The organism is Novosphingobium sp. HNCC26BN242, assembly GCF_057180525.1.
This window is the reverse complement of record NZ_JBXUGM010000004.1, coordinates 224415-281559: the sequence shown is the minus strand read 5'-3', so window position 1 is coordinate 281559 and position 57145 is coordinate 224415. Positions and strand designations below refer to the sequence as shown.

General features: G+C 62.5%; 50 protein-coding genes (2 of these 50 only partly in view). 32 read left to right on the top strand and 18 right to left on the bottom strand.

What is annotated here, in order from left to right; genetic code table 11:
• The 4 genes from gatA to AC2A1F_RS16555 all read left to right on the top strand — a co-directional run.
• A protein-coding gene (gene gatA / locus AC2A1F_RS16570; RefSeq protein ID WP_484209882.1) for an Asp-tRNA(Asn)/Glu-tRNA(Gln) amidotransferase subunit GatA crosses the window boundary here: on the top strand, window positions 1–563 show its final stretch. 922 nt of this gene lie to the left of the window's left edge; 563 of the gene's 1485 nt are visible here — the last part of the coding sequence; its start codon lies off the left edge, out of view; it ends in the stop codon at window positions 561–563.
• Window position 564: 1 nt separating this feature from the next.
• Window positions 565–2058, top strand: a complete 1494-nt coding sequence (gene gatB / locus AC2A1F_RS16565; protein WP_484209881.1) for an Asp-tRNA(Asn)/Glu-tRNA(Gln) amidotransferase subunit GatB — start codon at window positions 565–567, stop codon at window positions 2056–2058.
• A gap of 103 nt (window positions 2059–2161) precedes the next feature.
• Entirely contained in the window at window positions 2162–2749 is a 588-nt protein-coding gene (locus AC2A1F_RS16560; RefSeq protein ID WP_484209880.1) for a hypothetical protein, read from the top strand.
• Entirely contained in the window at window positions 2746–3621 is an 876-nt protein-coding gene (locus AC2A1F_RS16555) for a hypothetical protein (RefSeq protein WP_484209879.1), read from the top strand. The genes AC2A1F_RS16560 and AC2A1F_RS16555 overlap by 4 nt, the downstream gene beginning before the upstream one ends.
• 59 nt (window positions 3622–3680) lie before the next feature.
• On the opposite strand, the gene AC2A1F_RS16550 is transcribed toward AC2A1F_RS16555, so the two are convergent.
• Together AC2A1F_RS16550 and AC2A1F_RS16545 are read right to left on the bottom strand one after the other, a co-directional pair.
• On the bottom strand, window positions 3681–3977 hold the full coding sequence (locus AC2A1F_RS16550) for a hypothetical protein (RefSeq protein ID WP_484209878.1): 297 nt from the start codon (window positions 3975–3977) through the stop codon (window positions 3681–3683).
• Between the two features lie 216 nt (window positions 3978–4193).
• A complete protein-coding gene (locus AC2A1F_RS16545) occupies window positions 4194–7052 on the bottom strand; it encodes a M16 family metallopeptidase (protein WP_484209877.1) in 2859 nt (952 codons plus the stop codon).
• A gap of 207 nt (window positions 7053–7259) precedes the next feature.
• Here AC2A1F_RS16545 and AC2A1F_RS16540 point away from each other — a divergent pair, with 207 nt between their 5' ends.
• Both AC2A1F_RS16540 and clpB read left to right on the top strand, forming a co-directional pair.
• Window positions 7260–8879, top strand: coding sequence for a M28 family metallopeptidase (locus AC2A1F_RS16540; protein ID WP_484209876.1), 1620 nt, complete (start codon window positions 7260–7262; stop codon window positions 8877–8879).
• 311 nt (window positions 8880–9190) lie between these two features.
• On the top strand, window positions 9191–11770 hold the full coding sequence (gene clpB / locus AC2A1F_RS16535) for an ATP-dependent chaperone ClpB (RefSeq protein ID WP_484209875.1): 2580 nt from the start codon (window positions 9191–9193) through the stop codon (window positions 11768–11770).
• A 154-nt stretch (window positions 11771–11924) separates the two neighbouring features.
• On the opposite strand, the gene AC2A1F_RS16530 is transcribed toward clpB, so the two are convergent.
• The 3 genes from AC2A1F_RS16530 to ligK form a co-directional block, all read right to left on the bottom strand.
• Window positions 11925–12830: an amidohydrolase family protein gene (locus AC2A1F_RS16530; RefSeq protein ID WP_484209874.1), complete on the bottom strand. Its 906-nt coding sequence runs from the start codon at window positions 12828–12830 to the stop codon at window positions 11925–11927.
• Window positions 12831–12946: 116 nt separating this feature from the next.
• On the bottom strand, window positions 12947–14005 hold the full coding sequence (locus tag AC2A1F_RS16525; RefSeq protein ID WP_484209873.1) for a 4-oxalomesaconate tautomerase: 1059 nt from the start codon (window positions 14003–14005) through the stop codon (window positions 12947–12949).
• 99 nt (window positions 14006–14104) lie between these two features.
• Window positions 14105–14779, bottom strand: coding sequence for a 4-carboxy-4-hydroxy-2-oxoadipate aldolase/oxaloacetate decarboxylase (gene ligK, locus AC2A1F_RS16520; protein WP_298284204.1), 675 nt, complete (start codon window positions 14777–14779; stop codon window positions 14105–14107).
• A gap of 107 nt (window positions 14780–14886) precedes the next feature.
• On the opposite strand from ligK, the gene ligR reads away from it, so the two are divergent.
• The 10 genes from ligR (at window position 14887) to AC2A1F_RS16470 (ending at window position 24972) form a co-directional block, all read left to right on the top strand.
• A complete protein-coding gene (ligR, locus tag AC2A1F_RS16515) occupies window positions 14887–16038 on the top strand; it encodes an aromatic metabolism transcription factor LigR (RefSeq protein WP_484209872.1) in 1152 nt (383 codons plus the stop codon).
• Between the two features lie 62 nt (window positions 16039–16100).
• A complete protein-coding gene (locus AC2A1F_RS16510; RefSeq protein WP_484209871.1) occupies window positions 16101–16922 on the top strand; it encodes an NAD(P)-dependent oxidoreductase in 822 nt (273 codons plus the stop codon).
• Window positions 16919–17944: an amidohydrolase family protein gene (locus tag AC2A1F_RS16505; protein WP_484209870.1), complete on the top strand. Its 1026-nt coding sequence runs from the start codon at window positions 16919–16921 to the stop codon at window positions 17942–17944. Before AC2A1F_RS16510 ends, AC2A1F_RS16505 begins: the two co-directional genes overlap by 4 nt.
• 11 nt (window positions 17945–17955) lie before the next feature.
• Window positions 17956–18369 carry a protocatechuate 4,5-dioxygenase subunit alpha gene (gene ligA / locus AC2A1F_RS16500; RefSeq protein WP_484209986.1) on the top strand — a complete coding sequence of 138 codons (414 nt, stop codon included), beginning with the start codon at window positions 17956–17958 and terminating at the stop codon, window positions 18367–18369.
• Window position 18370: 1 nt separating this feature from the next.
• Entirely contained in the window at window positions 18371–19213 is an 843-nt protein-coding gene (locus AC2A1F_RS16495; RefSeq protein WP_292630935.1) for a class III extradiol dioxygenase subunit beta, read from the top strand.
• Window positions 19214–19281: 68 nt separating this feature from the next.
• Window positions 19282–20226: a Gfo/Idh/MocA family oxidoreductase gene (locus AC2A1F_RS16490; protein WP_484209869.1), complete on the top strand. Its 945-nt coding sequence runs from the start codon at window positions 19282–19284 to the stop codon at window positions 20224–20226.
• 250 nt (window positions 20227–20476) lie between these two features.
• Window positions 20477–21265, top strand: a complete 789-nt coding sequence (locus AC2A1F_RS16485) for a CmcJ/NvfI family oxidoreductase (RefSeq protein ID WP_484209868.1) — start codon at window positions 20477–20479, stop codon at window positions 21263–21265.
• Window positions 21266–21321: 56 nt separating this feature from the next.
• Window positions 21322–22803, top strand: a complete 1482-nt coding sequence (gene nov2, locus AC2A1F_RS16480) for a lignostilbene-alpha,beta-dioxygenase NOV2 (RefSeq protein ID WP_484209867.1) — start codon at window positions 21322–21324, stop codon at window positions 22801–22803.
• Between the two features lie 183 nt (window positions 22804–22986).
• Complete coding sequence (locus AC2A1F_RS16475; protein ID WP_484209866.1) at window positions 22987–23904, top strand: SDR family oxidoreductase; 918 nt, start codon at window positions 22987–22989, stop codon at window positions 23902–23904.
• Window positions 23905–24021: 117 nt separating this feature from the next.
• Window positions 24022–24972, top strand: coding sequence for a phosphatase PAP2 family protein (locus AC2A1F_RS16470; protein WP_484209865.1), 951 nt, complete (start codon window positions 24022–24024; stop codon window positions 24970–24972).
• Between the two features lie 8 nt (window positions 24973–24980).
• Here AC2A1F_RS16470 and AC2A1F_RS16465 read toward each other — a convergent pair whose 3' ends face one another.
• Both AC2A1F_RS16465 and AC2A1F_RS16460 read right to left on the bottom strand, forming a co-directional pair.
• The gene (locus AC2A1F_RS16465) at window positions 24981–25856 is read right to left on the bottom strand and encodes a dienelactone hydrolase family protein (RefSeq protein WP_484209864.1); all 876 of its coding nucleotides are present in this window, start codon (window positions 25854–25856) and stop codon (window positions 24981–24983) included.
• A gap of 250 nt (window positions 25857–26106) precedes the next feature.
• A complete protein-coding gene (locus AC2A1F_RS16460; protein WP_484209863.1) occupies window positions 26107–27042 on the bottom strand; it encodes an SDR family oxidoreductase in 936 nt (311 codons plus the stop codon).
• Between the two features lie 71 nt (window positions 27043–27113).
• On the opposite strand from AC2A1F_RS16460, the gene AC2A1F_RS16455 reads away from it, so the two are divergent.
• On the top strand, window positions 27114–27845 hold the full coding sequence (locus AC2A1F_RS16455; RefSeq protein ID WP_484209862.1) for a nuclear transport factor 2 family protein: 732 nt from the start codon (window positions 27114–27116) through the stop codon (window positions 27843–27845).
• Window positions 27846–27927: 82 nt separating this feature from the next.
• Here AC2A1F_RS16455 and AC2A1F_RS16450 read toward each other — a convergent pair whose 3' ends face one another.
• Entirely contained in the window at window positions 27928–28419 is a 492-nt protein-coding gene (locus AC2A1F_RS16450) for a MarR family winged helix-turn-helix transcriptional regulator (protein ID WP_484209861.1), read from the bottom strand.
• Window positions 28420–28669: 250 nt separating this feature from the next.
• Between AC2A1F_RS16450 and AC2A1F_RS16445 the strand changes: the two genes are divergently transcribed.
• From AC2A1F_RS16445 to AC2A1F_RS16435, 3 genes are all read left to right on the top strand, one after another.
• Window positions 28670–30937, top strand: a complete 2268-nt coding sequence (locus AC2A1F_RS16445; protein WP_484209860.1) for a TonB-dependent receptor — start codon at window positions 28670–28672, stop codon at window positions 30935–30937.
• Between the two features lie 159 nt (window positions 30938–31096).
• Window positions 31097–32566, top strand: a complete 1470-nt coding sequence (locus AC2A1F_RS16440; protein WP_484209859.1) for an aldehyde dehydrogenase — start codon at window positions 31097–31099, stop codon at window positions 32564–32566.
• A 13-nt stretch (window positions 32567–32579) separates the two neighbouring features.
• Entirely contained in the window at window positions 32580–33416 is an 837-nt protein-coding gene (locus AC2A1F_RS16435; protein WP_484209858.1) for an SDR family oxidoreductase, read from the top strand.
• A gap of 96 nt (window positions 33417–33512) precedes the next feature.
• Here AC2A1F_RS16435 and AC2A1F_RS16430 read toward each other — a convergent pair whose 3' ends face one another.
• A complete protein-coding gene (locus AC2A1F_RS16430) occupies window positions 33513–34169 on the bottom strand; it encodes an alpha/beta hydrolase (protein ID WP_292630957.1) in 657 nt (218 codons plus the stop codon).
• A gap of 125 nt (window positions 34170–34294) precedes the next feature.
• Between AC2A1F_RS16430 and AC2A1F_RS16425 the strand changes: the two genes are divergently transcribed.
• The 4 genes from AC2A1F_RS16425 (at window position 34295) to AC2A1F_RS16410 (ending at window position 38014) form a co-directional block, all read left to right on the top strand.
• A complete protein-coding gene (locus AC2A1F_RS16425; RefSeq protein ID WP_484209857.1) occupies window positions 34295–35344 on the top strand; it encodes a cysteine desulfurase family protein in 1050 nt (349 codons plus the stop codon).
• Window positions 35341–36435, top strand: coding sequence for a cysteine desulfurase family protein (locus AC2A1F_RS16420; RefSeq protein WP_484209856.1), 1095 nt, complete (start codon window positions 35341–35343; stop codon window positions 36433–36435). Before AC2A1F_RS16425 ends, AC2A1F_RS16420 begins: the two co-directional genes overlap by 4 nt.
• 2 nt (window positions 36436–36437) lie before the next feature.
• Entirely contained in the window at window positions 36438–36770 is a 333-nt protein-coding gene (locus AC2A1F_RS16415) for a 2Fe-2S iron-sulfur cluster-binding protein (RefSeq protein WP_484209855.1), read from the top strand.
• A 68-nt stretch (window positions 36771–36838) separates the two neighbouring features.
• Complete coding sequence (locus tag AC2A1F_RS16410; RefSeq protein WP_484209854.1) at window positions 36839–38014, top strand: mechanosensitive ion channel family protein; 1176 nt, start codon at window positions 36839–36841, stop codon at window positions 38012–38014.
• Window positions 38015–38200: 186 nt separating this feature from the next.
• On the opposite strand, the gene AC2A1F_RS16405 is transcribed toward AC2A1F_RS16410, so the two are convergent.
• Window positions 38201–38728 (bottom strand): type 1 glutamine amidotransferase domain-containing protein, encoded by a 528-nt coding sequence (locus tag AC2A1F_RS16405; RefSeq protein ID WP_484209853.1) that lies wholly within the window; start codon window positions 38726–38728, stop codon window positions 38201–38203.
• A gap of 119 nt (window positions 38729–38847) precedes the next feature.
• Between AC2A1F_RS16405 and parC the strand changes: the two genes are divergently transcribed.
• Both parC and AC2A1F_RS16395 read left to right on the top strand, forming a co-directional pair.
• Window positions 38848–41133, top strand: a complete 2286-nt coding sequence (gene parC / locus AC2A1F_RS16400) for a DNA topoisomerase IV subunit A (RefSeq protein WP_484209852.1) — start codon at window positions 38848–38850, stop codon at window positions 41131–41133.
• Between the two features lie 162 nt (window positions 41134–41295).
• A complete protein-coding gene (locus AC2A1F_RS16395) occupies window positions 41296–42069 on the top strand; it encodes an SDR family NAD(P)-dependent oxidoreductase (RefSeq protein WP_484209851.1) in 774 nt (257 codons plus the stop codon).
• A 108-nt stretch (window positions 42070–42177) separates the two neighbouring features.
• Here the strand turns inward: AC2A1F_RS16395 and AC2A1F_RS16390 are convergent, their stop codons facing one another.
• On the bottom strand, window positions 42178–44217 hold the full coding sequence (locus AC2A1F_RS16390) for a protein-disulfide reductase DsbD family protein (RefSeq protein ID WP_484209985.1): 2040 nt from the start codon (window positions 44215–44217) through the stop codon (window positions 42178–42180).
• Between the two features lie 120 nt (window positions 44218–44337).
• On the opposite strand from AC2A1F_RS16390, the gene AC2A1F_RS16385 reads away from it, so the two are divergent.
• Window positions 44338–46032 (top strand): alkaline phosphatase family protein, encoded by a 1695-nt coding sequence (locus AC2A1F_RS16385; RefSeq protein ID WP_484209850.1) that lies wholly within the window; start codon window positions 44338–44340, stop codon window positions 46030–46032.
• The gene (locus AC2A1F_RS16380) at window positions 46029–47249 is read left to right on the top strand and encodes a UbiH/UbiF/VisC/COQ6 family ubiquinone biosynthesis hydroxylase (protein ID WP_484209849.1); all 1221 of its coding nucleotides are present in this window, start codon (window positions 46029–46031) and stop codon (window positions 47247–47249) included. The genes AC2A1F_RS16385 and AC2A1F_RS16380 overlap by 4 nt, the downstream gene beginning before the upstream one ends.
• 17 nt (window positions 47250–47266) lie before the next feature.
• On the opposite strand, the gene AC2A1F_RS16375 is transcribed toward AC2A1F_RS16380, so the two are convergent.
• Genes AC2A1F_RS16375 through hemC form a run of 3 tightly spaced genes read right to left on the bottom strand, consistent with a single transcriptional unit; the run spans window position 47267 to window position 49856 of the window.
• Entirely contained in the window at window positions 47267–48202 is a 936-nt protein-coding gene (locus tag AC2A1F_RS16375; RefSeq protein ID WP_484209848.1) for a hypothetical protein, read from the bottom strand.
• Window positions 48203–48231: 29 nt separating this feature from the next.
• On the bottom strand, window positions 48232–48924 hold the full coding sequence (locus AC2A1F_RS16370; protein WP_484209847.1) for a uroporphyrinogen-III synthase: 693 nt from the start codon (window positions 48922–48924) through the stop codon (window positions 48232–48234).
• Complete coding sequence (gene hemC, locus AC2A1F_RS16365; RefSeq protein ID WP_484209846.1) at window positions 48921–49856, bottom strand: hydroxymethylbilane synthase; 936 nt, start codon at window positions 49854–49856, stop codon at window positions 48921–48923. Before hemC ends, AC2A1F_RS16370 begins: the two co-directional genes overlap by 4 nt.
• A 45-nt stretch (window positions 49857–49901) precedes the next feature.
• Here hemC and tsaD point away from each other — a divergent pair, with 45 nt between their 5' ends.
• Genes tsaD through AC2A1F_RS16345 form a run of 4 tightly spaced genes read left to right on the top strand, consistent with a single transcriptional unit; the run spans window position 49902 to window position 54150 of the window.
• Complete coding sequence (gene tsaD, locus AC2A1F_RS16360) at window positions 49902–51074, top strand: tRNA (adenosine(37)-N6)-threonylcarbamoyltransferase complex transferase subunit TsaD (protein WP_484209845.1); 1173 nt, start codon at window positions 49902–49904, stop codon at window positions 51072–51074.
• Complete coding sequence (locus AC2A1F_RS16355) at window positions 51071–52078, top strand: NAD(P)H-dependent glycerol-3-phosphate dehydrogenase (RefSeq protein ID WP_484209844.1); 1008 nt, start codon at window positions 51071–51073, stop codon at window positions 52076–52078. The genes tsaD and AC2A1F_RS16355 overlap by 4 nt, the downstream gene beginning before the upstream one ends.
• The gene (locus tag AC2A1F_RS16350; protein WP_484209843.1) at window positions 52071–53552 is read left to right on the top strand and encodes a lipopolysaccharide biosynthesis protein; all 1482 of its coding nucleotides are present in this window, start codon (window positions 52071–52073) and stop codon (window positions 53550–53552) included. The genes AC2A1F_RS16355 and AC2A1F_RS16350 overlap by 8 nt, the downstream gene beginning before the upstream one ends.
• Before the next feature lie 40 nt (window positions 53553–53592).
• Complete coding sequence (locus tag AC2A1F_RS16345) at window positions 53593–54150, top strand: hypothetical protein (protein ID WP_484209842.1); 558 nt, start codon at window positions 53593–53595, stop codon at window positions 54148–54150.
• 22 nt (window positions 54151–54172) lie between these two features.
• Here AC2A1F_RS16345 and AC2A1F_RS16340 read toward each other — a convergent pair whose 3' ends face one another.
• The 4 genes from AC2A1F_RS16340 to uvrB form a co-directional block, all read right to left on the bottom strand.
• Entirely contained in the window at window positions 54173–54730 is a 558-nt protein-coding gene (locus tag AC2A1F_RS16340) for a hypothetical protein (RefSeq protein ID WP_484209841.1), read from the bottom strand.
• Between the two features lie 6 nt (window positions 54731–54736).
• Complete coding sequence (locus AC2A1F_RS16335) at window positions 54737–55054, bottom strand: HigA family addiction module antitoxin (RefSeq protein ID WP_484209840.1); 318 nt, start codon at window positions 55052–55054, stop codon at window positions 54737–54739.
• Entirely contained in the window at window positions 55029–55310 is a 282-nt protein-coding gene (locus AC2A1F_RS16330; RefSeq protein ID WP_484209839.1) for a type II toxin-antitoxin system RelE/ParE family toxin, read from the bottom strand. The genes AC2A1F_RS16335 and AC2A1F_RS16330 overlap by 26 nt, the downstream gene beginning before the upstream one ends.
• Before the next feature lie 147 nt (window positions 55311–55457).
• A protein-coding gene (uvrB, locus tag AC2A1F_RS16325; RefSeq protein WP_484209838.1) for an excinuclease ABC subunit UvrB crosses the window boundary here: on the bottom strand, window positions 55458–57145 show its 3' portion. The gene runs 502 nt beyond the window's last position; 1688 of the gene's 2190 nt are visible here — the last part of the coding sequence; the start codon falls outside the window, past its right edge — the gene reads right to left on this strand; its stop codon occupies window positions 55458–55460.

Below are 57145 nucleotides of genomic sequence, written 5' to 3'. Positions count from 1 at the left end.
CCAAGTATGCGCTGCCCACGTATTACATAATTGCGCCTGCCGAAGCCTCGTCCAACTTGGCCCGCTACGATGGCGTGCGCTATGGGTTGCGCGATTTGCCGGACGGTGCGGGGCTGCAGGACATGTACGCCGCCACCCGTGCTGCCGGGTTTGGCCCGGAAGTGAAGCGCCGCATCATGATCGGCACTTATGTGCTCTCGGCAGGTTTCTACGACGCCTATTACACGCAGGCGCAGAAGGTCCGCACGCTGATCGCGCGCGACTTTACCGAGGCCTTCCAGCAGGTTGACGTGATCCTCGTCCCCACCGCGCCGTCCTCGGCCTTTGCGCTGGGCGAAAAGAGCGCCGATCCGCTGGAGATGTACTTGAACGACGTGTTCTCGGTGCCCGCCAGCCTTGCCGGCCTGCCCGCCATGTCCGTGCCCGCAGGGCTTGACCGCAGCGGTCTGCCGCTTGGCCTGCAGGTCATCGGCAAGGCATTCGACGAGCAAGGCGTTCTCAACGCCAGCCTCGCGCTTGAACAGCGCGCGCAGTTTACAGCCCGTCCGGCGAAGTGGTGGTAAGATGAGCGAATATCGTATTCAGGGCGACACTGGTGAATGGGAGGTCGTGATCGGCCTTGAAGTTCATGCGCAGATCACCACCAACGCCAAGCTGTTTTCCGGCGCGGCGACCGCGTTCGGCGCTGAGCCGAACACGCAGGTTAGCCTTGTTGACGCGGCGATGCCGGGGATGCTGCCTGTGCCCAACCGCGAATGCATCCGGCAGGCCGTGCGCACCGGCATGGCGATCAACGCGCAGATCAACAAGTGGTCGCGGTTCGACCGGAAGAACTACTTCTACGCCGATTTGCCGCAGGGCTACCAGATCAGCCAGCTTTATCACCCCATCGTGGGCGAGGGCGCGATCGACATTCTGCTGGATGACAAGAACCCCGATACCAAGAAGACCATCGGGGTCGAACGCATCCATGTGGAGCAGGACGCGGGCAAGCTGATGCACGATCAGCACCCGACGATGTCCTACGTCGATCTCAACCGGTCGGGCGTGGCGCTGATGGAAATTGTCAGCCGCCCGGACATGGGCTCGCCCGCCGAGGCGGGGGCGTATCTGTCGAAGCTGCGAACGATCCTGCGCTTCGTCGGTTCGTGCGATGGCAACATGGATCAGGGATCGATGCGCGCCGACGTGAACGTCTCGGTCCGCAAGCCGGGCGGAGAGTTGGGCACGCGTACCGAAACCAAGAACGTCAACTCGGTCCGCTTCGTGATGGCCGTGGTGGAGCAGGAAGCCAAGCGTCAGGTCGCGCTGATCGAGGACGGCGGCAAGGTCGTTCAGGAAACGCGCCTCTACGATCCTGACCGGAACGAGACGCGCTCGATGCGCAGCAAGGAAGACGCGCACGATTACCGCTACTTCCCCGATCCCGATCTACTGCCGCTCGAACTCGACGATGCATTCCTTGAGGAATGCCGCGCGAGTCTGCCCGAACTGCCCGATGCCAAGCGCGCGCGCTATGAAACAGCGCTGGGGCTTTCAGCCTACAATGCTAGCGTGCTGACGGCAGACGTCGAAACCGCGCGTTGGTTTGAAGTGCTGCTGGCGGAGACCGCAACGCTGGCGAAGAAGCCTGAGGCCGATGTGGCCAAACAGGCGGCGAACTGGCTGATCTCCGAACTGTTCGGCGCGCTGAACAAACTGGGCGCGAGCCTTGAGACATCGCCGGTGAGCCCGGCGGCGGGCGCGGAATTGCTGGCGCTGATCGCCGATGGCACGATCTCTGGCTCCATCGCCAAGCAGGTGCTGGAAAAGATGCTCGAAACCGGAGACGGAGCGAGTGTGATCGTCGAGCGTGAGGGCTTGAAGCAGACGTCGGATACCGGCGCGATTGAAGCGGCCATTGACGCCATCCTCGCCGCCAATGCCGACAAGGTGGAGCAGTACAAGGGCGGCAAGGAAGCGCTGTTCGGGTTCTTCGTGGGCCAGACGATGAAGGCGATGCAGGGCAAGGCCAACCCCGGCGTGGTCAATGAACTGTTGAAGAAAAAGCTGGGGTGATTCCACAGGTGCCGTGCGGGACGGCACTTGCTGCCTCTGCTCCCGCTGGCTACCTAAGCCCCCGGCACGCATGCACTGTGCAGCGTGACGAGGGGGCGATACGATGAAAAAGACGCTGGCCATTCTGGCCTGTGCCGCTTTGACGGCAAGCGGGACTGCGCGCGCGCAGGACGCCGCAAAAGCTGCTGCGGACGATGTGATGACCGCCATTCCCGATCCGGCATCTGTGCCGATGCCCGATTTGGCCTTCACGCCGACGCCGTTGATCGAAGAAGACTTCGACAAATACTATATCTTCAACCGCGCCGAGACGAGTTTTGCCGAGGCGCTGACCGATATCCGGGAATGCGACAACCTCGCACGGGGGCTTGATTCGGGCTACCGGTATCAGGAAGCGCCCTATCCATATGCCTACACGATGGCAGGGGCCGCGGGTGGGCTGATTGCGAATGCGCTGATGGGAGCGATTTTTGGATCATCGGAAAAGCGCCGGTTGCGCCGTGTGAACATGCGCCGCTGCATGCACTACAAGGGCTATGAGCGCTATGGCCTGGCCAAGGAAAAGTGGGAGCCGTTCAACTTTGAAGAAGGGTTGGATGGCGTGAAGGAAGCTGAACGGCAGCGATTGCTGGCGCTGCAGGCCAAGGTCGCCTCGGGTCCGGTTCCTGCAGGAAAGGGGCTGGGCCTGTGAAGATGGTCAAGACACTCGCGCTGATCGGCGCAATCGCGTTTCTTCCGCTGGCTGCTCATGCGGCTGATGACAAGGAAAAGTGGGAGCACAAGTCCGTGGCGGACAAGCCACAGGTCGTGCTGAACCCGGCCAAGGCTTACATCGCGGTGCAGGCGGACTACGTGGTGGTGCCGCAATTCATGAAGCGGCCCAATGCGGACGAGGCGGTAAAACATGCCGCCAAGCGCGCTGAAGAATTGGCCAAAGAGCGCGAAAAGTGGGCGAAGAAGCACGCTGCCTGGGAAAAGGAAATGGCGACGCTGGCCAAGGCGCCATCATCGATCAAGCGTCCGACCGAGCCGCAAGAGCCGACCGAGGCCAACTTCTCGTGGCCGCGCTATGAACAGGTTCATGCGGTATACCTTGGTCCACAGAACCGCTTTGCGAAAGGCGAGGGCGGCAAATCAACGTATCTACATGAGGTAGAGCCGGGGGAATATGTGTTCTACGGCAATGCCATGGCAGCCGGTGTTGGCGGGATTTGCGCTTGCCTTGGCACGGTGGCGTTCAAGGCTGAGGCCGGGAAGGTGACCTCGTTGGGCCAATTCCGCATGCCATGGGCCGATAGCCTGCGCGGGCCGAAGGAGCAGCGGGCGAAGACTTCGCTCGATCTGCCCGAGGGTATGACCACGATGGCCTTTGCGCCCGCAGCCTTCAACGATCCGCGCATTCCGGCAGACATGGTCGTGCCCGCGCGTTTTACGCCGGTGGACCGCATGCCCAACTGGTTCGGGCTTGAAGTGGACCGTGTCATGCCAATCGATGGTGTGATGCGGTATGAGCGGGACAAGGTTGTGGATCTGACTGTTGCGGCGGGGCCTGCAACACCTTGAAACGAAAAAGGGGGAGCAGACACTCGGCCCGCTCCCCCATTGACTTCTTCAATTGGAAATCAGCCCCGCGTGCCTTCCATCGGGAAGGTGCCGAACATGCCGGCAGTGACTTTCCCGGCCAGCGTATCGCCATCGATAGTGGCGGTGCAATCGAGCGTCATGGACATGGGCACGGTCATTTTCATCTGCCAGGTCAGAGTGTTGCCATCGACCTTACCATTCTCGACCTCCATCGTGCCCATCTGGCCGCTGTTGACGCCGGTGAAGCTGTCACCATCGACATTGACGGTGAAGGTGCTGGTCTGATCGCCCATCGGGGTGTGGGTCACGCAATTGTAGCTGCCTGCAACGGACATCGGATGCTCTCCCAGTTTGGTGTTCTGGGGACAGTTTATCTACAAAAGTGTCAATAGCAAGACGGGCGGCGATGAACCGTCGTCATTCCGGCGCAGGCGGGAATCCAGTTTCACCGGTTGCGCGCTGGATTCCCGCCTGCGCGGGAATGACGAAGGAAAGAATAGCCCCCTCCTCTGTCCTTCGACAAGCTCAGGATGAGCGGAGGGGGGTATTGGTCACTCGGGCGCAGCCAGTTCTTCCACGGGCAGGCCCAGTTTTGCGAGTTGCGGCTTTACCTTGGCGGCGTCGCCGATCACGACCCAGACCATGCCGTCGGTGTTGATCTTTGACCGGAAAGCCTTGTCAGCATCAGCCACTGTCATCTTGCCATACCGGGCCGAGAGAGTTTCGTAGAAGTCATCGGGGCGCTGGTAATTGACGATCTTGGCCATGCCTTCGAGCACGGCGGCGCTCGTTTCGAATGCGCCGGGCAGTTCGCGGGCGCTGCCTTTGGTTGACCAATCGAGTTCTTCTGCGGTCACGCCTTTGGCCGAGGCAAATTCGTCAATCTCGCGCTTGATTTCGACCATGGCATCGCCGGTCTTGTCGGTCTGAACCGGAGCGACAACCTGAAAACGGATGCGGTCGAACGGTTCGGTGACGCCGTTGTAGGCCCCATAGGTCCAGCCCTTCGCCTCGCGCAGGTTCATGTTGATGCGGCCCAGGAAGTTGCCGCCCAGAATGTCGTTGGCGGTGCCAAGCGCTAGGTTGTCGTCAGTGCCCTTGGCGTCGATGACTTTGCCCGCCATGATATGCGATTGCGGCGAGCCGGGGCGGTTGACGAGGATCACGCGGCTTTTCTGGGCGGGGATCGCGGCCGAAAAGTCTTTCACCGGTCTTGCCATGCGGTTTGAAGGCCAATTGCCGAACGAAGTGTCGAGCATCTTCACGACCGCATCGAGCGTGGTATCCCCCACGACAAAGATCCGGGCCGTATCCGGGCGGAACCAGCGGGCGTGGAAAGCCTTCAGATCATCGCGGGTGACGGCCTTTACCGCTGTGGGATCACCCAAGCCGCTGGACGGGAAGGCATAGGGATGATTGCCATAGAGGGCTGGCGCCAGCACCCGCGCAGCCAGCGCTTGCGGGTTCTTCATTTCGGCTGAAATGGCGGCCAGTTGCTGCGTGCGCACGCGTTCGAGCTCTGCCGGATCAAGCGCGGGGCGGCGCACCATATCCGCCAACAGGCCCAGTGAGGGTGCGAGGTTGGGTGACAGCGCGTTGAGCTGGAACGAGGTCAAATCGCTCGTGGCCGATAGCGAGATGACCGCGCCCAAGCGTTCGCGCGCCGAGGCGAGGGCCGAACTGCCGAGCGTTTCGGTGCCTTCATTCATCAGACTGAGCAACAGCGATTGCGTGCCCAGTGCCGACTTCGGATCAGCCGCATAGCCTGCGTCAAAGCTGATGCGCACCGCAATGGTCGGTACTTCGCTGCGCTTTGCGAAATAAACCGGGATGCCGTTCTTCAGCGTGGCACGTTGGATCGTGGGGAAATCGAGCGGGGCCAGTTCCCCCACAGCAGGTAGTTTTGACCGGTCTGCTGCAGCAACGCTGGATACAGGCGCGCCTTTGATCGGCATGGCAGGATCGGCGAAAAAGGCCGGACGCATGCCGGTGGCCTCGTTGGTATAGAAGCCGCCGCGTGCCTCGCCGCCTTCGGTGCGTTCACCCGGCTCCACAGTCAGCGAAAATGCGGGGCGAGTAAGCCACTTGGCAGCAGCGGCTTGCACATCGGCGGGCTTTATCGCAGCAACGCGGGTCAGTTCTGTGCGATAGTGCTGGGGATCGCCGTTGTAGAGCAGGCCTTCGGCCAGTCGCGGCCCCTTGCCACTGAAACCACCGGTCCGCTCAAGGCCGCGAATTTCGTTGGCGGTGGCGGTGGTGGCAGCGCGCAGCAGTTCATCAGCACTTGGTCCGTCCTTGATGAACCGAGCGATTTCAGCGTCGAGCGCGGCAGCGACCTTTGCCGGGTTCTGCCCCGGCGTTACATCGGCCTTGACCACGAATTGTGCAGCCTGCGCGAACACTTCGGCTTCAGCCGAAACGGAAACGGCGATTTTCTGCTGGCGCACCAGCGCATCATCGAGGCGCGATGAGGCAAGGCCGCCGAGCACCGAACCTGCCAGTTCCAACGGCAGATAATCGGCATTATCAAGGCCCGGAATCGCCCACATGCGATAGATGCGCGTGGTAGCGACCTGATCCTTGATTATCTTGGCAACAGGGGCAGGCAGCGTCGGCACTGGTGCGCTGACGGGCTTTACCTTTGGCCCCGGCTTGATGTCACCAAACCACTTGGCAGCCTTGGCCTTTGCGGTTGCCACATCAATATCGCCCGCCAACACGATGATGGCGTTGTTGGGGCCATAATGATCGGTGAACCAGCCCTTCACATCATCAAGGCTGGCCGAATCGAGATCGGCCATCGAACCGATGGTGGAGTGGTGGTAGGGGTGGCCCGAGGGGTAGAGATTTTCGAGTTGTTCGTATTCGACCAGGCCATAGGGATTGTTGTCTCCCTGCCGCTTCTCGTTCTTCACCACTTCGCGCTGGTTATCGAGCACCTTCTGCGTCACCGCGCCGAGCAGGTGCCCCATGCGGTCTGATTCCATCATCAGCACCATATCGAGTGCGGCTGTGGGCACGGTCTGGAAATAGTTAGTGCGATCAAACCATGTAGTGCCGTTCACATCGGTCGCGCCGACCTGCTGCAGCGGCACGAAGAAATCGCCCGGCACGTTCTCAGTGCCGTTGAACATCAGGTGTTCGAACAGGTGAGCAAAGCCGGTCTTGCCCTTGGGCTCATTCTTCGACCCCACGCCATACCACATGGATACCGCCACGACCGGAGCCTTGCGATCGGTGTGGACCAGCACAGTCAGCCCGTTGTCCAGCGTGAAGCTTTCGTATGGGATCTGCACTTTGGCGACGAGATCGGCAAGCGGAGCGGGCTTTGCTTCCTGCGCGGTCGCGGGTGCTGCCAGCGCGGTGGCTATAGTCAGGGCGAAGATGCTGGTGGTGAGTTTACGCTGCATGGGTTTCCCGAGATTTTCGTTGTAGCAGCAAGGCTGCCGGAGTGCGATGATTCAAAGCGTGCATGGCCTGAATGCAGCCAGAATGCACAGGTTCCAGAATTGGTTTGATTGGAAACTATCTAGTGCCCATGATCGTGCGCGCAAGTGCCACGTGCCCATCGGGCAGGTTGCGCGCAGACCCTTTCGACAAGTGACAGAGACAAACCGATGAACGCCAAATCCCTGCTCCTCGCCAGCTTTCTTGCCACAGCCGCCGCACCTGCCTTAGGCGGGGAGCCGGTTTTCAACCCCGAAGCGGTGCGTGCCCATGTGACGTTTCTGGCCGATGATCTGCTGGAAGGCCGCGATACCGGCACGCGTGGGTATGATATTGCCGCAAACTATGTGGCATCGCAGTTCATTGCGATGGGTCTGAAGCCCGCCGCGCCTGACGGTTCGTTCTTCCAGAAGCTGACCGTGCGTGAAGCGCGACTGGAGGGCACGCCGAAGCTGACGCTGACTTATGGCGGCAAGGACACGGTGCTGTCCGATACTGCGCACGTTCTGGTACGGCCCAGCTTGACCGATCAGGCCGTGGCGGTGGAAGCGCCGCTGGTCTTTGCAGGGTTCGGCTTTGACCGGCCTGATCTGGGATTTGACGATTACAAGGGCCTGAATGTGAAGGGCAAGATCGTGGTCGTGCTCACTGGCTTTCCCAAAGGCACGCCGAGCGAGCTTGGCGCGCATCTCAATTCGGAAAAGGCGGTCATGGCGATGAAGCGCGGGGCGATCGCGGTCATCTCGGTTCCAACGATTGAGGACAGTGCCCGCCGTCCATGGGCGCGGCGCGTGGAAATTTCCGATGGCCCGGCCAAGGGCTGGGTCGGCGCTGATGGCAAAGCGTTCAGCCGCACCGGCGCGATCAAGGGATCGGCCACGCTTAATCCCGATGCGGCCACGCCGCTGTTTGCCGCTGCGGGCAAGCCGCTGGCAAAAGTCCTGGCCGAGGCGAACCGTAACGGCGGACGGCCCAAGGGCTTTGACCTGAAAGCCAAGGCCAGCCTGACGTTTGCCAACATGTGGAAGGATGTGACGAGCGCGAACGTGGTGGCCATGCTGCCGGGGACCGATCCGCAAGTGGTGGGCGAGTTCGTGGGGATGACCGTGCATCTCGATCATATCGGCGATCATGGGAAGGCTGCCGACAAGCTGTTCAACGGCGCGATGGACAACGCCTCGGGCGTGGCGACGATGCTGGAAGTGGCGCGCGCGGTGGTGCAGGACCGCCCGCGCCGCCCGGTGATGTTTGCCGCGTTGACCGGCGAGGAAGGCGGGCTGATCGGGTCTGATTATCTGGCGCGCAATCCGCTGGTGAAAGGCGATATTGTCGGGCTGGTCAACTTTGACATGCCGGTGCTGACTTACCCGTTCAGCGATGTGGTGGCGTTTGGCGCAGAAAACTCGACGATGGGACCGGTCGTGGCCGAGGCGGCGCGCAAGGCCGGGATTAAGCTTTCGCCCGATCCGATGCCGGAGGAAGGGCTGTTTACCCGGTCGGACCACTACCGTTTCGTGCAGCAGGGCGTGCCTGCTGTGTTCATGATGACCGGTTTCGAAGGACCGGGCGAAAAGGCCTTCCGCGACTTTCTGAAGACGCACTATCATCAGCCGAGCGATGACCTGAAACTGCCCTTCAACTGGGAGGCAGGGGCGCTCTTTGCCAAAGTGAACTACTACACGGTGATGGGGCTGGCCAATGGGGCTGAGCGGCCTAAGTGGTATGCGGGGAGCTTCTTCGGCAAGGAATTCGCGCCGGGAGCGGCGAAGGCGGTTGATCCTGTGAAGTAAGATTTTTCTGTTTCACGCAGAGGCGCAGAGGCGCGGAGAAGAGTAAGAAGTATTGAGGCGGCTCTGCCGCAGGCTCGCACTCCCTTTTTCCTTTTGTCTGCGTCCTGTGCGCACTCTGCGCCAAATATATTTCCTGCTCCCCTGCGCAGGCGGGGGCCTCAGGCGTTTTACTGAACCGATCCGTAACAACACCGAGGTCCCCGCATTCGCGGGGACGCGCTGGTCGAGCGGTGTAGCTTTTTCATCGGCGCGGCACTTGTGTTGCGCAAAAGCCACACCATGTTCTGCGCAACAGGAGGACGTTCAACGCCATGAACCTCGAAAAATTCACCGACCGCGCCAAGGGCTTTTTACAAGCCGCGCAGACCGTTGCGATCCGCATGAACCATCAGCGGATCACGCCCGACCACATCCTCAAGGCCTTGCTGGAAGACAGCGAGGGCATGGCCAGCGGGCTGATCCAGCGCGCGGGTGGCAATGCCGCTTTGGCGCAGGCCGAAGTGGACAAGGCGCTGGCGAAGATCGCCGCCGTATCCGGTTCGGGCGCGCAACAGACGCCGGGGCTGGATAACGATGCGGTGCGCGTGCTGGATTCGGCGGAGCAGATCGCGGCCAAGTCTGGCGACAGTTTCGTGACCGTAGAGCGCATGCTGGTGGCGCTGACGCTGGCTTCCGCAACGTCTGCAGGGCAGGCGCTGAAGGCAGCAAATGTCACCGCGCAGGCGCTGGAAGCAGCGATTGCAGCGCTGCGTGGCGGGCGCAATGCCGACAGTGCGAGCGCCGAGAACGCCTATGACGCGATGAAGCGTTATGCCCGCGATCTGACGCAGGCGGCGCGTGAGGGCAAGCTGGATCCAGTGATCGGACGCGACGAGGAGATTCGCCGCACCGTGCAGATCCTCGCCCGCCGCACCAAGAACAACCCGGCGCTGATCGGTGAACCCGGCGTAGGCAAGACCGCGATAGCCGAGGGCCTAGCGCTGCGCATTGCCAATGGCGACGTGCCCGATTCCTTGAAGGACCGCCGCCTAATGTCTCTTGATATGGGCAGCCTGATTGCAGGCGCGAAGTATCGCGGCGAGTTTGAGGAGCGGTTGAAGGCCGTGCTCGACGAGGTGAAAGGTGCCCAGGGCGAGATTATCCTGTTCATCGACGAGATGCACACCCTGATCGGCGCGGGCAAGGGCGAGGGCGCGATGGATGCTTCCAACCTGCTGAAACCTGCGCTGGCACGCGGCGAGTTGCACTGCATCGGCGCGACCACGCTGGATGAATACCAGAAGTATGTGGAGAAGGACCCTGCGCTGCAGCGGCGGTTCCAGCCGGTGTTTGTGGGCGAGCCGACCGTGGAGGACACGATCAGCATCCTGCGCGGCATCAAGGACAAGTACGAGCTGCACCACGGCGTGCGCATTGCCGACAATGCCATCGTGGCTGCGGCGACGCTGTCCAACCGCTATATCGCTGACCGTTTCCTGCCAGACAAGGCCATCGACCTGATGGACGAGGCCGCCAGCCGCATCCGCATGGAAGTGGAAAGCAAGCCCGAGGAGATCGAAAAGCTCGACCGGCGCATCATCCAGATGAAGATCGAGGAGATGGCGCTTTCGAAGGAGACCGATCAGGCGAGCAAGGACCGGCTGGCGACGCTGCGCGAGGAGCTGGCGAACCACGAGCAGCAATCGGCGGAACTGACCACGCGCTGGCAGAACGAGCGGGACAAGATTGCCGCCGAGGGCAAGATCAAGGAAGCGCTCGATGCCGCGCGCAGCGAGCTGGACGTGGCGCAGCGCAATGGTGATCTGGCGAAGGCTGGAGAGCTTGCCTATGGCCGCATCCCCGAACTGGAACGGCAGCTGGCTGAAGCCGAGGGCATTGCCGAAAACGCGATGCTGCGCGAGGAAGTGACCGCTGATGACATCGCTGCCGTGGTCAGCAAGTGGACCGGCGTGCCAATGGAACGGATGCTGCAGGGCGAGCGCGAGAAGCTGCTCAAGATGGAAGAAGTCATCGGCAAGCGCGTGATCGGGCAGCGCGACGCGGTGGTTGCCGTGTCCAAGGCCGTGCGCCGCGCGCGCGCGGGATTGCAGGACCCGAACCGGCCTTTGGGCAGCTTCCTGTTCCTCGGCCCCACGGGCGTGGGAAAGACCGAGCTGACCAAGGCGCTGGCAGGTTTCCTGTTCGATGATGATACTGCGATGGTGCGGATCGACATGTCCGAATTCATGGAAAAGCACTCGGTCAGCCGGCTGATCGGCGCGCCTCCGGGCTATGTCGGCTATGATGAAGGCGGCGTGCTGACCGAAGCGGTGCGCAGGCGGCCCTATCAGGTCGTGCTGTTCGACGAGGTGGAGAAGGCGCACTCAGATGTGTTCAACGTGCTGCTGCAAGTGCTCGACGATGGCCGCTTGACCGACGGTCAGGGCCGCGTGGTGGACTTCACCAACACGCTGATCATCCTGACCAGCAATCTTGGCAGCCAATACCTCGCCAATCTGGAAGAAGGACAGGATGTGAGCGCGGTGGAGCCGCAAGTGATGGACGTGGTGCGCGGGCACTTCCGGCCAGAGTTCCTGAACCGGCTGGACGAGATCATCCTGTTCCACCGTCTGGGCCATGAACATATGGCACCAATCGTGGAGATTCAGGTGGCGCGGGTGGCCAAGCTGCTGAAAGACCGAAAAATCGTGCTGGACCTGACCGATGCGGCCAAACGCTGGCTGGGGCGTGTGGGTTATGACCCGGTCTATGGTGCGCGTCCACTGAAACGGGCGGTGCAGCGCTATTTGCAGGACCCGCTGGCCGAGAAGCTGTTGGGTGGCGAAGTGCCCGATGGATCGACCGTGCGGATCGACGAGGGTGACGGGGCGCTCAGCTTTGTTGTAAGCTAACCCGCAAAGGCAAACCTGATGAAGCGTGCGCCCCCGCGAAGGCGGGGGCCTCAGGAGGTTGAAACTACCCTTGCGTAACACTCGGTGTGCGCAACCAAACTTCCGTGAACGGCACGAGGTCCCCGCCTGCGCGGGGACGCACTTTGACGGTGGCTCAGTCGGCCCAGTACAACCGCATCGGATTGTCGATCAGCAGCTTGCGCTGAAGCTCTTCGGTCGGCGCAATGCGGGGGATCATGTCGACAAGGTGGCCGTCGTCAGGAATTTCGGTGTCCATGTTGGGGTGCGGCCAATCCGTGCCCCACAGCACACGGTCCTGATAATCGGCCACCAGCGGCGCAACCGCATCGGCAAAAGCATTCCACGGATCGCCTGCGCCGCCTTCCTTGATCGCGTCGAGCCGGTCAGGGCAAGTGGCCTTGAACCAGATGTCCTCGCGGCTGTTCAGGAAGGCGCGGAAGGCGTTCATGTCTGCGCCATCAGGGCCTTGGCGCACGTCCGGGCGGCCCATGTGATCGATGACCAGTGGCACCGGAATTGCGTCCATGAACGGGCGCAGTTCCTCAAGAATGTCGGCCTCGAAATAGATCACCACGTGCCAGCCCTTGGGCAGGCGCTGCGCGACTTCGAGGAACTTGTCCTTCGGCGCATCATCGACGAGGCGCTTGAGGAAGTTGAAGCGGATGCCGCGGATGCCGCCTTCGTGCATGGCGTGGAGGTCTGCCTCGGAGATCGCGGGATCGACGACGGCGACACCGCGGGCCCTAGGAATTCCATCTGGGCCGTTTGACTTGGCGATAGCGTCCAAGGTGGCAGCGTTGTCGGTGCCGTGGCAGCTGGCTTGCACGATCACGTTCTTGTCAAAGCCAAGGTGATCGCGCAGCGCGAACAGCATGTCCGGCCCAGCGTCTTGCGGCAGGTACTTCGCCTTGGCGCTGAACGGGAACTGCGCCATCGGGCCAAACACATGGCAATGCGCGTCCACTGCGCCTGCGGGCGGGGTGTAGCGCGGCTTGCTGGGATTGGCGTGCCAGCTGATGATGCGGTCTTGGGTGTTCATCTTGCTTATCCCTATGCGCTAGCGTGCTTCGACAGGCTCAGCACGAGCGGGTCAAATTCAAAGTCCATTCCCCCAAGCCCGCTCATCCTGAGCTTGTCGAAGGATGTTAAGCTGCGTCAGCCGAACACCACCCCATCCATCAGCTTGCGCGCAGTGCGCAGCAAGGCAGCGGTGCGGACGTCGCCCGCATCGTCCACTTCCAGCACGCAGCTCATTTCGCCGGTGGGGTGTTCGACCGATAGCAGTTTGCGCGGGCCGTCGGGGATTTCCGCCACCTCAGCGGCAGGCGAACCGGAGATCAGGCACGCCGTTGCTACGCTGACCGCGCCAAGCACACCGATGGTGGCATGGGCGCGGTGGGGGATAAAGCTGCGTACCGTCACTGCGCCGCCGTTCTTCGGGGGCGCGACGAGCATCATCTTGGGGACGGACTTTTCCTTCACGTCGCCGAGATTCATCATGGGACCAACAATCAGGCGGATGGCTTCAATCTGCGCCTTCAGATCAGTGGCATTGTCCAGCCAGTCGCGGTCCTCATAGCCGGTGATGCCCAAATCCTCAGCTTTCATCACCACGCAAGGCATGCCGTTGTCGATCAAGGTGACTGCCACCCCGTTCACCACATCAACCGCGTTGCCGGTAGGCAGCAGCGCGCCGCAAGACGAGCCTGCCGTGTCGCGGAACTCCAGCGGGACGGGAGCGTGGCTGCCGGGAACGCCGTCGATCTTCGCTTCACCTTTGTAAGTGACCTCACCGCCCGGCGTGTTGATCGTGGCAACGGCGACTTGGCCTGTATTCTCCATGTAGATCGCAACGCGGGTTTCATCGCCGGTTGCGGTAACCAGCCCGCGCTCGATGGCGAAAGGGCCTACGCCGGCAAGAATATTGCCGCAGTTCTGCGCATCGGTGACGATGGACTGGTCTACAAAGACCTGCAGGAACAGGTAGTCCACGTCGATGCCTTCGCGGCTGGACTTGGAGACGACAGCGACTTTGCTGGTCAGTGGATCCGCGCCGCCCATGCCGTCAATCTGCACGGGATCGGGGCTGCCCATCATTGCAAGCAGGAAGGCATCGCGGGTGGCGGTATCTGCGGGGAGGTCATCCTTCAGGAAATAGCCACCCTTGGATGTTCCGCCGCGCATCCACATGCAGGGTGCGGAGACTCCGATCATGCCATGCTCCGTTCGTGTCGAGCGTAGTCGAGACACCTGCGCACCCGTGTCTCGACTACGCTCGACACGAACGGGGGGAGGGGCTGTTGCGCCCCCGTTTCAGACATACTTCAGGCCTTCCTTCTCCAGCCGTTCGCGCATCTTGTACATATCGAGGCCGAGGACGCCGGCGGCCAGTTTCTCGCGTTTTTCGCCTTCGTTGGCTTCGCGTGCCTGTGCGGCGGCCAGCACTTCGGCGGCCTTTTCACGCGGCACAACGCATACGCCGTCATCATCGGCCACGATCACATCGCCCGGATTGACCAGCGCGTTGGCGCACACGACCGGCACGTTGACCGAACCCAGCGTGTTCTTGACCGTACCCTGTGCATAGATCGCCTTGGACCAGACCGGGAAGTTCATCTCGGTCAGATCGCGCACATCGCGCACCCCTGCGTCGATCACCAGACCGCGGCAGCCGCGCGCCTGCGCGCTGGTGGCAAGCAGATCGCCGAAGTAGCCGTCTTCGCACGGAGACGTCGGGGCCAGCACCATGATGTCGCCCGCCTGCAACTGTTCGATGGCCACGTGGACCATCCAGTTGTCACCCGGCGCGGCGCTGATCGTCACCGCGCTGCCTGCAATGCGCGCACCGCGATAGATCGGGCGCATGTAGGAGGCGAGCAGGCCGGTGCGCCCTTGCGCTTCGTGAACCGTGGCAACGCCGCAGGCGGCAAGACCGTCAATCACGGCTGGATCGGCACGTTCGATGTTCTGGACGACGATGCCCGACATGTTGAGGCTCCCATGAAAAACTCTTCGCGCGTTCCATGGAACTGCGGCGGGCGGTGAACCAATGCAATGTTTGCTCCGGCCCATAAGGAAATGCTAAGCGAGTGGACATGGCATTCCACGCAATCAATATCCGACACATCGCAGCCTTTGCGGCCACGGTGCGGCATGGCAGCGTGACAAAAGCAGCGCGGGCAGTGAACCTGACGCAGCCTGCGCTTACCCAAGCCATCGCGCGGCTGGAGGCGGATCTTGGGTGTGCGCTGTTTGAACGCGGTCCTGCGGGGATGACGCCGACCGAGCCCGCCTTGCTGCTGGCCCCGCGCGCCGAGGCGGCGATTGCGCATATCGGCTCCCCGCGCGTGACCGGCACGCAGGTGCGCGCGTTTCTCGCTTTGGCGCGGGCAGGTTCCTATGCTGTGGCGGCCGAGGCGACGGGGCTGTCGTCGGCATCACTGCACCGCGCGGTGGCCGACCTTTCCGTGGCACTTGGGCAGCGACTGGTGGACCGGCGCGGGCGTTCGGTTTCGTTGACGCCAGCGGGAGAGCGGCGCGCGCGCGGGTTTGGCTTGGCCATGGCGGAGCTGCGCAGCGGCTTGGCCGAAGTGGCGGCTTGGCAGGGCAAGGCGGCGGGGCGCGTCGTGGTCGGTGCCATGCCGCTCAGCCGTGCGCGGTGGCTGCCCGAAACGATCCTGCGCTTTGTGGCGAGGTTTCCGGGGATAGACGTGGCGGTGGTCGAGGGGAGCCATTCCGAGCTTTCGGGCCCTTTGCGTGATGGCGAAGTTGATCTGATGCTGGGCGCCCTTCGAGAGGCAACGGCGCTGGATGATTTGCAGCAGGAAGCCATGTTCGAGGATCAGCCTGCGCTCGTCATGCGCAGCGGGCATCCGCTGTTGTCAGTGCCGGTCGATGGCGTGGCACTAGCCGCGTTTCCTTGGATTCTTCCGGCCAGTGACACGCCACTGCGGCACTACTGGGAGGGCATGATGCGCGCCGCCGGGGCCGAGCCGCCACATGTTGGGATCGAGTGCGGATCGGTGTTGACCGTGCGGCAATTGCTGCTGGGATCAGACGCGTTGACACTGCTGTCTCCCGCGCAACTGGCGGTGGAATTGCAGGCGGGCGTGCTGGCCACCCTACCGCCGCCGGTGCCGGTGACGCGCACCATCGGCATCACCACACGCGAAGCTTGGCGGCCGACTGCACCGCAAGGGGCGTTTGTAGCGCTGCTGCGCGAGGTGGCGTTGGAAGGCTTTGCATAAATTTATACCCGCAGCGATGTTTGCATTTGTTCTAGGCAGTTTCCCGACGCAGGACCGGCGCCATGGAGAGAACTATCGCCCTGATCGGCTTCGGCGAGGCCGGATCCACATTTGCCAAGGCGGCAGGTTGGGAATCTGCGGCGCTGGCCTTTGACATCAACCCTGCGCGCCGCGCAGGTATGGAAGAGGCAGGCGTGGTCGCCTGCGCGACGGCAGAAGATGCTCTCGGTGATGCGGACATCGTGCTTTCGCTGGTGACGGCGGATTCAGCGCTTCCGGCTGCACAGGATTTTGCTGACCTGATGAAGCCGGGTGCGATCTGGTGCGACATGAATTCTGTAGCCCCCGATACCAAACGTGCCGCAGCGCAGGTGATTGAGGCGGCAGGTGGGCGCTATGTTGATGTCGCCGTGCTGGCCCCGGTCAACCCGGCGCGGATGAACGTGCCGCTGCTGATTTCGGGTGCGCATGCCGCTGAAGCCGAAGCGCGGCTGCGCGCTGCAGGATTTGCCAAAACCCGGGTTGTGGGCGATGAGATCGGCCGGGCCAGCGCGATCAAGATGATCCGCTCGGTCATGGTCAAAGGCATTGAGGCGCTGACCGCCGAGATGATGCTGGCGGCAAGCGCCGCTGGCGTGGTGGACGAAGTCCTGTCTTCGCTCGACGCCAGCGAAAAGGCTCAAAGCTGGTTCGAGCGGGCCGAATACAATGTCGAGCGCATGACGACTCATGGGCTGCGCCGCGCCGCCGAGATGGAAGAATCTGCCAAGACGCTCGAAGCGCTTGGTGTGACGCCGCTGATGACCAACGGCACCGTCCAGCGCCAGCGGGAACAGGCAGGCAGGACAATCGCTTTCAAACCTGAGAGGACCAAAGTCGCATGACCATGATCATCGACTGCCACGGCCACTACACCGTGCTGCCCAAGGCGCACGACGAGTGGCGCGAGAAGCAGAAGGCCGCGTTCAAGGCCGGGACCGAGTGCCCCGCCTATCCCGATATCTCGGACGGCGAAATCCGCGAGACGATCGAATCGAACCAGCTGCGCCTGCTGAAAGAGCGGGGCGCGGACATGACGATCTTCTCCCCCCGCGCTTCGGCCATGGCCCCGCATGTGGGTGACCAGACGGTCGCGGTGAAGTGGGCACAGGTCTGCAATGATCTGATCGCGCGCGTCGTCGGGCTTTACCCTGAGACCTTCGCAGGCGTGTGCATGCTGCCGCAATCGCCCGAAGCGGACATGACCAGCTCCATTGCCGAGCTGGAGCGCTGCGTGAATGAACTGGGCTTCATCGGCTGCAACCTGAACCCCGATCCGGGCGGCGGGCGCTTTACTCATCCGCCACTGACGGACGAATACTGGTTCCCGTTCTACGAGAAGATGTGCGAGCTGGACGTCCCGGCAATGATCCACGTTTCGGGATCGTGCAATCCAGCGATGCACGCGACGGGCGGGTATTACATTGCGGCAGATACCATCGCGTTCATGCAATTGCTGGAAGGCGATCTGTTCAGCAAGTTCCCGACCCTGCGCTTCATCATCCCGCACGGCGGCGGCGCAGTGCCCTATCACTGGGGGCGCTATCGCGGCTTGGCCGACATGCTCAAGAAGCCCGATCTTTCGGGCCATCTGATGAACAATGTCTATTTCGATACCTGCGTCTATCACCAGCCGGGAGTCGACCTGCTGGCCGATGTGATCGAAAACAAGAACATCCTATTCGGCAGCGAAATGGTCGGCGCGGTGCGCGGGATCGATCCCACCACTGGGTTCTACTTCGACGACACCAAGCGCTATGTCGATGCACTCGACATCAGCGATGCTGAACGCCACGCGATTTTCGAGGGCAACGCGCGCCGCGTGTTCCCGCGCCTCGACGCCAAGCTGAAGGAGAGGGGCCTGTGACGGATACCAACATGAGCACCGACCGCCAGAACATTCACGAATACCTTGCCGAGCTGGACGACATTCCGGGCACGCGGATCTATACCGCTGCCCGCGCGCGCAAGGGCTACTGGATTAACCAGTTCGCGATGAGCCTGATGAAGGCCGGCAACCGCGAGCGCTTCAAGGCCGATGAGCGCGCCTATCTCGACGAATGGAACATCTCGGAAGAGGCCAAGCAAGCGCTGTTGGCACGCGATTACAACACGCTGCTCGACCTTGGCGGCAACGTCTATTTCCTGTCGAAGCTGTTCTCTTCGGACGGACTGCCGTTCGCCGAGGCGGTCAGCACGATGACCGACATGACCTGGCCGGAATATCGCCAGATGATGCTGGATGGCGGGCGTTCGCCCCAAGGCAATCGCTCCATAAAAGGAGGCTATTGATATGGCCAAGATTACCGCTGGCGTTGGCTCCAGCCACGTTCCGCTGCTGGGTGTCGCTGTTGATCAGGGCAAGTGGCAGGACGACTATTTCGGCCCGATCTTCAAGGGCTACGAATGGACGCGCGAATGGGAAAAGGCGGAAAAGCCTGATGTCGTCATTCTGGTCTACAACGACCACGCATCGGCCTTTGACGCGAATATCATCCCGACTTTCGCAATCGGCTGCGGTGAACATTACAAGTCTGCCGATGAAGGCTGGGGCCCGCGCCCGGTGCCTGATGTGGAAGGTCATGCCGATCTCGCCTGGCACATCGCGCAGAGCCTGATCCTCGATGATTTCGACATGACCATCATCAACGAGATGGACGTCGACCACGGCCTCACTGTGCCGCTTTCGATGATGTTCGGACAGCCTGAAAAGTGGCCGTGCAAGGTCGTGCCGCTGGCTGTGAACGTGGTGACCTACCCGGTCCCCTCGGGCAACCGCTGCTGGGCGCTGGGCGAGGCAATTGCCCGCGCGGTCGAAAGCTTCCCCGAAGACCTCAACGTGCAGATCTGGGGCACCGGCGGCATGAGCCACCAGCTTCAGGGTCCGCGCGCCGGCCTGCTAAACCGCGAATGGGACAACAAGTTCCTCGACCTGCTGGAATCAGAAGGTGACGCTGTTCGCCACATCCCGCATATCGAATACCTGCGCGAGACCGGCTCCGAAGGCATCGAAATGGTCATGTGGCTGATCATGCGCGGCGCGCTGGGCAAGAAGGTGAAAACCCTCAACCGCCATTACCATATTCCGTGCAGCAACACCGCGATCGGGCACATCGTGCTCGAACCGGCAGACTGACTTTCAACCCATCCACCCTTGCCGGGCGGCTCACCAGCCGCCCGGTCCTTTTTTGAAAGGGACAAGATATGCGCATCGCACTGGCAGGCGCCGGAGCCTTCGGCGAAAAGCACCTCGATGGACTGAAGAACATCGATGGCGTGGAAATCACCTCGATAATCAGCCGCCGCGCAGAACAGGCCGCCGCCGTGGCCGAAAAGTATGGCGCGAAGCACTCCTCCACCGAACTCGAAGACGCATTGGCGCGCGATGATGTGGACGCGGTGATCCTGTGCACCCCCACGCAGATGCACGCGCAGCAAGCCATCGCCTGCATGAAGGCGGGCAAGCACGTGCAGGTGGAAATCCCGCTGGCCGATAGCTGGGCGGATTCGCAGGAAGTGCTGCGCGTGGCCGAAGAGACCGGCAAGGTCTGCATGGTTGGCCACACCCGCCGCTTCAACCCTTCGCACCAGTACGTGCACAACAAGATCACCGCGGGTGAATTCAACATCCAGCAGATGGATGTGCAGACTTACTTCTTCCGCCGCAAGAACATGAACGCCAAGGGCGAAGCACGGTCATGGACCGACCACCTGCTGTGGCACCACGCCGCACACACGGTGGACCTGTTCGCCTATCAGGCGGGCAAGATCGTCAAGGCCAATGCGGTTGAAGGCCCGATCCACCCGGAACTGGGCATCGCGATGGACATGTCGATCCAGTTGAAGAGCGAAAGCGGCGCGATCTGCACGCTGTCGCTGTCGTTCAACAATGATGGGCCGCTGGGCACCTTCTTCCGCTACATCGGCGATACCGCGACCTACATCGCGCGCTACGACGATCTGGTGAACGGCAAGGAAGGGCCGATCGACGTTTCGAAGGTCGACGTTTCGATGAACGGCATCGAACTGCAGGACCGCGAATTCATCGCCGCGATCCGCGAAGGGCGCGAGCCAAACAGCTCGGTCGCCCAAGTGCTCGATTGCTACCGGGTGCTGGGTGAGCTGGAGCAGCAGCTGGCGGCTGGTTGATTTGAGGAGGGCCCGCCAGCGATGGTGGGCCTTTTTCATTGGGACGTGCAAAAAATCCTGCTTCCCCGCGAAGGCGGGGACCTCAGTGTTGTTACGGAACACCAGCGTAAACCGCCTGAGGCCCCCGCCTGCGCGGGGGAGCACAAGGGTTTCTTTTTCCCCCCTCCCGCAGGCGGGAGGGGTTGGGGGTGGGCAAGGTCCCCAAAGACTTATCGGACCTGTGCAAAGCGGGCCGCCCATGGAGAGCATGATGGAAGCGCTTATTGCCTATTCAGGTCGCAAGTTTGCCCGGCCCCGCTACTATGCCAATGCGCATGAGCGGGACGAGGTGGAGATCATCCTCGCGCCGATGCCTATGCACGATGCCCGCGCCGCTGGCACGACGATTGACCGCGAAGGCTTCCAGATCATCGCGCACAAAAGCGCCGTCACCGATTTCGCCGACCGCGAGCACGTCGCCCGCATCCACATGCGCGAGATCGAGGAACTGGTGCAGGCGCAAACCGGCGCGGACCATGTCCATGTCGGCGCTCCGGGCCTGCTGCGCTTTTCCGAACGCAGTGGGAAGGCGGGAACGCTCAACAATTCCATGCCCGCCCGCTTTGCCCATATCGACATTTCTGACGCAACGGCGCAGCAATTCGGGCAGCGCGGCGCAAATGGACGGCCCGTCGCGCGCTGTGCCCATTACAACGTGTGGCGCGCGATTTCCCCGCCGCCGCAGGACGTGCCACTGGCGTTCTGCGATGCGCGCAGCCTTGCCCCGCAAGACCTGATCCTCGCCGATGCTGTGTTCGACGAGGCAGGCAAGCCCGAATGGTCGTTCGAAGGGCTGGTCGTGGCGCACAATCCTGCGCATCGCTGGCACTGGTTCCCGGATATGCAGATCGATGAGGCGGTGCTGTTCAAGACCAACGACAGCGATACGACCTGCGCGCACCACGTGCCGCATGTGGCGTTTGACATGCCGAATTGCCCTGCCGATGCCCCACCCCGGATCAGCATCGAAATGCGCGCGACGGCTTATTGGTGGGCTTGATCTCGCATTTGGACGTGCTACACCAACAATAACAATTGATAGGGTGAGGCAGGATCATGGGCGCGTTTCCGCAAACCATCTATTTCACAGGCGCCAACGCCCCGGTCGGCGAGGAGCCGGACCTGCGCGGCCTGAAGGTGGAAGGCGATCTTCCCCCCGAAGTGCGCGGCAGCTTCTATCGCGCCGTGCCCGATCCCTCCTTTCCGCCGATGTTTGACAATGACCATACCCTGTCGGGCGATGGCATGGTCAGCCGCCTGTCCTTCAACGCCGATGGCACGGCAGACTTCGTGCAGAAGTACGTCGAAACCGCACGCTACAAGGCAGAAAAAGCCGCCGGAAAGGCGCTTTTCGGGAAGTATCGCAATCCGTTTACCGATGATCCATCGGTGCAGGGCACAGATCGCACCGTGGCCAACACCACACCAGTTTGGCACGCCGGACGGCTGCTGATGGCCAAGGAAGACGGGCGGCCCTATCGCGTCGATCCTAAAACGCTGGAAACACTCGGCTCCTACAATTTCGGCGGCGCGCTGAAATCCGAAACCATGACTGCGCACGTGCGGATCGATGCCGCCACGGGCGAGTTGTTCTTCTATGGCTATGAGGCGGACGGGCAGGCATCCGCCAAGGTCGCCTATTGCGTCGTCGCGCCCGATGGGACGCTGAAGTCTGAACAGTGGTTCGACGCACCCTATTGCGCGATGATGCACGATTTCACGATCAGCCAGAACTACGCGCTGTTCCCGATCTATCCGACCACGGCGGACCTTGACCGGCTGAGGGCGGGCGGCGAGCACTGGCACCATCAGCCCGAACTGGATTCATGGCTGGGCGTGATGCCGCGCTATGGCGATGTCTCCGAAATCAAGTGGTTCAAAGGCCCCAAAGGCTGCCATTCGTATCACATGATGAACGCGTGGGAGGATGCAGACGGCATGCTCCACTTCGACGCCTGTCTGAACAATACCAATGCCTTTGCCTTTATCCGCGAACCTTCGGGCATTCATATGGGACCGCAGGACGTGGTCGGCGCGCTCACCCGCTGGACCGTTGATCCGCGCAGCGATGGCAGCGAAGTGGTCGAGACGCTTATCGGGCCTCCGGGGGATTTCCCGGTAATCCCGGCGAAGCTGCAGGGGCGGCCATACAAGACTGGCTTCATGCTCTCGATGAACCCTGAGGTTCGTGGCCCGCCGCTGTTCTCAGGCCCGGTGGGCGTCAGCTTCAATATGCTGCTGCGGCTGGACGGCATGGACACACCCGCCCCCCAAGTGACCAATGCGCTCGCCCTGCCGCCGATGGCCGGGTTTAACGAGCCGGTGCACGTCCCCGCCGCCGATCCCGAAAAGGACGGCTGGCTGGTGTTCATCATGGACCAGCAGACAGGCGACAGCCAGTTCATCCACGAAGCATGGGTGGTCGATGCCGGGAACATCGGCGCGGGGCCGGTGGCCAAAGTCCACATCCCTGCGCGCCTGCGTCCGCAAGTCCACGGCTGGTGGGTGCCGCAGGCGCAACTGGACGCGGTTGCTTAAAGCAGAAGCGCTTAGAACAGGCTGCTCCCCCGCCCTTCGACTGACCGACAGGTCAGTCGCTCAGGATAAACTTCCGGCCAAGCGGTTGGCGGGGGCCTCAGTCGATTTACACAGGCGTTTCGTAACAACACCGAGGCCCCCGCCTTCGCGGGGGCGCAGGATTTTTTGGCAGGATAAACTGACATGACTAGGATTGTCATCACCGGAGCCTCGGGCAACTATGGCCGGGGAGTAACCGACCGCTTGATCGCGCAGGGCCGCGCCGCTGACCTCATCCTGATAACGCGCAAGCCCGAGAAGCTGGCAGACCGCGCCGCCCAAGGCTGCACCGTGCGCTATGGCGATTTTGACAAGCCCGAGACCTTGGCCGCAGCAGTCCAAGGCGCAGACAAGATGCTGTTGATCTCCGGCACCCGCGTCGGCGCGCGGGTGGTGCAACACAAAGCGGCAATCGATGCAGCGGCGGCCGCTGGCGTAAAGCACATCGTCTACACCAGCTTCATCGGCATCGACGATCCCGCAAACCCCGCCGAAGTGCGGCACGATCACATCGAGACCGAAGCCCTGATGAAGGCCAGCGGTTGCGCGTGGACGATGCTGCGTGATGCGCACTATGCCGATGCCATGATCCTGATGGCTGGCCCCGGCGTCATGCAGAGCGGCAAATGGTTTTCCAACGCAGGCGGTGGCCGCGAGGCAATGGTCTGGCGGGATGACTGCATCGAAAGCGCCGTGGCCGTGCTGACTGGCGAGGGCCACGAAAATCAGACCTACAACATCACCGGCCCGCAATTGCAGACTTTCGAAGAGGTCGCCGCGATCATGGCCGAAGTCACAGGCCGCCCGGTGGAATACGTCTCGCTGGATGATGAAGGCCAGTATGCCATGTTCGACGCGATGGACATTCCGCGGCGCCCGGTGGACGATAGCGAAGTGGCTGGGATCCCGTGGAATAGCGACGATATGGTGACGTTCGGCAAAGCCATCCGCGAAGGCTTTCTCGAACTGTGTACCGATGATGTGGAGCGCCTGACCGGTCGCAAAGCCCGCTCGGTGCGCCAGATGATCGAGGATAACGCAGAAATGCTGCGGGGCGTGTGACGTACTCCCCCTCCTCTGAAGAGGAGGGGCTTCAGAGGCTTTTCTACTCGCCTGCGTGCAGCAGGAGAGGGCTTTAAGTTAAAGCGCTTCTTAATCATGGTGGCCTAGAACAGTTGCATGCCACCGCTTGCCATTTCCGCCGCCCCTTCGGTTGCTCCTGATGCGCATGGCGCTGCGCGCCTTTCGCCCACCCGGGCGAGCTGGTTAGTCATTGTCTTCGGCTTTGTCGTCGCGCTGCTGACTTTGGCGGCAAGCGGCATTGGCATTGCCGTGATCAGCGTGGGGCCGCTGGCTTTCCTTGTGGCGCTGCTGGTGGGGGTGCACTTCCATTACACCCGCAATCGGCCTGATCCGCGGATTGCCACGACATGCGGTATCCTGGCCGTGCTGATCGCGGCTTGCCTGCTGGCAGCGATCATCAGTCATACCAGCCTGCGGTTTGGCAGTCCCCACGTCGACAGCGCGCTCAGCGCAGCCGACCTTGTGCTAGGCATCCATGCACCGGCCATCGTGCTTGTCTTTGCCGATTATCCTGCTTTCTCTGTTCTGCTCAGCGTGATCTACAGCAGCGCCATGCCGGTGTGCATTGTCCTTGGTCTAGCACTGGCCGCATCGGGGCGCGATGCGAAAGCGTGGGAATTTGCCTTCTGCTTCACGTTTTGCCTCGTGCTGGCCGCGATAGTCTCAATTGGTTTTCCGGCGCTGGGGAGCACCGTTTACCACGGCATCGAAGGCGTGGTCGGGCTACCTAGCGATGCAGGCAACTTCCATATGGCCACGGTCGATTATTACCGGAATGATCCTGCCGCCATTTTCGATCTCGCAAAGGTGCAGGGGATCGTCACGTTTCCGTCGTTCCACATGGTGATGGCCTTGCTGGTGCCTTACGCTTTTCGCGGAACGGGCCTGCCCGGCTGGATCGCCATGGTCTGGGCTGTGCTGGTTACCATCTCTTCGGTGGTTATCGGGGGGCACTATGTCGTCGACTTGCTCGGCGGCGCGATGACCTGGGCCGCATCGGCATGGTGGATTGGCCGCGCCAACCGCGAGGTAGGCGGCGCGGCCTGATCGCAACCTTACAGGTTAGCCTGATAGAGCGCCAGCATCCGGCCCCAAGCCTTTTCCGCCTGCACCTTGTCATAGACCGGCGCATCAATCGTGCACCAGCCGTGCTGTGCGGGGTACACCTCGATCTCGGCCGGACGGCCAGCGGCATCGGCAGCGGCGCGGAACTTTACCTTATCGTCCGGCGCGCGTTCGTCGTCATTCTTGGCAATGGCGATGAGGTAGGCGGCTTTGGTCTTGGGCAGCAGGCTGCTCGGGCTTTCGGGTGCATCGCCCACCAGCCCGCCACCATGGAACGAGGCGGCGGCACCAACACGATCCGGGTTGGCAAAGGCGGTGCGCACAGTGAATGGGCCGCCCATGCAATAGCCACACGAACCGATCTTTTTCTTGGTGTCGACTTCGGCCTGCATGTCGAGCCATTTTACGAAAGCACCAGCGTCCGACACTGTGCCCGCAGGTGTGATCGCGGCGATCATGGGCTTGAGCTTTTCCTGCCCCGGCGGCGTGCGCCACTCCATCAGCGAATTCAGGATGGGTGCAGGGCTTGACCTGTAATACTGGTTCACCACCAGCACCGCATAGCCCGCTTCGGCCAGCATTGTGCCCATCGTCTTGTAGGCATCGCGCAGGCCCGCAATATCAGGCCACATGATTACCGCTGGATGCTTGCCCTTGGCCGGATAGACGAAAAACGCATCGGCCTTGCCATCGGGTGTGTCGATGGTGACAGTGCGGCTCTTGGTCTTTCCATCAGCCGCCGTTGCGCAACCGGGCAGGGCGGCAAGAGCTGCTGCACCCGCGCCAACGCTGGCGAACTGGCGCCGGTTCATCACAGACTGGCTGAACCAGAGGGCGTTTTCCTGTTCGGTAATTTCGTCGCACATGAGGGCACTCTCCGGGTTGTCCGTCCGGGCAGCACGATAGCGGCGCGGCGGATGCCTGCAAGCGCCTTGCGGTGCAGCTCGCCCTAACTGCACCCCGCAAAATCTTGCTCCCAACACCAACCGCGCCCCCGCGAAGGCGGGGGCCTCAGTCGTGTTACGGAAGGGTCGCGTAAAAGGCCTGAGGCCCCCGCCTTCCGGCGCTGCCGGAAGTTTATCCCGAGCTGATCGAGGGGCGGGGGAGCGGCAATGTTCATGCGTGTGGCGAAGATGAGGTCAGGTCATCCAGCCGGATGATTTGTCCCGCTTCTGCCGCCTTCATCGCCTCGCGCCGCAAACGCTCGATGTGCAGGCGTTCAGGCGGCGCTTCCTCCTGCGGAAGTGCGGCCAGCGACTTCTCATAAATCTCGCGGAAGTCATCCTGAAATTCCGGATGCGTCAGGATCAGGCCATCGTTGCGGGCCATGCCCCGAAACACCTTCTGTCCCACCTCATATGGGTCCATCCCGGCTTCAAAGGCCCCGCCGAACTGCTCCAGTTCCGCCCGGTCTGCCGGAGCAAAACCGCTATCGGCAAAGGCGTCAGGCCGCTTCAGCGCCGAATCCCAAGCGTTGGTGCGCGTCAGCGCCGGGCAGCACAGTGAACAGCCAATGTCATGCGGCGCAAGGTTGTAGCGCAGCGATTCGGTAAGGCCCCGCACCGCAAATTTGCTGGCGGTATAGATCCCCGCCTGCGGCCCCGGCAGAAACGCTGCCATCGAGGCTACGTTTACCACATGCCGCAATCCGCTTGCCGCTTTGATCCGCGGCAGGAAGCTGACGAGGCCATTGACCACGCCGCCAAAATTCACGCCCATGATCCAGTCGTAATCGGCGTAGCTGGCCTCATCGCTCGGTCCGAACACGCTGACGCCTGCATTGTTCACCAGAACATGCACGGCGCCAAAGCGCGCTTCAACCTTCTCCGCCGCATCAGCAAAAGCAGCACGATCGGTCACGTCCAGCTTCACGAACAACGGCTCCTCGCGCCCCTTGTCAGCAAACCATTCGGCGGTCTGCGCGCGGTGCTCCTCATTGCGATAACTGAGCGCCATCCGCAGCCCTGCATCGCTCAGCGCTTGCGCCACGCCGAGGCCAATGCCCGTCACACCGCCGGTGACGAAAGCCACCTGTCCTGCCCAGCCACCCATCATTTTTCCTCTCGCAATCGCCCTGCAGATTGTTAGTATTACATACAAATAATGCCAATGGGAGAGTCGAAATGAGCAGCCCAGAGTCCTCTACAGAATCCCGTCTCGCGGCGCTCGAAGCGCGCGTGACCGAGTTGGAAGACCTCAACGCGATTCGCCGCCTGCAATGGGCCTATGGCTACTACATCGATTACAATCGGCCCGAGGAAGTGGCCGGCCTGTTCGCCAAAGACGGCGCGGTGGTGTTCCTTTCGGGCGAATACGTCGGCTATGCGGGCGTGATGCGGCTCTACGGCACGTGGTTCCAGAACCTGTTTACCGGCGGACGGCGCGGCCCGGTCCATGGGCTGCTGCTCGATCATTTCCAGCTGCAGGACGTGATCACCATCGCGCCCGATGGGCAGACCGCCAAGGGCCGGTTCCGCGGCATCCTTGCGGGCGGCTGGCATGACGATATCGTGAAGGACAAGCCCGAAGGCATGCCGCAACAGTTCTGGGAAAGCGGCATTTACGAGAACGACTATGTGAAGGAAGACGGCGTCTGGAAGATACAGCGGCTGGACTACATGATGCAGTGGCAGGCCGATTATGAAGCGGGCTGGTCAAAGACCGTCGCCCACCTTCAGCCCGCCGCCGTGTGCTTCCCGGAAAATCCCATCGGGCCTGATCGGCTCCTGCCCGAAACGCAAGTGCGCCAAACGTGGCCCCACCGCGCCGAGGTGCCGATGAGCTTCGCGCATCCGGTGCTGGCACAGGCCTTTGCTGTGGGCGAATTCACTGCTTTGCAGAAGAAGTGGCCATAGCTGCCATTTCTTCGACAAGCTCAGGATGAGCGGTCTTCGACAGGCCACTTCACAATCCGCTGATGCTGAGCCTGTCGAAGCATCACACGCCCCAGATGCCAATGCGCGCCAGCACCGCAGCGGCCACCCGCCGGAAGGCATCGCGATCACGCTGGGACACGCCTTTGAACAGATTGGCCCCCACCCGCTCCATCGCCGGAACCGTTTGCGCAAACAGCTCTTCACCCGCCGCCGTCAGCCGCACCGGTTTGCGGCGGCGGTTGGAGCGGTTGCGGCCCGGCTCCACAAGGCCGCGCTCTGCCAGCACGGCCAGCGCGCGGCTGACATTCATCGGTGGCACACCCATGATCTCGGACAGATCGTGCCCGGCCAGTTCGCCTTCGCCGCCCAGCGCAAGGATGATGCGCAAATCCGTTGGCGTCAGGCCCAATGGTTCGGCCACGCCTTCACGCATTGGCGTGCCGATGAACGTGCCAAGCTTCAGCAGGTCGACCAGCAAGGCAACTTCGCCGTCGAAAGCAATCGGTTCGGCGCCGGGCTGCGCAGCAGGGACAGAAGTGGGTTCAGCGCTCATACGCCCCAGTCTATTGCCGGGTTCACCCGCCGGGGCAAGTCCCCAAGTGTGCCCGATCTGCATCACTTTGCCGAAGCAGCAACATGCGCAAATGTTAGGCTTGCCAAGCGCTAATTAGTATGTCTTACTAACAAACATCAGCGGTTCCCGAAGAGGAACAACTAGGAGAGGGGCTATGGCCAAATCACACCGTACCACGTCACACGTGCGCCTTCTTGCTGCAGCGAGTTTTGCAGCACTTTCACTCGGATTGGCAAGCCCCGCATTTGCGCAGGATGCGCAAGCTGACCAGGCTGACCAGGCTGTCTCTGAATCCTCGCGAGAGATCGTGGTCACCGCGCAGTTCCGCGAACAGCGCCTGCAGGATACGCCGCTGTCGATCACCGCAGTCGATGCCACGCTGCTCGCCTCGCGCAACCAGACCGACATTGCCCAGATCGCGCAGCAGGCCCCGAACGTGCAACTCAATGCCATGGGCGGTGCCTATGGCTCCTCGCTCGGCGCGGCGATCCGCGGCGTTGGCCAGTTCGATTTCAACCCCGCTTATGAACCGGGCGTCGGCCTCTATGTCGATGATGTCTACTACGCCACGTTGACCGGCTCGATCTTCGATCTGCTCGATCTGGAACGCGTCGAAGTGCTGCGCGGCCCGCAGGGCACGCTGACGGGCCGCAACGCCATCGGCGGCGCGATCAAGCTGTTCTCACGCAAGCCGACCGACGAAAATTCGGGCATGGTCGAAGCCGTCTACGGCAGCCGCCAGCGCGTCGACATTCGCGGCAGCGCCAATTTCATCATCGCGCCCGATCTCTACGCCCGCGTTTCAGGCGTCTACAAGCGGCAGGATGGCTATGTCGATCAGATCGATTATGGCTGCGCCAACCCCGGCAACCCGCAGGGCATCACCGGTTTCCCAAGCTCCGGGTCGAACTGCGTGATCGATCGGCTTGGTGAAAAGGGCTACGCCGGTATCCGCGGCTCGATCCGCTACAACCCCGGCGACAACTTCGATCTCGTGGTCATTGCTGACTACACGCACGAAGAACGCACGAACGCGGCCGAAGTGATCTCGCTGATCAATCCGGCACGCATCACGCCTGCCTATGCATGCGGCCGTTTCTGCACATACGCCAATTTCCGCGCGCCTGCTGGCGGACAGGTCAGCCAGGACTACGCGATGCCCAACCGGCTCAAGTTCGATGGCTGGGGCGTTTCAGCCAACATGACCATTGGCCTGTCCGATACGCTGAACCTGCAATCGATCACCGCCTACCGCGATTACCGGCAGGTCTGGGGCACGGACGACGATTTCACGCCTGATCTTGCGATTGCAGGCCAGGGTTACAACGATCTCGATTTCTGGTTCGTCAGCCAGGAACTGCGCCTGAATGGCCAGATCGGCGACAAAATCGATTTCACGCTGGGCGGCTTCTATTCCGATCAGCGCTCGCTCTATTTCACCCGCCAAGATATCCGCTACATCGCGCCGGGACTGAACTTCCAGTTCCTTGGCAATGACCCGGTTAATGCTGATAGCAAGGCCGTGTTCGGTACTGTCATCGCACGGCCCATGGCTGGTCTGACACTGACGGGTGGCTTGCGCTATACCAAAGAAGCCAAGGACTATACCTTCGTTCGCAAAAACTATGACGGCACTGTATCCACGTTCCTTGGTGCGCTCGATGGCGTAACCGCAACGTTCCAGGGCGATCGTGTGGACTGGCGCATTTCGGCAGATTATCGCTTCAGCCCCGAAGTGCTGGCTTATGCCACGGTCGGCACCGGCTTCAAGGGCGGCGGCGTGACCGCGCGTCCTTTCGATGCCGCGCAAGCCCTGAACGGCAGCTTCGATCCTGAAACCGTCACCGCCTATGAGTTGGGTCTCAAGACCGACCTGTTCGATCGCCGTTTGCGCCTCAACATCGCTGGCTTCATCAACGATTATAACGATATCCAGCTGCCGCTGATTTCGTGCGCTTCGTTGGGTTCGCTGGCGCCCTGCGGTGCGCGGCAGAATGCAGGCAACGGCCAGATCAAGGGTGTCGAAGTTGAATTTCAGGCCTCGCCCATCCCCGGCCTCGATATCGATGGTTCGCTTAGCCACATGACCGGCGAATACAAGAATATCGATCCGCGCGTGGGCAATGCCATCCTGCTCAGCGATCCGATTGTCACGCCCAACTGGAAGTGGAGCGTAGGCATCCAGTATCGCGCCGAACTGGGCGATGCCGGATCGATCACGCCGCGCTTCGATTATGCCCACACCGGGAGGCTCAGCGCGGGCCGTATCGCAGCAGGCCTGCCGATCGAATTCTTCAACGCCTATGACATCGGCAACTTCCGCCTGACCTGGCGCAACGCCGAAGAGGATCTGTCGGTATCGTTTGAAGTGCAGAACGTGTTCAACGAATACTACACGCCGTTCCGCTTTGCTGCGGTCTATTCGTTCACTGGCACGGCTTACAGCCAGGTTGGCCGTCCGCGCGAATGGGGCGTTACGGTGCAAAAGCGCTTCTGATCCACGCGCCAAGGCTTTGCTACAAGAAGGGCGGCCAGCTTTGGCCGCCCTTTTGCTTTTTATCACCGGCACAATTCCCTGCTTGGTGCCCATCCTATCAAATGTTAGAAAACAGGCCGGAGCCGAATCCGGCCAAGGTTTGAGAGAGATTGCCTGCCCATGACTCCTGAAGGTGTAAACGTCGCCCATCCAGACCAGCTTTTTATCGGTGGCCGCTGGGTGCCTGCGCATTCTGGCCGCATGATCGATCTTATCTCGCCCAATACCGAACAGGTGGTAGGCCGTGTGGCCGAGGCGGATGAGGCCGACATGGACGCCGCCGTCGCCGCCGCGCGCGATGCGTTCGATCATGGCCCATGGCCCACCACGCTGCCTGCGGAACGCATCGCCGCGTTTCGCCGCATGGTCGCCCATCTGGAAACCCGCGTGCCTGAATTGGCCAAGGCTTGGACCGCGCAGATGGGCGGGCTCGCCTCGTTTGCAGGGCCGATGCACGGTGGCGCAGTCATGGCGCTGGGCCAGATCGCGGGGTTTGCCGAACAGTTTGAATTCGTCCAGCGCCGCCCCAGCATGGCGGCAGACACGGCGCTGATTGCCTATGAACCGGTTGGCGTCGTCGCGGCCATCGCGCCGTGGAACGGGCCGTTCGGCATCATGGCGAACAAGGTGGCCTATGCACTGCTGACGGGCTGCACCGTGATCATGAAGCCATCGCCCGAAACCCCGATGGAAGCCTATATCATTGCCGAGGCCGCAGAGGCGGCGGGGATTCCGGCAGGTGTGGTGAACCTTGTCACCGGGCACCGCGATGCCAGCGATCATCTGGTTTGCAACGAAGGCGTGGACAAGGTTTCCTTCACCGGATCAACCGTTGCCGGAAAGCGCATCGCCAGCGTTTGCGGCGCGCGTATGGCGCGTTGCACGCTGGAACTGGGCGGCAAATCCGCAGCGATCATCCGCGATGATTTCCCCATTGATGCCGCTGCCAAGATGCTGACCGGGACCATCACCCTGATGTCAGGGCAGGTCTGCGCGATGCTCAGCCGCGTGATCGTGCCGCGCCACCGGCATGATGAACTGGCCGCTGCCATCGCGGCGGAAATGCAGCAGGTGCGGATTGGCCATTCGGAAGACCCGGAAGCGCAGCTTGGCCCGGTGGCGATGAAGCGCCATCTGGAACGTATTGAAATGTATATCGAAGAGGGCAAGGCGACAGCCGATCTGGTGACTGGCGGCGGGCGTCCTTCGCATCTCAATCAAGGCTATTTCATCGAACCCACGCTGTTTGCCAACGTAAAGAACGACAGCCGCATTGCGCAGGAAGAAATCTTCGGTCCGGTGCTCAGCCTGATCCCGGTGGAGGACGAAGAAGACGCGATCCGCACCGCCAATGCCAGCGCCTATGGCCTCAACGGTTCGGTGTTCACCCACGACGCCGACGCCGCCTATCGCATCGCGCGCCGTGTGCGCACCGGCGGCTTTGGACAGAACGGTTTGCGCATGGATTTTGGCCTGCCCTTCGGCGGCTTCAAGCAATCGGGCATCGGGCGCGAAGGCGGCCCCGAAGGCCTCTTCCCCTACATGGAAATGAAGACCATCCTGATCGACGGAACGCCGAAAGAGCTTTGAATTGGGAGAGTATATGACCGGCCATATCGCGGGCAAATCGATCGTCATCACCGGCGCAGGCGGGGGCTTTGGCAGCCTTGTCGCGCGCAAGGCCGCCGCGCTGGGCGCGCATGTCACCTGTGGCGATATCGATCTGGCTGCAGCCGAAGCGGTGGTCGAATACATCACCGCAGGCGGCGGCACGGCGCAGGCCGTGCAAGTGGATGTGCGCGATCTGGGCGCGGTAAAGACGCTCGTCGCCAAGGCACTGGAAGCTTACGGCGCGGTCGATGTGATGGTCAACAACGCCGGGATCATGCCGCTGGCGTTCTTTTCAGACCACGAAGCCGCTTATCCTGCTTGGGAGCGGTGCATCGATATCAATATCAAGGGTGTGCTCAACGGCATGGTTGCCGCCTATGATCCGATGATCGCGGCGGGACGCGGGCAGATCGTCAACCTTTCATCCATCTACGGCAATTTCCCGGTGATCGGCGCGGCGGTCTATGGCGCGTCGAAATCGGCGGTCAATTTCCTGTCGGAATCGCTGCGCGTGGAAAGCCGGGGCAAGATCAAGGTTACGACGATCAAGCCCACTGGCGTTCCCACCACGGGCTTGTCGGGTACGGTCGTCAATCAAGCCGCGGGTATCGGCATCGTGGCGCACAACATGCCCGATTTCATGGACATGGTCGGCCAGATGGGTGAGGGCACCTTCCCGGCTGAGCGGCTTGATCCCGAAGCGATGGACTATGCCAGCCTGGCGCCGGACCACATCGCCGATGCGATCATCCACGCCATCGACCAACCCTGGGGCGTTTCGATCTCCGAAGTCACCGTCCGCGCGGCGGGCGATCACTTCGTATTGTGAGTCAGCATCCTTCGACAAGCTCAGGATGAGCGGGTTTAGGAAATAGTCTCCCCCCGCTCATGCTGAGCCTGTCGAAGCATCGAAGGATGTTGAATCTCAGCGGATCGGGCAATCCGGCGCAAGACGCATGTCGAGGTAGTTGTCCACCGCGCCCATCATCAGATCCAGCTCGTTCTCGAAGAAGTGGTTGGCGCGGGGCACTTCGTCGTGGTGGATGGTGATGTGCTTTTGCGTGCGCAGCTTGTCGACCAGCTTCTGCACCGAATTTGGCGTGACCACCGTATCGGCGGTTCCCTGAACGATGATGCCCGATGCGGGGCAGGGTGCAAGGAAGCTGAAATCATACATGTTGGCGGGCGGAGCGACCGAGATGAAGCCGCGAATTTCCGGGCGGCGCATCAGCAATTGCATGCCAATCAGCGCGCCGAACGAATAGCCTGCGATCCACGTGGTGCTGGCTTCGGGGTGGATCGACTGCACCCAATCGAGCGCCGATGCCGCATCGGACAACTCACCAATGCCGTTATCAAAGCTGCCCTGGCTGCGCCCGACGCCGCGAAAGTTGAAGCGCAGCGTGGCAAAGCCGCGCGCCACGAAGGTCTTGTACATCGCCTGCGTGATGCGGTCGTTCATCGTGCCGCCTGCCTGCGGGTGCGGGTGCAGGATCATGGCGACCGGTGCGCGTGCGCGCGTGGCGGGCTGGAAACGGCCTTCGAGGCGGCCTTCGGGGCCGGGGAAAATGACTGCGGGCATTGCCTGTCGGGGTATCCTGTGGTCTGGCCAAACGGCACGGAATGCCGGGGCTGGGAATTGCGCTGATGGCTATATAGAAAGCATCCTTGCCAAAGCAATCTTTCCACGCATTTCCGGGACCCAAGTTGCCAGCAAATCCGATCTATCTCGATCACGCCGCCACCACTCCGCTCCTGCCCGAGGCTTTGGCGGCGATGCAGGATGGGTGGCGGCTGTGGGCCAACCCATCAAGTCCGCACGCTGCGGGGCGTGCCGCAAGGGCGGCGCTGGAGGGTGCGCGCACAAGATTAAAGGCGCTGCTGGGCTGGCCGGGCGAAGTGATCTTCACCAGCGGGGCAAGCGAGGCTCTGGCGCTCGGCATCGGGCGCGCAAAATGCAATGAAGTGCTTGTTTCGGCGGTGGAACATGATGCGGCTTTGCGGGCGGCGGGGGGGGCACAAAGGCTCGAAGTGGGGCCGGGCGGGCTTGTAATCCTGAACAGCACCAAGATGCATCTAGATGACACCAAGCAGCCTTTAATCGTGGTTCAACAGGTGAATAGCGAGACCGGCGTGGTGCAGAACATCGCTGCCATCGCAGAGGTGGTTCACGCCACCGGAGGGATGCTGCTGTGCGATGCGGCGCAGGGGGCCGGAAAGTTGGACATCCCCGTCGAGGCCGACATGGTGGTCCTTTCCGCGCACAAATTCGGCGGGCCGGTGGGCGTGGGCGCGCTGCTGGTGCGCGATTGGGCGCTGCTGGAGCCTAGTGGTGGGCAGGAACGCGGCTATCGCGGCGGGACGGAGTCGCTGCCGCTGGTGCTGGGCATGGTGGCGGCGCTGGAGGCGGGCAATACATGGCTCAAGTCCGCTTCAGCTTTGCGAGAATCGCTGACGAATCAAATGCTTGAAAATGGGGCGGAAATCGTGGCGGAGGATTCCCCGCGTGTCCCCACGATTGCCGCCTATCGCATGCCGGGCAAATCCAGCGTGGCACAACTGATCCGCTTTGACGGCGCAGGCATCGCGGTTTCGGCAGGCAGTGCTTGTTCATCGGGGTCTTTGAAGGCCAGCCATGTGCTAACCGCGATGGGCTATGCGCATCCCGGCGAAGTGATCCGCGTGTCCATCGGGCGCGAGACGACCGAGGCGGAGATTGCGCGGTTCGTGGCCGTATGGAAGGAGATACGGGGTTGATATACCTCGATTATCAGGCAACGACTCCGCTCGCCCCCGAAGCCCGCGCGGCGATGCTGCCGTGGCTGGCCGGGCCGGAAGCACCTGGATTCGCCAACCCCCACAGCCCGCATCGCTATGGCCGCGCGGCGGCGGCGGCGGTGGAAGTGGCGCGGGCGCAAGTGGCGGCGCTTCTGCCACCGGGCGGGCGCGTGGTGTTCACCTCTGGCGCGACTGAGGCGATCAATCTGGCGCTGATCGGCTTTGGGATCGGGTCCGGCGCAAAGCGGCTGGCGGTGAGCGCAATTGAACATGCCGCCGTTCTCGACACCGCGCGGTTCATCGATCCCGGTGTGGCGGTGCTGCCGGTGAATGGAGCTGGGCTGGTCGATCCTGACGTGGCGATTCCGCAAGGGACTGATCTGGTTGCGGTTATGCAGGTCAACAACGAGATCGGCACCGTGCAGCCGGTTGAAACTCTTGCTCGGCGCGCCAAGGATATCGGTGCGCTGTTCTTGTGCGATGCGGTGCAGGGGGCGGGCAAGATTTCAGCGCCCGAAAGTGCCGATTTCATCGCGATTTCAGCGCACAAGCTGTATGGGCCGAAGGGCATCGGCGCGCTGTGGGTGCGCGATGGGGTGCAGCTTTCGCCATTGATGCACGGTGGCGGGCAGGAAGGCGGTTTGCGGTCTGGCACATTGTCGCCCGCGCTTTGCGCCGGGTTTGGCGCGGCAGCCGTGCTGTGCACAAGTCTGTCGGAAACCGACCGGCATAATGTGGAAAAGCTGTGGACCAAGGCGCTGGCGCTGTTCGAAGGCTGGACTTTGAACGGCAGCGCTGATGCGCGCTGGCGCGGCAATCTCAATCTGCGGTTGCCGGGGCTGGATGTGGGCAGACTGTTGTCAGAATGCCGCAATGTTGCATTTTCAGCAGGTTCTGCCTGCGCCAGTGGCTCTGGCAGGCCAAGCCATGTCTTGCGCGCGCTTGGACTTTCCGACAGGGATAGCAAAACGGCGATCCGCATCGGATACGGACGCTATACAGGGGATGATGAACTGGAACAGGCCGCTGTGGCGATCAACGCCGCAGCTCGGGCGCAGGGAGTCATGTAAACATGGTCAGTGTCACCTTCGTCACCGCCAAAGGCGAAAAAGTCCTCGTACAAGCCCAGCCGGGGCAGCGCCTGCTTGAGGTTGGCCAGAACATCGGCATGCCGCTGGAAGGCACGTGTGAGGGCCAGATGGCCTGTTCCACCTGCCATGTGGTGATTGCACCGGACTGGTTTGACCGGCTTCCTGCGGCGGTTGATGATGAAGAGGACATGCTTGATCTTGCCGCCGGGGTAACCCGTACCAGCCGCCTGTCATGCCAGATCGAGTTGAGCGAAGCGCTGGATGGGCTGGTTGTCCACATTCCTTCCGAAGCGCGGGACATGCAGGGCCGCTGAGCCACATCATCTGAATTGCTGGGAGCAAATTCCGGGAACCCTGCACGGTCTGAAGCTTTCACAAGGGCATGCAAGTTTCCAAAAGCGCCGCACATGCAGGCTTTTCCGCCAATCCTGAACTTTTCATAGCTGAAACGGGCGACTGGATCGCCGAGAACTGGCTGCGTATCGCCATCGCTGTAGGCATCGCGGCGATCATTGTGCTGGTGCTGCTGACAGTGCGGAAATTGGCGCAGCGCCTGTGCCGCGAGGGCGAGGCGCTGGTGAGTTGGCGCACGATTGCGGGACGTCTGGCGGCGCGCACCAAATTCTGGTTTCTGGTGATCCTGGCGGCCAAGATCGTCGATAACTATGCCGCAGCGCCGCTGTGGCTGGACCGTACGATTACCTTCCTGTTCACCATCGGCATGACGGTGCAGGCCGCAATCTGGGCGCGCGAACTGGTACTGGGCGTGGTGGAGCACCGTGCAGGCGATGCACAACACGCCAATGGTGCGCTGGCATCGGCCATGAGCATTATCCGGGCGCTGGTGACATTTCTTGTCTTTGCCATCGCGCTGGTGCTGATTCTGGGCAATCTGGGTGTGAACGTATCGGGCCTCATCGCAGGTCTGGGGATCGGCGGCATTGCCATCGGCCTTGCCGCGCAAGGCATCTTTTCCGATCTGTTTGCAGGCGTTTCGATCCTGTTCGACCGGCCGTTCAAGGTGGGCGACAATATCAGCTGGGGCGATGCCAGCGGAACGGTGGAACAGATCGGCATGCGCACCACGCGCGTGCGCCTGTTTACGGGCGAGTTGCTGATCGTTTCCAACAAGAACCTGCTCGACAAGGAAATCCGCAACGTGACCGTGCGCCGTCACATCCGGCTGAGCTTCATGCTGGGTCTGACCTATGAGACCAAGCCCGAAACCCTCGCCCGCATTCCCGCCATGCTGACCGAGATGGGCGAGGCGCAAGGGGCGACGGTGGCGCGGGCCGGATTTGAAGCTTTTGGCGCGAGTTCGCTGGACTTTTCATTCATTGTCGATGTGCCGGGGGCGGATTGGAGTGTGGCACATCCCACGCGCGATCGGTTGCTGGTGGCGATCATGGAGCGTTTTGCCGCCGAGGGCGTGAGCTTGGCCTATCCGACGCAGACGTCTTACACCGCAGCGCCGGATGGGACGCTGATCATGCCTTATGCGGAACTGCCAGCCGATTTGCAGCGCGTCCCCGCGGAGGCGGGGACCTCAGGCAGTTGACGCTGATTGTGCTTGAGCGGCCTGAGGCCCCCGCCTGCCCTTCGGGCAGTTTATCCCGAGCTTGTCGAGGAGCGGGGGCGGAGGTTAAAGGCTAGTGCTGTCTTGTGACGCCCCCGCTCCCAACCCTCTCCCCTGTCCTTCGACATGCTCAGGATGAGCGGGGAAGAGAGCCTTTTTGGGTAGTCGTCAGTCGTCGGTCAACGCTTCGATCAGCGCCTTGGAAAACGCGGGGATGTCTTCGGGCTTGCGGCTGGTGATCAGGTTGCCGTCAACCACCACTTCCTCGTCCACCACGTCAGCTCCGGCATTGGCGAGATCGACGCGGATCGAGGGCCAGCTCGTGACCGTGCGGCCATCGACGATGTCGGCTTCGATCAGCAGCCATGGCGCGTGGCAGATAGCGGCGATAGGTTTGTCCAGATCATCGAAATCGTTGATCAGGTCGATCACCGCGTCTTCCATGCGCAGGATATCGGGGTTCATCTGGCCGCCCGGTAGCAGGAGCGCATCGTAATCGGCGGCTTCGGCTTGATCGATAGTGATGTTCACGGCGACGGCATCGCCCCAGTTCTTGTCTTTCCAGCCGGTGATCGATCCGGGTTCGAGGCTGGCGACCACGGTTTCAAAGCCAGCCTCTTCCAGAGCCTTCTTCGGGCCTTCAAGTTCGGATTGCTCGAAGCCGTGCGTAGCGACGATGAGGACGCGCTTGGTCATGGTATTCTCCTTTGGGGAATCGGGGGGAGTGGCAATGTGCCCTGACAAGAGAATTGCCGGGGACTGCTGCGGTTCCATGACTTTCGCTCATGCAACCGTGTTGCTAGGCTGTTCTGACCATGCCGATTGACACCACTGAACCCGATCCGTTTGACGCAATCGTCGATGCTCCGTTCGACTCCGCGCTGTCGGAGCGCTATCTGATATATGCGCTCAGCACGATCACGGCGCGCTCGCTGCCTGATCTGCGTGATGGGCTGAAGCCCGTGCATCGCCGGCTGCTGTGGGCGATGCGGCAGTTGAAGCTGAACCCCAACGATGCCTTCAAGAAATCGGCGCGCGTGGTCGGCGATGTGATCGGCAAGTATCACCCGCATGGCGATACCAGTGTCTATGATGCGATGGTGCGATTGGCGCAGGACTGGTCCCTGCGCTATCCGCTGGTCGAGGGCCAAGGCAATTTCGGCAATATCGATGGCGATAATGCGGCGGCCTATCGCTACACCGAAGCGCGGCTGACCAAGACGGCGATGCAGCTGATGGCCGGGCTGGACGATGGCACGGTCAACTTCATTCCGACCTACAATGGTGAGGATGAGGAGCCGGAGATTTTTCCGGGCCTGTTCCCCAACCTGCTGGCCAACGGTTCCAGCGGGATCGCGGTGGGCATGGCAACCAATATCCCCAGCCACAATGTGGCCGAGATCATTGATGCCACGCTGCTGCTGATCGACAATCCTGGCGTTGAACACAGCCAACTGATGGAAGTGTTTCACGGGCCAGACCTGCCGACCGGGGGAATCGTGGTGGACAGCCCGGCAGCTATTTCCAATGCCTATGAAACCGGGCGCGGGGCGATCCGGGTGCGGGCGCGCTTTTCCAACGGGCGAGACGAGGCGGGGAATTGGGAAGAAACTGGCGTTGAAAAGCTGGGCAGCGGGCAGTGGCAACTGGTCGTGTCCGAAATCCCCTACATGGTGCAGAAGGGCAAGCTGATCGAACAGATCGCCCAGCTTATCGCCGACAAGAAGCTGCCGATCCTTGAAGACGTGCGCGACGAGTCTGACGAGCAGATCCGGCTGGTGCTGGTGCCCAAGAGCCGCAATGTCGACCCGGAGCTGCTCAAGGAATCGCTCTACCGGCTGACCGATCTGGAAACGCGGTTCGGCCTGAACCTGAACGTGCTGGATTCACGCCGCACGCCCGGCGTGCTGGGGTTGAAGCTGGTGTTGCAGGAATGGGTGATCAGCCAGATCGACATCCTGCTGCGTCGTTCGCAACACCGGCTGGACAAGATTGCGAACCGGCTGGAGCTGCTGGGCGGCTATATCATCGCCTACCTCAACCTTGACCGGATCATCGAGATCATCCGCACCGAGGATGAGCCAAAGCCGGTGATGATGGCCGAGTTTGAACTGACCGACCGGCAGGCTGAAGCGATCCTCAACATGCGGCTGCGATCCTTGCGCAAGCTGGAAGAAATGGAGCTTCGAAAGGAGCGCGATGCGCTGCTGGCCGAACAGGAGGAGCTGCAGAAGCTGCTCGACAGCCCGGCGAAGCAGCGCACGCGGTTGAAGCGCGATCTGGCGGCGCTGCGCAAGGACTATGCCGAGGACACCGTGCTGGGGCGGCGGCGCACGACGATTGCCGAAGCGGCGCCGACGCGCGAATTCAACATGGACGCGATGATCGAAAAGGAGCCGGTGACGGTGATCCTTTCAGGGCGCGGCTGGATCAGAGCGGCCAAGGGGCATCTGCCGTTAGACGGCGATTTCAAGTTCAAAGAGGGCGATGGCCCGGCATTTGCGTTTCACTGCCAGACCACTGACAAACTGCTGGTGGCGGTGGACAACGGGCGGTTCTATACGCTGGGGGCCGACAAACTGCCCGGCGCGCGCGGCTTTGGTGAGCCGATCCGCACAATGGTGGACATTGATCCCGAGGCACACATCATCAGCGTGGTGGTGCACAAGCCCAAGGGGCAGTTGTTGCTGGCGGCAAATACCGGGCGCGGGTTTGCGGCCGAGATGGACGAACTGCTGGCTGAAACGCGTAAGGGTCGCGGGGTGGTTTCGACCAAGCTGGGGGTGAAACTGGTAGCCGTGCGTGAGATTGCGCCTGAACACGATCACGTGGCGGTGATCGGGCAGAACCGCAAGCTGGTGATCTTTGCGCTGTCAGAAGTGCCGTTGCTCGCCAAAGGGCAGGGCGTGACGCTGCAACGCTACAAGGACGGCGACATGGCTGACGTCATCACGCTGCGGTTGGAGGACGGCCTTTCGTGGGCCATGGGCGGCGACAGCGGCCGCACCCGGATGGAGAAGGACCTGCTGCCGTGGAAGGTGGCGCGCGGGGCAGCGGGCAGGCTGCCGCCGAACGGGTTTCCGCGGGATAACAAGTTCTGACATAAGGCATTTGCCTTCAGCCAAACCCCGTTCATGCTGAGCTTGTCGAAGCATCCAGCGCTGGGCCAGCGTCCTTCGACAGGCTCAGGACGAGCGGGTTTGTGCTAGCTCTTGCACCTATTAAGCAATCGGTTAAATGCTGCGTCTCCAAAGGAGAGCTTCATGGATACCCCACGCTATTCGCTTGAAGGCCGCGTTGCGCTGATTACCGGGGCGTCGTCCGGGTTGGGAGCGCGGTTTGCGCGGCTTTATGCGGCGGCGGGCGCGGCGGTTGTCGTGGGGGCGCGGCGGATGGAGCGGGTGGCGGCTCTGGCGGACGAGATAGTGGCCGCGGGAGGCAAGGCTTTGGCGGTGCCGCTCGATGTGACCGACGAGGCTTCGATCATTGCGGCGTTTGATGCGGCTGAGGCTAGCCTCGGCGTACCGGATGTGGTGGTGGCCAATGCCGGGATTGTCGAGCCGGGGCGGTCGATCGATCTGGCGGCTGACGCGATGCGCCGCGTGGTCGATACCAATTTCAACGGCGTGTACCTGACCGCGCGGGAAGGGGCGCGGCGGATGATTGCGGCGGGATCGAAGCAATCGGAGAAGGGGCGGATCATCCTGACCGGTTCGATCACCGCGCAGATGACCGGCATTGGCGATCCGGCCTATGCCGCAACCAAGCTGGCGGTGCAGCATCTCGGGCGGCAGTTCGCGCGTGAATGGGCGCGGCTGGGAATCAACGTCAACGTCATTCAGCCGGGCTATATCCGCACTGAGATCGACGGAGACTGGTTCGATACCGAGGGGGGCAAGGCGCAGGTCGCCTCGTGGCCAAGGAAGCGGCTGACCGAGATTTCGGCGCTGGATGATATGATGCTGTTCTTTGCGTCGGACGCTTCGCGGCAGGTGACGGGGACGTTTATTTCGGTGGATGATGGGCAGTCACTTTGACCTGAGGCCTTCGGCGTCCCCGCGAAGGCGGGGACCTCGGGCGGTTAACGCGGGTGTTCCGTAAAACGCCTGAGGCCCCCGCCTTCGCGGGGGAGCAGGGTTTGTGCGTCAGGGCTTTGGCAATTCGGCAAGCAGATCAGGCGTCAGGACTTGTGGAAGCTGGCGCGCATCGCCGCCGCCAGCGGGATACCACAAGTAGAGCGGGACGCCCGCCGCCCCCTGCGCGGTGAGGAATTTGGTGATCGCCGGATCGCGGCGGGTCCAGTCGCCCACCAGCACGACCACGCCTGCTTTTTCAAACGCCGCCTTGGTGCTCTCGCGCTCTATCGAGGTGCCTTCGTTGACTTTGCAGGACAGACACCAGTCGGCGGTGAAATAGGCAAACACGGGTTTGCTCGCCTTGCGCGCTTCGGCGAGGGCGGCTTCGGAGAAGGGCTTTGAGGCCAGCAGGCCGGAGTGCGCGGCGGCTGTCGGCTCTGCCGGGGGAAGGCCGAACACGCCGCCTGCAATGATCAAAGCGGCCACGCCCATCAGCAGGGCAACCGGCTGCCCCTTGCGCTGGGTGACACCGACTGCGGCCAGCGCCCCGATCAGCACGATGGCAGTGGCAACGAGGAATACGAGGAAGGTGCTGCCGCCAACGCGCAAGGCCAGCCAGCCGAGCGCCAGTGCAGTAAGGCCCATCGGCAGGGCCATCCAGCGGCGGAAGCGCTCCATCCAGCCGCCGGGCTTGGGAAGCAGGCGGCGCAGAGCAGGAACGAAGCCCAGCAGCAGGAACGGCAGTGCAAGGCCGAGGCCAAGCGCGGCGAACACGCCGAGCGCGGCCCAGACCGGCAAGACCAGTGCCGCGCCCATGGCGGCCGCCATGAACGGACCGGTGCAGGGGGTGGCGACGAAAGCCGCAAGCAGGCCGGTGCCGAAAGCGCCCGAGCTGCCCGCGCCGCGCTCTACTGACAGGCCGGGGAGTTCATAAAGGCCGATCAGATTGGCGGTGATCGCCACGGCCAGCAGCAGCAGCACGGCGACGACGCCGGGTTCCTGCAATTGGAAAGCCCAGCCGACTTGTTCGCCGCCCGCGCGCAAGGCCAGCATCACGCCGCCGAGCAGGAGGCAGGCGAGCACCACGCCTGCGGTATAGGCGAGGCCCTCGGACCGGGCGCTGTGCGAGTTGCCTCGTGCTAGGGCCAGCGCTTTCAGGCTGAGGATCGGGAAGACGCAGGGCATGATGTTGAGGATCAGCCCGCCGAAGAATGCGCCGAGCAATGCGAGGCCGAGCGTGGCGGCGGAGAACGCAGCAGTGCCGCCCACTTCCTCGCCACCGTTGGGCACGGTGCCGGGGGCAGCTGTGAATGCTATACCGCCTGCGTCCTTGCCCATGGCCAACAAGCCTTCGACGTTTGGAGCGGGCGTGGTGGATGCCGCCAACGGCACTTCTACTATTAGCGTATCGCCATCGCGGAAGAAGCGCTGCGCCGCGCCATAGTTGGCCAAGCCTTCGGTTGACAGGAACAAGTGCGGCGCATCCAGCGGGGCCGAGGCGGGGAACGGCAGGGCGATGCGCAACGCTTTGGCACCAAGCGCGAATGTGCCCGCGCGGTCCAGCGGGGCGGGCAGCGCGGCGCGCCAGCCTTCGAAGCGGGCGTCCTTTGCGCCGGTGCCGATGGTGACGGAGCCTTGCAGTTCTGCGCGTTCAGGCACGCAGATGGCATCGGTGCAGGCCAGCCATTGCGCTTTGACGCTGACCGGCAGCGTGGTGCCCTTGACTGCACCTGCAGGCACGCTGAACGGCACCAAGACGGCGTAATCGTGCTCGTAAACGTGGTTCATCAGGCCCTGGATGACCAAGGTCTGCGGCACCGGAAACTGCATCGCTTCGGTGCTTGTGCCCTTCGGCAAAGTCCAATCCAACGTCAGGCCATAGCCCGCATCGCCGGGGTTGGACCAATAGCCGTGCCAGCCCTTTTCCGGCTGCATCAGCAGCGCCAGCGTAACCGTGCCGCCCGGCTCCACCGGACCTTCGGCCAGCAGTGTGGCTTGCACATGATTGGGGGCTGCGCGCGCCGGGGTGAAGCCCAGCAGCAACAGCGCGGTCACGAACATCGTTATGATGCGCAAGGTGTTGATCAAGGCCGTCTGGCTGGTCGGCATGGCGGGGCGATTGATCCAAAAAGGCCCCTTGAACGCGAGCGCAAGCGGGGCCATGCGTGACGCTCTTGGGCGTCCTACGGCTGGCTTTCGTTCGAGTCCAGCGTGCTTGCCCATAGGAGTATGTCCGACGTGAAAAGCTTCTCCCGCATTGCCGCCCTATTGATGCCGACGACGTTGATGGCGACGACCCTCCCGTTCCAACTGGCCAGTGCGCAGGAAGCTGTACCTGCGGTTAGCCAGACGGTCCCGGCCAATGCGCCGAAGCTGATTGTGGCAATTTCGATCGACCAGTTCTCTGCCGACATTTTTGCGCAGTATCGCCAGCACTTTACCGGCGGCTTTGCGCGGCTGACGCAAGGCGCAGTGTTTCCGGCAGGATACCAGAGCCACGCCGCGACCGAGACTTGCCCCGGCCATTCCACGATCATGACCGGCAACCGCCCCGCGCACACCGGCATCATCGCCAATTCGTGGATCGACCAATCGGTTACGGTTGGGCCAAAGGTGGTCTATTGCGCCGAGGACGTGGCACAGCGCAGCGCAGGCGTGCGAGATTATGTCGCCTCGCCCGTTTATTTGCTGGTGCCAACGCTGGGCGAATGGATGAAGCAGGCCAATCCGGCGGCCCGCAACATTGCCGTCTCGGGCAAGGACCGGGGCGCACTGATGATGGGCGGGCACGTTATCGATCAGGTCTACTGGTGGAAGGGCAAGCAGTTCGTCACGCTGGCCGGCAAACCGGTTGGCCCCGCAGCGGTGGCGCAAAACGCCGAGATTGCCACTGTTTTGAACAAGGGAGCGGGCGAGTTTCCGGTTTCAGCGCTGTGCCGCCGGGCTGACCGCGCAGTGCGGGCGGGCGAGGTTTCAGTGGGCGATGGGCATTTCGCGCTAAAAGCAGGGGACGCCGATGGTTTCCGCACATCGCCAAGGCTGGACCGCGCAACGCTGGATCTGGCGATGAAGCTGGTGGACGAGCAGAAGCTGGGCAAGGGCGCGGTGCCCGATGTGCTGTCGGTCAGCCTTTCGGCAACGGATTACGTGGGGCACGCCACCGGCACCGAAGGCGCAGAAATGTGCATCCAGTTGACGCAGCTTGATTTGGCGCTGGGCGATTTCTTTGCGGGCCTCGACAAGCGCGGGATCGATTATTCGGTGATGCTGACCGCCGATCATGGCGGGTTCGACATGCCTGAGCGTTTGGCAGAGCAATCGCTGACCACATCATCGCGCGTGGGGCCGGAAGTATCGGCAGAGGCGCTTTCGGCAACTTTGGGCAAGCGGTTCGGGCTGGAGCCGAAGGGCCTGATCCTGTCGGATGGGCCTTCGGGCGACTACTGGCTGCGCACCGATATTCCAGCAGGGATGCGCGGCAAGATCCTCGATGATGCCAGTGCGATCCTGATGACCAGCCCGTTTGTGGAAAAGGTGCTGTCCGCCGCCGAGATTGCCGCGACTCCGATGCCCACGGCGTCTGCTGAGACGTGGACTTTGGCCGAGCGCGCGCGTGCATCGTATAATCCGCTGCATTCGGGTGACTTTGTCGTTCTGCTGAAGCGTGGCGTGGTGGCGATTCCGGTTGCGCGCAAAGGCTATGTGGCAACGCACGGCAGCCCTTGGGACTATGACCGGCGCGTGCCGATCCTGTTCTGGCGCAAGGGAATGAACGGGTTCGAGCAGCCCAGCCCTGTGGAAACGGTGGACATTGCGCCCAGCCTTGCCGCACTGGTGGGCCTGAAAGTGCCCCAAGGCGCATTTGACGGACGCTGCCTTGACCTTGATGGTGGCCCGATAAACACGTGTGGAGTGAACAGGTGAACGAATCGCATTCGGATGTGGTGATCCTTGGTGGCGGGCTGGTCGGCATGACGCTGGCAATTGGCCTTGCCAAAGCCGGGATCACTTCCAGCGTGGTCGACAATTCCGATCCTGCGGCACAGACGGCTGACGGCTTTGACGGCCGCGCTTCGGCGATTTCGACGGCCAGCTGGAACCTCTACACCAACCTTGGCATGGCCGATGATCTGGCACCAAAAGGCAGCCCGATTGCATCGATTGCCGTGACCGATGGGATGAAGCCGGGACGAATCGATTTTCAGCCCGCTGAGGGGGATGGATCGCTGGGCCGCATGTATGCCAATCGTGATCTGCGCATCGCGATGTACGGCGTGGCCGCGCGCGAACAGGCGATTACGTTTTATCCGAACAGCCATGTGATTGCGCGTGAACGTGGCGAACATGGAGTGACGGTGAGGCTGTCCGACGGGCACGTGCTGAAAGGGCGGCTGATGGTGGCGGCAGAGGGCCGCAAGAGCCCGACGCGCGACGAAGCCGGGTTCACGCCCGCCAAGTGGGACTATGGCCACCGCGCAATCATTGCAGGGCTGACCCACGAAAAGCCGCACGATAATGTGGCGTGGGAAGTGTTCTATCCGGCAGGCCCATTCGCCCTGCTGCCGTTGCTGGATAGCGAAGATGGCAAGCATCGCTCCTCGCTGGTGTGGACAGTGGCCGAAAAGGATGCGGCCGCCGTGCTGGCGATGCCCGATGCGATGTTCGTGGGCGAAGTGATGAGCCGGATGCACGGTATCTTTGGCCAGATCGAACTGGCCAGCCCGCGCTCGTCCTATCCGCTGAATTTCCATCACACGGTGCGGGTGGTGGAAGATCGGCTGGCGCTGGTCGGCGATGCGGCGCACGGCATGCACCCGATTGCAGGCCAAGGCCTTAACCTTGGCCTGCGCGATGTTGCAGCGCTGGTGGAAGTGCTGGCCGATGGCGTGCGGCTGGGGATGGACGTGGGCGATGCGCAATTGCTCGCCCGCTATGAACGCTGGCGTGCCGCCGATACCTTCATGGTGGCCACGGCAACCGATGTGCTGACGCGGCTGTTTGGCGTACCGGGCAAATTGCCATCGGCGGTGCGCCGTCTTGGCATGGCGGGCGTGCAACGCGCCGCGCCGCTCAAACGCTGGTTCATGGACGAAGCACGCGGGATGAGCGGAGACCTACCCAGGCTGCTGCGCGCAGCCTGACGTATCAGCCTGCCAAATCAGAAAGTGGCCGATGCTGCCTCGTCTGTAACGGCGGCGGGCGCTTGTGGCGCGGCAACCACGGGCGGTGGGGGCACGACTGTGGGGGCAACCATCGGCTGCGTACCGTTCAGGGCAGCTGCTTCAAGCTGATCGAGCGCGCTCTGGACTGCCATGTAATCGCGGGCGCGGATGATCCAGTCATTCGCGGCGGCGCGGCCCGGCATTTTCTCGACCTCGGCGACGGCGGCTTCGACTTTGCCGCCTGCCAGAAAGGCGCGCATGCGCTCAAGCCGGAGTTCGGGTGCAGGCGAGGGAGAATCATCGTGGCGGATGACGAACAGGTCGGAGACCTGACGGCTTAGCCAGTCCCACGTTCCTTCGTTTTTGGCGCCGCTGGCGAGTTCTGCACGGAACAGTTCGAACTCTTCACCAAGCTGCGAGAGGGTGACCGGGGTGGCGCTGGCGGCAATGATGCGGTCAACCGCTGCCCCCTGAGTTTGGCCAAAGCGGGCGCGCAACTGGGCTTCGATCCAGCCCAGCGGCTGCCCGCGTTCAATGGCGCGGCGGGCGGCAAAGGCCAGCAGCAGCGATTCGGCATGGCCGGCATTGCCCGAGGCGGCGATGGCCTGCTGGTTCAATTCGGCAAGGCGCTGTTCAAGTGCCGCCAGCTTGGCTCCGGCGCTATCGATTTGCGCTTCGACTTGGGCGCGGTTGGCTACAGCCACGGCTTCAGCCGCAGAGGCGCTGGGCGATGGGGGCGATGCAGGGGAGGTGACGAGCTGCGGCACACCCGATTCGCCCATCTCCACGCCGATCAGGCCATTGCTCCAGCCGATCCACGCCGCGCCTGCTGCACCTGCCAACAAGCACCCCGCCACCAGTGCCGCGATAGTACGTCCGCGAAGGCCGCTTCGCTGTGGTGCCGCTTGCGGGCTGTAAACTGATTCCTGCATGCGTTTTCGCTTGTCCTGTCGCCCCGATGTCACACTGTCTTGCACATTCGGGAGCCAAGTTCCAGCAACATGGCATCGGTCCTTTGGGGTGCAATCTCAATGCGCGCCCAGCCGGGGCCTGCAAGGTCTGCGATCCGCGGGGCGAAACAGGCGATCTGGATAGAGTTCTTCGGAATTCCAAGCCTTTGGCATTCGCCGGCAAAATGTCGGGCTGCCTCGCCCGAGTGCAGGAGCACTATCGCTCCGCCTTTCAGAATGTGCGCCAGCGCACTGGAAACGGGGGATCGGCACGCGGCATAGGCCACCACAGTTTCGATTCGCACACCCTTTGGCGGGTCCAGATCGACCCGATCTTGCCCAGCGATTCGGATGTAATTCCCCGGCGAAAGGCTGGCGACGACCGGTTGCAGCCCCCCTTCGCCAATGGCGCTGACCGCAAAACCGCAGGCGCGCGCGCTGGCTGCGGTGGTTTCACCAACCGCGATGACGGGGACCTGCTTGAACGCTTCAAGTGCGGGGCCGCCGTGCCGGAACACGTTGGCGCTTCCGGCGAGGATCGCGTCAAACTGGCCTGCTGGCGGGTGCCACGGCAGTGGCGCGATGCTGAACAGAGGGAAGCTGAGCGCTGCGATGCCAAGGTCGTGCGCGGCGGCGCAGGTGGCCGCATTGCCCGGTTCGGGCCGGATCACGATCAGGGGCAACGGCTTTGGTTGTGCGGTCATGCGCCTGAAAAGTGGACGGTGACCGATTCCGGGGCTTGGTCCAGCAGGCGCTGTGCCAGCCGCGTGGGGCCAGCCAGATCCCCGGCTGCAAACGTTTCGTGCGCCTCGATCCGCTCTGCCCCATCCGGGCTGTAGATCGCCGCGCGCAAAGTGAGCGAGGTTTCGTGATGCGTCGTCAGCACGGCAATCGGGCTGTGGCAATTGCCACCAAGTGCCGCCAGCAGCGCGCGTTCGGCCATGACGGCATCGTGCGTGGGGCGATCATCGATGGCGGCAAGCCATGCGCGCACGGCAGTGTTGGCGACAAGGCTTTCAATGCCGATGGCGCCCTGCGCGGGGGCGGGCAGCCAATCGTGTTCGGACAGCGCGGTGCCAACGCTCGACTGATCAAGGCGTTGCAGCCCGGCAGCGGCCAGCAGGGTGACATCGGCCTCACCGGCCTGCAGTTTTGCCAGACGCGTGGCGACATTGCCGCGAAAGCCGACAATCGTCAGGTCGGGCCGGGCATGGAGCATCTGCGCGGCGCGGCGCGGCGCGCTGGTGCCGACGCGCGCGCCGGGCGGGATGGCATCGATAGAGGGCGAACCTACCAGCACGTCACGCACGTCGGCACGAGGAAGAACGGCGGCAATGCAGAATTGTTCAGGGCGAAGGGTTTCAACATCCTTCATCGAGTGGACCGAAAAATCGATTTCGCCTTCGAACAGCCAAGCGTCGAGTTCCTTGGTCCACAGCGCCTTGCCGCCGATATCGGCCAGCGGCCGGTCAAGGATCTTGTCACCACTGGCAGTGACCGAGACGATTTCGACCATCTCTTCGGTCCAACCATGAGCCGCGCACAAGCGCATGCGGGTTTCATAGGCTTGCGCCATGGCGAGCGGGGAAGCGCGGGTTCCAAGCCTTAGCGGCCGATCAAGCTGGTTCGTGGTCATGCTGTGCTTGCCGTAACCGGGATTATCACTAGAGGGAAGCGCCAGATGGCGCTGATCCTTGGCATAGAATCCAGCTGTGATGAAACCGCTGCTGCGGTGATCGACAGCAATGGCACGACGCTGGCCACGCGGATCGTGGCGCAGCGCATTGCTTCGCAGGACGATGCGCACCGCCCCTATGGCGGCGTGGTGCCCGAAATTGCGGCGCGCGCGCATGTTGAGGTGCTTAGCCCCATGGTGGGTGCGGTGCTGGCCGATGCCGGTTGTACGCTGGACGATATGGACGCGATTGCGGCAACGGCCGGGCCGGGGCTGATTGGCGGCGTGATGGTGGGGCTTGTCACGGCCAAGGCGCTGGCCATGGCGGCAGACAAGCCGCTGGTGGCGGTCAACCATCTGGAAGGCCACGCCCTTTCGCCAAGACTGGCCGACCCAGCGCTGCATTATCCTTACCTGCTGCTGCTGGTTTCGGGCGGGCATTGCCAGATTCTGGAAGTGGCCGGGGTTGGGCAATATCGCCGCCTTGCCACCACGATCGACGATGCGCTGGGCGAAGCGTTTGACAAGACCGCCAAGATTTTGGGCCTGGGCTATCCCGGCGGTCCTGCCGTGGAGCGACTGGCGCGCGAAGGCGATCCGAAGGCCGTGCCATTGCCGCGCCCGCTGGTGGGGAGCGGGGAAGTGCACTTCTCGTTTGCTGGGCTGAAAAGCGCGGTGATGCGGGCCAAAGAGGCGCGAGTTGTGGGGGGCATCCTTCGACAAGCTCAGGATGAGCGGCGTTTGGCTCAGGATGCGCGAATTGTTGGATCTGAAACAAATTCAAGTCCCGCTCGGCCTGAGCCTGCCGAAGGCCAGCAGCGCTACGCCGATGCCGACATTGCCGCCTCGTTCCAGCAGGCCGCGCTCGATTGCGTGGTGGACCGGACGCGGATTGCGCTGGGTGCCGCGACGCCGGGGATGACCGCGCTGGTCGTGGCGGGTGGGGTAGCCGCCAATGCCGCGCTGCGCGGGGCGCTTGAGACGTTGGCGGCGCAGCATGGCTTGCCGTTGATTGCGCCGCCGCCAAAGCTGTGCACAGACAATGCTGCGATGATCGGCTGGGCTGGCGCAGAGCGATTCGCTTTGGGATATACCGATGCGCTGGATGTGGCGGCGCGCCCGCGCTGGCCGCTGGATGCCAATGCCGCGCCCGTGCGCGGTGCGGGGGTGAAGGGATGACCGCTGAGGTAGGTGTTGTCGGTGCAGGCGCATGGGGCACCGCGCTCGCGCAGATGCTGGCAAGCGACGGGCGAAGCGTGCTGTTGTGGGCGCGCGAGGCTGAACTGGTGGCCGAGATCAACACCTCTCGCACCAACAGCCTGTTCTTGCCTTCGGCACAGCTGGCCCCGACGATCCGCGCGACCACCAACCTTGCCGAGATGGCCGCGCTGCCGGTGCTGCTGCTGGTCACGCCTGCGCAGTTTCTGGCCAGCGTGCTGTCCGGCATCGGGCGTGACAGCGGCGATGTGGTTCTGTGTTCCAAGGGGATTGAGGCGGGCACCGGACGGTTGATGGCCGATGTGGCGCGTGCAGCAGCGCCGGGAGCGAGCCTTGCGGTGCTGTCTGGCCCAACGTTTGCGCATGAAGTGGCAGCGGGTTTGCCCACCGCCGTGACGCTGGCCTGCGAGGGTGGCGAGGCACAGTGGCAGCGGCTGTCTGCGGCTATCGCGCGGCCCACGTTCCGGCCCTATTATTCGGACGATGTGACAGGCGCAGAGATCGGCGGCGCGGTGAAGAACGTGCTGGCCATCGCCTGTGGCGTGGTGGACGGGCTTGGCCTTGGCCAGAATGCGCGCGCGGCGCTGATCAGCCGGGGCTTTGCCGAAATGCAGCGCTTCGGCCTTGCGCTGGGTGCGCGGGCAGAGACGCTTTCGGGCCTTTCGGGGCTGGGCGATCTGGTGCTGACCTGTTCTTCCACGTCCAGCCGCAACTTCTCGCTTGGCAAGGCGCTGGGCGAAGGTGTGCGGGCGAGCGAAGCGTTGGGAGCGAAGAACTCCGTGGCCGAAGGGGCGTTTACGGCGCCGGTGCTGGCCGAAATCGCGCGCAATCGCGGCATTTCAATGCCGATTGTCGATGCCGTGGTGGCCTTGCTGGACGGCTCGGCTCCGGCGCACGAAGTGGTGACCGGGCTGCTCTCGCGGCCCTTGCGGGCTGAAGCGCGGGCGGAAAACCCGCTTGTCTGACGCTGCCAAACCCCCGCAGCAGGATATTGCAGCGCTGGCCAAGGGCGGGCGCACAAATTTCCTTGGTTTCCTGCTGCGGCTGATGGCGCGCATGCCGTTTTTGTTCATCGCAAGTCGCCTTTATGGTGCGCCGGCCATGGGCCGCTTTGCCTCGGCGCTGGTCATGGTCGAATTTGCGGGGATGCTGTCCACGCTGGGGCAAAAGCGCGGACTGGCGCAGCGATTGGCCGAGAATGACGAACATCCCGCCAACGTGGTAGGCGATGCGGTGCTGCTGGCCATGGCGATGGCGCTGGGCATGGGCGCGCTGATCTATCTTTTTCCGCAGTCGATGTATCCCAGTGGAAACTTTACGCTGACCGACACGCTGCTCGTGCTGGCGATTCCCGGCATCGCGCTAGGCGATCTGGCGCTGGCGGCGCTGGCCTACCGGTTTGATGTGGCCACCACGGTGCGCGCGCGTTCGGTGGTGGAGCCGTGGACGATCTCTATCGCGGCGGGTGCGCTGTATTTTGTCTTGCCGGAATCAGGGCTTATTCTTGCCTATCTGGCTTCGGTCTGGGCCGCCACGGGCGTGGCGCTGTTCGTGTTGCTGCGCACTTATGGCCTACCACAAGCGTGGAAGCCGCGCCCGGCGCTGCTGTGGCAGATTGCCCGGCGGAACATTCCGCTGGCAGGGGCCGATGCGGTGGAGTGGGGCACGCGCAAGCTCGATGTGTTCATCTTGCGCTTCTTTGTGGGCGAAGCGGCGGTGGGTATCTACTACTTTGCACAGCAGATTGCCTCGCTGCCGCAGAAGCTGAAAACCAGCTTTGAACCGGTGCTGGGGCCGGTGATCACGCGCAGTGTGAAGGACAAGGACTATGCGGCGATTGCCAAGCAGGTCTGTCAGGTCGGCTTTTGGATCGGCGCGGCGCAGATCGGCATTGCGATGGCGCTTGGCATTCCGGGTGAAGGGCTGATGGGCCTTGGCGGGCCAGCGTTTGTATCGGGCACGGCGGCGCTGATCTTCCTGCTTATTGCCGAAGTGGTGGCATCCAAGGCGGTCGTCAGCGAGGCCGCGCTGGTCTACCTTGCCCGTATGCGCAACTTGTGGATCAGCCTTGGCACCATAGCGTTTCAGGCGGTGCTGACCGTGGCTCTGATCTTGGTCGCAAGGGATGCAGGCTGGGGGCCGATGTATGTGGCAGCGGCGGCTTCGCTGGCGCTGGCGCTGTCGCTCGGGCTGTCCTCGGCGGTGAAATCGCGCGTGCTTGCGGGCATTCTGGGGCAGAGCATCAGCAACTGGCGCTGGGGACTGGCCTGGGCGATTGTGCCAGCGCTGGCTGTGGGCACTGCCACCAAGTGGCTGCCCGAATGGGCCGAACTCAGCCTTGGAATTCCGATGATTCTGGGTATTTATTGCTACCTGTTGTGGGTCCGCGCGTTCGGGCCAGAAGATCGTGTGCTGTTCCGCAAACAGCAGCCTGCCTGATCGGCGGGCGCTGGAGGAACGGGTTATCGGGGGATTGCGGATGATGGAACTGTTCGAAGCCAATCAGGCCTTGCTGGCTGGCATTGTGCTGTTGGTCGTGTTCGTTGTCTGGTGGGTGTGGGGTCGGTCAAAGCCTGCTCCAAAGAAGCGGGAATACACCGATGTTCTTTCGGAAGGCGCGGAAAAGGCTGCACGCAATACGGCGCTTATTGATGCGCCCAGTGCGGCGGCTTTGGTAACACCGCCACCGGTGGTCATCCCTTCGCCCGGGGCGGGGACGATGGCAGGCGTAGGTGAAGTCGTGGCTGCGGCGGCCACGGCAGAGATTGCTGATGCTGCGGCTGAGACTCCCGTTTCGGCAGGGGATGATCTGGGGCGGATCAAGGGCGTAGGGCCAAAGCTGAAGGCTTTGCTGACCTCGCTGGGCGTGACCAGCTATGCCCAGATCGCGGCGTGGACCGACGAGGATGTTGCCAAGTTGGATGCGCAACTGGGCACGTTTGCTGGCCGGGCCAAGCGTGACAACTGGGTGGAGCAGGCCAAGCTGCTGGCGAGTGGCGACAAGGCTGCGTACGAGGCGAAATTCGGGAAGGTTTGAGGCCCTCCCTTTCTTTTGGGGGTTATTCGGTCGTTGTTGTAGGCTCAGGCGCAGCAACCGGGGCGGCGCTTTGGCAGCGGCTGATGACATCGCTGATGGCGCTGCCTGCTGATACCTTGATCATCCCGGCGCCCGGCAGAGTTCCGGTGAAGGCCCCGCGCAGTACAGCGGCCCGTGGATCGTTGGCGGCCATCGTGCCCTGCCACAAGTAGCCGCGCTGGCCGGGGACGGAAGTGGCGTCAACCGGTAGCCGCATGATCCCTTCACGCCCCACCAGCGCGAACAGGGCCTGCGCGCCCACGGGCGCTGCGGCATGGCGGGTGATAGTCAGCACGCCTTCGCGGCAGGTTACGGAGACAAGCGGCACCTCCCCGGGATGCCCAAACCGCGCCGACTGCACATCGGGCGCTGCGGCCCATGTGGGTTCGGACAAGGCTTGGGGCACACCCGGCAAGGCTTCCCCCTCAGGCATGACCATCCGCACCGCCCGCTCAGGCGCCCCATCGCGCACCGGCGTAGTGGGGGATTGCGAACAGGCGGCGAGGGTCAGAGCGAGGAGGGTGGGGGTGGCAATCTTCACGGTAAATCAGGCGGCGCGGGGCACGATCCGTTCAAGATCGCCATTGAGCGCACGTTTGGCTTCACGCAGTTCGAACTGGTCCTGAAGGCGGAGGAAAAAGCCCTCGGACATACGGAAATATCGGGCAAGGCGCAGATCAAGTTCGCCGTCTATGCGCGCAGCCCCACTAATCACCATTGATAGACGCGCAGAGTCTGCGCCGATTGCTGCCGCCAGAACCATGCAATCGAGTTCCAATGGCTCCATGAATTCGGTCACGAGCAGTTCACCCGCGTGTGGATTGTGCAGCCATTCGTTATCAGTGGTAGTCGGTGATTTCGACATCGTGGGCATTTCCGTCCTTCCAGACGAAACATATGCGCCATTGCATGTTAATGGAAATGGAATGTTGGCCTGCGCGATCCTTCGTCAGATCGTGAAGGCGGTTGCTGGGTGGGATTTTCAGGTCATCGAGTTCGGCAGCCGCATCGATCAGCGCCAGCTTGGAAAGGGCGCGGCTCTGGATGTCGGCAGGCAACTTGCGGCTGCGTTTGCCGGACCAGATGGCCTCGGTTTCCTTGTTGGCAATACTGACGATCATGACTGCGGTTCCTATGATTGCGCAACCATACGCCGTCATGCAACGTAGCGGCGAGTCACCGCGCCACCGTTTCCACAGGCAAAAAATTTAAAATTATGATAAACATATGATTCAAATGGCTAATAGGTGCTTCTGGGTAGAAGTAAGTCACTTCCCCCACTTCGTCTTCTGGCTCTTCCCGTACCGCGTCTTACGCGTGCCTGGTTTGCCCTCATTGCTCCGGCCAACAATCGGAGCCTTGTGCTCGCTCGCAGGCAGGCCCAGTTCGGTCGCTTCCAGTTTCCTGATTTCGTCGCGCAGCCGTCCGGCTTCCTCGAACTCCAGATCCGCCGCTGCCGCGCGCATCTTCTTTTCCAGATCCTCGATGTAGCCGCGCAAGTTGTGGCCGACGAGGTTGTTGGTGCCTTCGGCGTCGATATCCACCAGCACGCCGTCACGGTTTGAGGTGTCGGCCACGATGTCGTGGATGTTGCGTTTGATCGTGGTGGGGGTGATGCCGTGGAGGGCGTTGTATTCCTCCTGCTTGGCGCGGCGGCGGTCTGTTTCGGCGATGGCGCGTTCCATGCTGCCGGTCATCCGGTCGGCATAGAGGATCACGCGGCCATCGACGTTGCGGGCGGCGCGGCCGATGGTCTGGATCAGTGAGGTTTCTGAGCGCAGGAAGCCTTCCTTGTCCGCATCCAGAATCGTCACCAACCCGCATTCAGGAATGTCGAGGCCTTCGCGCAGCAGGTTGATGCCCACGAGCACGTCATAGACGCCCAGCCGCAGATCGCGAATCAGTTCGATACGTTCCAGCGTCTCGACGTCCGAGTGCATATAACGCACGCGCAGGCCCGCTTCGTGCATGAACTCGGTCAGGTCTTCGGCCATGCGCTTGGTCAGCGTGGTGACGAGCGTACGGTATCCATTGGCGGCGGTCTTCTTGCATTCGTTGATGCAGTCCTGAACCTGATCTTCGACCGGGCGGATTTCCACCGGCGGGTCGATCAGCCCGGTGGGGCGGATGACCTGTTCGGCAAAAACGCCGCCTGCCTGCTCCATTTCCCATGAGGCAGGCGTTGCCGAAACTGCAATGGTCTGTGGGCGCATCGCGTCCCATTCGTTGAAGCGCAGCGGGCGGTTGTCGATGCAGCTGGGCAGGCGGAAACCGTATTCGGCCAGCGTCATCTTGCGACGATGGTCGCCCCGCGCCATCGCGCCGATCTGCGGTACGGTCTGGTGGCTTTCGTCAAGAAACAGCAGGCAATTGTCGGGCAGATACTCGAACAGCGTCGGCGGCGGTTCGCCCGGCAGGCGGCCTGTCAGGAAGCGGCTGTAGTTCTCGATCCCCGCGCACGATCCGGTGGCGGCGATCATCTCAAGATCGAAGTTGGTGCGCTGCTCCAGCCGCTGCGCTTCCAGCAGCTTGCCTTCCTCGACCAGTTCCTTGAGCCGTTCGGTCAATTCGAAGCGGATCGCTTGTGCCGCCTGCTGCATCGTGGGGCCGGGGGTGACGTAGTGCGAGTTGGCATAGACGCGGACATTTGACAGTTTGGTCCCGCTCTTGCCGGTCAGCGGATCGAATTCGGTGATCTGCTCCACTTCATCGCCGAAGAAGCTGATGCGCCACGCCGTATCGTCATAGTGCGAAGGGAAGATTTCCAGATTATCCCCCCGCACGCGGAAATTGCCGCGCCCGAAGCCTGTATCGTTGCGCTTATACTGTAGCGCCACCAGCTTGCGAATGATCTCGCCGCTATCCACGCTCTGCCCGACCTTCAGGTCGAAGATCATCGCCGAGTAAGTTTCGACCGAGCCGATGCCGTAGATGCACGAGACCGAGGCGACGATGA

Excerpts from the sequence above, each read along its gene's own strand:
- AC2A1F_RS16345 (WP_484209842.1), top strand. The coding sequence starts at position 53,593 with ATGATGGAACTGTTCGAAGCCAATCAGGCCTTGCTGGCTGGCATTGTG.
- AC2A1F_RS16395 (WP_484209851.1), top strand. The coding sequence starts at position 41,296 with ATGGATACCCCACGCTATTCGCTTGAAGGCCGCGTTGCGCTGATTACC.
- AC2A1F_RS16540 (WP_484209876.1), top strand. The coding sequence starts at position 7,260 with ATGAACGCCAAATCCCTGCTCCTCGCCAGCTTTCTTGCCACAGCCGCC.
- AC2A1F_RS16450 (WP_484209861.1), bottom strand. The coding sequence starts at position 28,419 with ATGAGCGCTGAACCCACTTCTGTCCCTGCTGCGCAGCCCGGCGCCGAA.
- ligR (WP_484209872.1), top strand. The coding sequence starts at position 14,887 with ATGGCATTCCACGCAATCAATATCCGACACATCGCAGCCTTTGCGGCC.
- AC2A1F_RS16525 (WP_484209873.1), bottom strand. The coding sequence starts at position 14,005 with ATGATCGGAGTCTCCGCACCCTGCATGTGGATGCGCGGCGGAACATCC.
- AC2A1F_RS16405 (WP_484209853.1), bottom strand. The coding sequence starts at position 38,728 with ATGACCAAGCGCGTCCTCATCGTCGCTACGCACGGCTTCGAGCAATCC.
- AC2A1F_RS16490 (WP_484209869.1), top strand. The coding sequence starts at position 19,282 with ATGCGCATCGCACTGGCAGGCGCCGGAGCCTTCGGCGAAAAGCACCTC.
- AC2A1F_RS16545 (WP_484209877.1), bottom strand. The coding sequence starts at position 7,052 with ATGCAGCGTAAACTCACCACCAGCATCTTCGCCCTGACTATAGCCACC.
- AC2A1F_RS16390 (WP_484209985.1), bottom strand. The coding sequence starts at position 44,217 with ATGCCGACCAGCCAGACGGCCTTGATCAACACCTTGCGCATCATAACG.
- AC2A1F_RS16510 (WP_484209871.1), top strand. The coding sequence starts at position 16,101 with ATGGAGAGAACTATCGCCCTGATCGGCTTCGGCGAGGCCGGATCCACA.
- AC2A1F_RS16455 (WP_484209862.1), top strand. The coding sequence starts at position 27,114 with ATGAGCAGCCCAGAGTCCTCTACAGAATCCCGTCTCGCGGCGCTCGAA.
- AC2A1F_RS16370 (WP_484209847.1), bottom strand. The coding sequence starts at position 48,924 with ATGACCGCACAACCAAAGCCGTTGCCCCTGATCGTGATCCGGCCCGAA.
- tsaD (WP_484209845.1), top strand. The coding sequence starts at position 49,902 with ATGGCGCTGATCCTTGGCATAGAATCCAGCTGTGATGAAACCGCTGCT.
- AC2A1F_RS16375 (WP_484209848.1), bottom strand. The coding sequence starts at position 48,202 with ATGCAGGAATCAGTTTACAGCCCGCAAGCGGCACCACAGCGAAGCGGC.
- AC2A1F_RS16440 (WP_484209859.1), top strand. The coding sequence starts at position 31,097 with ATGACTCCTGAAGGTGTAAACGTCGCCCATCCAGACCAGCTTTTTATC.
- AC2A1F_RS16410 (WP_484209854.1), top strand. The coding sequence starts at position 36,839 with ATGCAAGTTTCCAAAAGCGCCGCACATGCAGGCTTTTCCGCCAATCCT.
- AC2A1F_RS16355 (WP_484209844.1), top strand. The coding sequence starts at position 51,071 with ATGACCGCTGAGGTAGGTGTTGTCGGTGCAGGCGCATGGGGCACCGCG.
- AC2A1F_RS16560 (WP_484209880.1), top strand. The coding sequence starts at position 2,162 with ATGAAAAAGACGCTGGCCATTCTGGCCTGTGCCGCTTTGACGGCAAGC.
- gatB (WP_484209881.1), top strand. The coding sequence starts at position 565 with ATGAGCGAATATCGTATTCAGGGCGACACTGGTGAATGGGAGGTCGTG.
- AC2A1F_RS16385 (WP_484209850.1), top strand. The coding sequence starts at position 44,338 with ATGTCCGACGTGAAAAGCTTCTCCCGCATTGCCGCCCTATTGATGCCG.
- AC2A1F_RS16430 (WP_292630957.1), bottom strand. The coding sequence starts at position 34,169 with ATGCCCGCAGTCATTTTCCCCGGCCCCGAAGGCCGCCTCGAAGGCCGT.
- parC (WP_484209852.1), top strand. The coding sequence starts at position 38,848 with ATGCCGATTGACACCACTGAACCCGATCCGTTTGACGCAATCGTCGAT.
- AC2A1F_RS16475 (WP_484209866.1), top strand. The coding sequence starts at position 22,987 with ATGACTAGGATTGTCATCACCGGAGCCTCGGGCAACTATGGCCGGGGA.
- AC2A1F_RS16505 (WP_484209870.1), top strand. The coding sequence starts at position 16,919 with ATGACCATGATCATCGACTGCCACGGCCACTACACCGTGCTGCCCAAG.
- AC2A1F_RS16470 (WP_484209865.1), top strand. The coding sequence starts at position 24,022 with ATGCCACCGCTTGCCATTTCCGCCGCCCCTTCGGTTGCTCCTGATGCG.
- AC2A1F_RS16435 (WP_484209858.1), top strand. The coding sequence starts at position 32,580 with ATGACCGGCCATATCGCGGGCAAATCGATCGTCATCACCGGCGCAGGC.
- ligK (WP_298284204.1), bottom strand. The coding sequence starts at position 14,779 with ATGTCGGGCATCGTCGTCCAGAACATCGAACGTGCCGATCCAGCCGTG.
- AC2A1F_RS16330 (WP_484209839.1), bottom strand. The coding sequence starts at position 55,310 with ATGATCGTCAGTATTGCCAACAAGGAAACCGAGGCCATCTGGTCCGGC.
- nov2 (WP_484209867.1), top strand. The coding sequence starts at position 21,322 with ATGGGCGCGTTTCCGCAAACCATCTATTTCACAGGCGCCAACGCCCCG.
- AC2A1F_RS16335 (WP_484209840.1), bottom strand. The coding sequence starts at position 55,054 with ATGTCGAAATCACCGACTACCACTGATAACGAATGGCTGCACAATCCA.
- AC2A1F_RS16530 (WP_484209874.1), bottom strand. The coding sequence starts at position 12,830 with ATGAACACCCAAGACCGCATCATCAGCTGGCACGCCAATCCCAGCAAG.
- AC2A1F_RS16495 (WP_292630935.1), top strand. The coding sequence starts at position 18,371 with ATGGCCAAGATTACCGCTGGCGTTGGCTCCAGCCACGTTCCGCTGCTG.
- hemC (WP_484209846.1), bottom strand. The coding sequence starts at position 49,856 with ATGACCACGAACCAGCTTGATCGGCCGCTAAGGCTTGGAACCCGCGCT.
- ligA (WP_484209986.1), top strand. The coding sequence starts at position 17,956 with ATGAGCACCGACCGCCAGAACATTCACGAATACCTTGCCGAGCTGGAC.
- AC2A1F_RS16465 (WP_484209864.1), bottom strand. The coding sequence starts at position 25,856 with ATGTGCGACGAAATTACCGAACAGGAAAACGCCCTCTGGTTCAGCCAG.
- clpB (WP_484209875.1), top strand. The coding sequence starts at position 9,191 with ATGAACCTCGAAAAATTCACCGACCGCGCCAAGGGCTTTTTACAAGCC.
- AC2A1F_RS16460 (WP_484209863.1), bottom strand. The coding sequence starts at position 27,042 with ATGGGTGGCTGGGCAGGACAGGTGGCTTTCGTCACCGGCGGTGTGACG.
- AC2A1F_RS16415 (WP_484209855.1), top strand. The coding sequence starts at position 36,438 with ATGGTCAGTGTCACCTTCGTCACCGCCAAAGGCGAAAAAGTCCTCGTA.
- AC2A1F_RS16550 (WP_484209878.1), bottom strand. The coding sequence starts at position 3,977 with ATGTCCGTTGCAGGCAGCTACAATTGCGTGACCCACACCCCGATGGGC.
- AC2A1F_RS16485 (WP_484209868.1), top strand. The coding sequence starts at position 20,477 with ATGGAAGCGCTTATTGCCTATTCAGGTCGCAAGTTTGCCCGGCCCCGC.